At 64.3% G+C, this 57671-nt stretch carries 46 protein-coding genes and 2 pseudogenes (2 of these 48 running past the window's edge); 28 read left to right on the plus strand and 20 right to left on the minus strand.

Annotated features, from left to right (window positions below; all coding sequences use genetic code 11):
- Positions 1–293: the start of a polyamine ABC transporter substrate-binding protein gene (locus LRS11_RS03080; RefSeq protein WP_260495457.1), read on the minus strand. The gene continues 781 nt to the left of window position 1, outside the view; only the first 293 of its 1074 coding nucleotides appear in the window; the start codon lies at positions 291–293; the stop codon falls past the left edge of the window.
- Between the two features lie 193 nt (positions 294–486).
- Here LRS11_RS03080 and LRS11_RS03085 point away from each other — a divergent pair, with 193 nt between their 5' ends.
- The 4 genes and pseudogenes from LRS11_RS03085 to LRS11_RS03100 all read left to right on the plus strand — a co-directional run.
- Positions 487–1386 (plus strand): LysR family transcriptional regulator, encoded by a 900-nt coding sequence (locus tag LRS11_RS03085; protein ID WP_260495458.1) that lies wholly within the window; start codon positions 487–489, stop codon positions 1384–1386.
- Between the two features lie 52 nt (positions 1387–1438).
- On the plus strand, positions 1439–1960 hold the full coding sequence (locus tag LRS11_RS03090) for a dTDP-4-dehydrorhamnose 3,5-epimerase family protein (protein WP_260495459.1): 522 nt from the start codon (positions 1439–1441) through the stop codon (positions 1958–1960).
- A 10-nt stretch (positions 1961–1970) separates the two neighbouring features.
- The gene (locus tag LRS11_RS03095) at positions 1971–3368 is read left to right on the plus strand and encodes a glycosyltransferase family 2 protein (protein ID WP_260495460.1); all 1398 of its coding nucleotides are present in this window, start codon (positions 1971–1973) and stop codon (positions 3366–3368) included.
- A gap of 138 nt (positions 3369–3506) precedes the next feature.
- Positions 3507–3753, plus strand: a pseudogene (locus tag LRS11_RS03100) (alpha/beta hydrolase); the annotation flags it as partial.
- A gap of 76 nt (positions 3754–3829) precedes the next feature.
- On the opposite strand, the gene LRS11_RS03105 reads toward LRS11_RS03100, so the two are convergent.
- Complete coding sequence (locus LRS11_RS03105; RefSeq protein ID WP_260495462.1) at positions 3830–4033, minus strand: hypothetical protein; 204 nt, start codon at positions 4031–4033, stop codon at positions 3830–3832.
- Positions 4034–4328: 295 nt separating this feature from the next.
- Between LRS11_RS03105 and LRS11_RS03110 the strand changes: the two genes are divergently transcribed.
- Positions 4329–4889, plus strand: coding sequence for an NADPH-dependent FMN reductase (locus tag LRS11_RS03110; protein ID WP_260495463.1), 561 nt, complete (start codon positions 4329–4331; stop codon positions 4887–4889).
- 7 nt (positions 4890–4896) lie between these two features.
- On the opposite strand, the gene LRS11_RS03115 is transcribed toward LRS11_RS03110, so the two are convergent.
- The gene (locus LRS11_RS03115) at positions 4897–6381 is read right to left on the minus strand and encodes a flagellin (RefSeq protein WP_260495464.1); all 1485 of its coding nucleotides are present in this window, start codon (positions 6379–6381) and stop codon (positions 4897–4899) included.
- A gap of 163 nt (positions 6382–6544) precedes the next feature.
- Between LRS11_RS03115 and LRS11_RS03120 the strand changes: the two genes are divergently transcribed.
- A complete protein-coding gene (locus tag LRS11_RS03120; protein WP_260495465.1) occupies positions 6545–7474 on the plus strand; it encodes an ion channel in 930 nt (309 codons plus the stop codon).
- Between the two features lie 183 nt (positions 7475–7657).
- Positions 7658–8632 carry an alpha/beta hydrolase gene (locus LRS11_RS03125; RefSeq protein WP_260495466.1) on the plus strand — a complete coding sequence of 325 codons (975 nt, stop codon included), beginning with the start codon at positions 7658–7660 and terminating at the stop codon, positions 8630–8632.
- Between the two features lie 54 nt (positions 8633–8686).
- Here LRS11_RS03125 and LRS11_RS03130 read toward each other — a convergent pair whose 3' ends face one another.
- Positions 8687–9520 carry an AraC family transcriptional regulator gene (locus tag LRS11_RS03130; RefSeq protein WP_260495467.1) on the minus strand — a complete coding sequence of 278 codons (834 nt, stop codon included), beginning with the start codon at positions 9518–9520 and terminating at the stop codon, positions 8687–8689.
- A gap of 83 nt (positions 9521–9603) precedes the next feature.
- A complete protein-coding gene (locus tag LRS11_RS03135) occupies positions 9604–10017 on the minus strand; it encodes a group II truncated hemoglobin (protein WP_260495468.1) in 414 nt (137 codons plus the stop codon).
- Between the two features lie 276 nt (positions 10018–10293).
- On the opposite strand from LRS11_RS03135, the gene LRS11_RS03140 reads away from it, so the two are divergent.
- A complete protein-coding gene (locus tag LRS11_RS03140) occupies positions 10294–10941 on the plus strand; it encodes a hypothetical protein (RefSeq protein WP_260495469.1) in 648 nt (215 codons plus the stop codon).
- A 134-nt stretch (positions 10942–11075) separates the two neighbouring features.
- On the opposite strand, the gene LRS11_RS03145 is transcribed toward LRS11_RS03140, so the two are convergent.
- The 6 genes from LRS11_RS03145 to LRS11_RS03170 all read right to left on the minus strand — a co-directional run bounded on the left by LRS11_RS03145 (position 11076) and on the right by LRS11_RS03170 (position 19999).
- Positions 11076–13031: a PhoX family phosphatase gene (locus LRS11_RS03145; protein ID WP_260495470.1), complete on the minus strand. Its 1956-nt coding sequence runs from the start codon at positions 13029–13031 to the stop codon at positions 11076–11078.
- 135 nt (positions 13032–13166) lie between these two features.
- Positions 13167–13970, minus strand: coding sequence for an energy transducer TonB (locus LRS11_RS03150; RefSeq protein ID WP_260495471.1), 804 nt, complete (start codon positions 13968–13970; stop codon positions 13167–13169).
- Positions 13967–14410 (minus strand): protein TolR, encoded by a 444-nt coding sequence (gene tolR, locus LRS11_RS03155; RefSeq protein WP_260495472.1) that lies wholly within the window; start codon positions 14408–14410, stop codon positions 13967–13969. The genes LRS11_RS03150 and tolR overlap by 4 nt, the downstream gene beginning before the upstream one ends.
- Positions 14411–14420: 10 nt before the next feature.
- Positions 14421–15128: a protein TolQ gene (gene tolQ, locus LRS11_RS03160; protein ID WP_260495473.1), complete on the minus strand. Its 708-nt coding sequence runs from the start codon at positions 15126–15128 to the stop codon at positions 14421–14423.
- 238 nt (positions 15129–15366) lie between these two features.
- A complete protein-coding gene (locus LRS11_RS03165; protein ID WP_260495474.1) occupies positions 15367–17304 on the minus strand; it encodes a phytase in 1938 nt (645 codons plus the stop codon).
- A 169-nt stretch (positions 17305–17473) separates the two neighbouring features.
- Complete coding sequence (locus LRS11_RS03170; RefSeq protein WP_260495475.1) at positions 17474–19999, minus strand: TonB-dependent receptor; 2526 nt, start codon at positions 19997–19999, stop codon at positions 17474–17476.
- A gap of 370 nt (positions 20000–20369) precedes the next feature.
- On the opposite strand from LRS11_RS03170, the gene LRS11_RS03175 reads away from it, so the two are divergent.
- From LRS11_RS03175 to LRS11_RS03185, 3 genes are all read left to right on the plus strand, one after another.
- Positions 20370–21287, plus strand: coding sequence for a GGDEF domain-containing protein (locus LRS11_RS03175; protein ID WP_260495476.1), 918 nt, complete (start codon positions 20370–20372; stop codon positions 21285–21287).
- 9 nt (positions 21288–21296) lie between these two features.
- Positions 21297–22337, plus strand: coding sequence for an AraC family transcriptional regulator (locus LRS11_RS03180; RefSeq protein WP_260495477.1), 1041 nt, complete (start codon positions 21297–21299; stop codon positions 22335–22337).
- Positions 22338–22656: 319 nt separating this feature from the next.
- A complete protein-coding gene (locus LRS11_RS03185; RefSeq protein WP_182833002.1) occupies positions 22657–23058 on the plus strand; it encodes a YkgJ family cysteine cluster protein in 402 nt (133 codons plus the stop codon).
- A 142-nt stretch (positions 23059–23200) separates the two neighbouring features.
- On the opposite strand, the gene LRS11_RS03190 is transcribed toward LRS11_RS03185, so the two are convergent.
- A complete protein-coding gene (locus LRS11_RS03190) occupies positions 23201–25801 on the minus strand; it encodes an EAL domain-containing protein (protein ID WP_260495478.1) in 2601 nt (866 codons plus the stop codon).
- A 1072-nt stretch (positions 25802–26873) separates the two neighbouring features.
- Between LRS11_RS03190 and LRS11_RS03195 the strand changes: the two genes are divergently transcribed.
- Genes LRS11_RS03195 through LRS11_RS03240 form a run of 10 tightly spaced genes read left to right on the plus strand, consistent with a single transcriptional unit; the run spans position 26874 to position 39535 of the window.
- Positions 26874–28406: a glycosyltransferase family 2 protein gene (locus LRS11_RS03195; protein ID WP_260495479.1), complete on the plus strand. Its 1533-nt coding sequence runs from the start codon at positions 26874–26876 to the stop codon at positions 28404–28406.
- Positions 28407–28422: 16 nt separating this feature from the next.
- The gene (locus LRS11_RS03200; protein WP_260495480.1) at positions 28423–29556 is read left to right on the plus strand and encodes a PilZ domain-containing protein; all 1134 of its coding nucleotides are present in this window, start codon (positions 28423–28425) and stop codon (positions 29554–29556) included.
- A 21-nt stretch (positions 29557–29577) separates the two neighbouring features.
- Complete coding sequence (locus tag LRS11_RS03205) at positions 29578–30903, plus strand: sel1 repeat family protein (RefSeq protein WP_260495481.1); 1326 nt, start codon at positions 29578–29580, stop codon at positions 30901–30903.
- Complete coding sequence (locus LRS11_RS03210) at positions 30900–32300, plus strand: alginate export family protein (protein ID WP_260495482.1); 1401 nt, start codon at positions 30900–30902, stop codon at positions 32298–32300. Before LRS11_RS03205 ends, LRS11_RS03210 begins: the two co-directional genes overlap by 4 nt.
- A gap of 17 nt (positions 32301–32317) precedes the next feature.
- Positions 32318–33745: an MBOAT family O-acyltransferase gene (locus LRS11_RS03215; RefSeq protein ID WP_260495483.1), complete on the plus strand. Its 1428-nt coding sequence runs from the start codon at positions 32318–32320 to the stop codon at positions 33743–33745.
- 9 nt (positions 33746–33754) lie between these two features.
- The gene (locus LRS11_RS03220) at positions 33755–34864 is read left to right on the plus strand and encodes an alginate O-acetyltransferase (protein ID WP_260495484.1); all 1110 of its coding nucleotides are present in this window, start codon (positions 33755–33757) and stop codon (positions 34862–34864) included.
- Positions 34865–34875: 11 nt separating this feature from the next.
- Positions 34876–35547, plus strand: a complete 672-nt coding sequence (locus LRS11_RS03225; RefSeq protein ID WP_260495485.1) for an alginate O-acetyltransferase AlgF — start codon at positions 34876–34878, stop codon at positions 35545–35547.
- Between the two features lie 7 nt (positions 35548–35554).
- The gene (locus tag LRS11_RS03230) at positions 35555–36937 is read left to right on the plus strand and encodes an alginate O-acetyltransferase AlgX-related protein (protein WP_260495486.1); all 1383 of its coding nucleotides are present in this window, start codon (positions 35555–35557) and stop codon (positions 36935–36937) included.
- Positions 36928–38031, plus strand: coding sequence for a polysaccharide lyase (locus LRS11_RS03235; RefSeq protein ID WP_260495487.1), 1104 nt, complete (start codon positions 36928–36930; stop codon positions 38029–38031). The genes LRS11_RS03230 and LRS11_RS03235 overlap by 10 nt, the downstream gene beginning before the upstream one ends.
- 16 nt (positions 38032–38047) lie before the next feature.
- On the plus strand, positions 38048–39535 hold the full coding sequence (locus LRS11_RS03240) for a right-handed parallel beta-helix repeat-containing protein (RefSeq protein WP_260495488.1): 1488 nt from the start codon (positions 38048–38050) through the stop codon (positions 39533–39535).
- A 6-nt stretch (positions 39536–39541) separates the two neighbouring features.
- Here LRS11_RS03240 and LRS11_RS03245 read toward each other — a convergent pair whose 3' ends face one another.
- Both LRS11_RS03245 and cptA read right to left on the minus strand, forming a co-directional pair.
- Positions 39542–40585 (minus strand): hypothetical protein, encoded by a 1044-nt coding sequence (locus tag LRS11_RS03245; protein WP_260495489.1) that lies wholly within the window; start codon positions 40583–40585, stop codon positions 39542–39544.
- Between the two features lie 224 nt (positions 40586–40809).
- On the minus strand, positions 40810–42567 hold the full coding sequence (cptA, locus tag LRS11_RS03250; protein WP_260495490.1) for a phosphoethanolamine transferase CptA: 1758 nt from the start codon (positions 42565–42567) through the stop codon (positions 40810–40812).
- Between the two features lie 157 nt (positions 42568–42724).
- Between cptA and LRS11_RS03255 the strand changes: the two genes are divergently transcribed.
- Positions 42725–43816 carry a glycosyltransferase family 2 protein gene (locus tag LRS11_RS03255; protein ID WP_260495491.1) on the plus strand — a complete coding sequence of 364 codons (1092 nt, stop codon included), beginning with the start codon at positions 42725–42727 and terminating at the stop codon, positions 43814–43816.
- On the plus strand, positions 43794–45137 hold the full coding sequence (locus LRS11_RS03260) for an NDP-hexose 2,3-dehydratase family protein (RefSeq protein ID WP_260495492.1): 1344 nt from the start codon (positions 43794–43796) through the stop codon (positions 45135–45137). Before LRS11_RS03255 ends, LRS11_RS03260 begins: the two co-directional genes overlap by 23 nt.
- Positions 45138–45199: 62 nt before the next feature.
- Here the strand turns inward: LRS11_RS03260 and LRS11_RS22405 are convergent, their stop codons facing one another.
- The 5 genes and pseudogenes from LRS11_RS22405 to thiI form a co-directional block, all read right to left on the minus strand.
- Entirely contained in the window at positions 45200–45907 is a 708-nt protein-coding gene (locus tag LRS11_RS22405) for a methyl-accepting chemotaxis protein (protein WP_409519800.1), read from the minus strand.
- Between the two features lie 153 nt (positions 45908–46060).
- Positions 46061–47260: pseudogene (locus tag LRS11_RS22410) on the minus strand (HAMP domain-containing protein); the annotation flags it as partial.
- Complete coding sequence (locus tag LRS11_RS03270; RefSeq protein ID WP_260495494.1) at positions 47223–47423, minus strand: hypothetical protein; 201 nt, start codon at positions 47421–47423, stop codon at positions 47223–47225. The gene LRS11_RS03270 and the pseudogene LRS11_RS22410, both read right to left, overlap by 38 nt.
- 82 nt (positions 47424–47505) lie before the next feature.
- Positions 47506–49317: a translational GTPase TypA gene (typA, locus tag LRS11_RS03275; protein ID WP_260495495.1), complete on the minus strand. Its 1812-nt coding sequence runs from the start codon at positions 49315–49317 to the stop codon at positions 47506–47508.
- 130 nt (positions 49318–49447) lie between these two features.
- The gene (gene thiI / locus LRS11_RS03280; protein WP_260495496.1) at positions 49448–50905 is read right to left on the minus strand and encodes a tRNA uracil 4-sulfurtransferase ThiI; all 1458 of its coding nucleotides are present in this window, start codon (positions 50903–50905) and stop codon (positions 49448–49450) included.
- 328 nt (positions 50906–51233) lie between these two features.
- Between thiI and glnA the strand changes: the two genes are divergently transcribed.
- The 5 genes from glnA (at position 51234) to ntrC (ending at position 57121) form a co-directional block, all read left to right on the plus strand.
- The gene (glnA, locus tag LRS11_RS03285; RefSeq protein ID WP_260495497.1) at positions 51234–52640 is read left to right on the plus strand and encodes a glutamate--ammonia ligase; all 1407 of its coding nucleotides are present in this window, start codon (positions 51234–51236) and stop codon (positions 52638–52640) included.
- A gap of 378 nt (positions 52641–53018) precedes the next feature.
- The gene (locus LRS11_RS03290) at positions 53019–53567 is read left to right on the plus strand and encodes a DUF4124 domain-containing protein (RefSeq protein ID WP_260495498.1); all 549 of its coding nucleotides are present in this window, start codon (positions 53019–53021) and stop codon (positions 53565–53567) included.
- A gap of 45 nt (positions 53568–53612) precedes the next feature.
- The gene (locus LRS11_RS03295) at positions 53613–54236 is read left to right on the plus strand and encodes a DUF4124 domain-containing protein (protein ID WP_260495499.1); all 624 of its coding nucleotides are present in this window, start codon (positions 53613–53615) and stop codon (positions 54234–54236) included.
- Positions 54237–54605: 369 nt separating this feature from the next.
- Positions 54606–55685 (plus strand): nitrogen regulation protein NR(II), encoded by a 1080-nt coding sequence (gene glnL / locus LRS11_RS03300; RefSeq protein ID WP_260495500.1) that lies wholly within the window; start codon positions 54606–54608, stop codon positions 55683–55685.
- Between the two features lie 2 nt (positions 55686–55687).
- Entirely contained in the window at positions 55688–57121 is a 1434-nt protein-coding gene (gene ntrC, locus LRS11_RS03305) for a nitrogen regulation protein NR(I) (protein ID WP_260495501.1), read from the plus strand.
- Between the two features lie 202 nt (positions 57122–57323).
- On the opposite strand, the gene hemE is transcribed toward ntrC, so the two are convergent.
- Positions 57324–57671, minus strand: partial view of a uroporphyrinogen decarboxylase gene (gene hemE / locus LRS11_RS03310; protein WP_260495502.1) — the 3' portion only. It continues 720 nt past the right edge of the window; only the last 348 of its 1068 coding nucleotides appear in the window; its start codon lies beyond the right edge, outside the window; the stop codon is at positions 57324–57326.

Raw genomic sequence — 57671 nt, forward strand, 5'->3', positions numbered from 1 at the left:
ACGTTGCTCAGGCTACCGACCGGTTGCACGGCCTTGGCCTGGATCGCCCGGCCCAGGCCGCTGGAGGCCGGAAACACGACGTCGTAGCCGCTGCCACCGGTGAGCAGCTTGGCGTCCAGCACCTCGGCGCTGTCGAAGGTGTCGTACGTGACCCGGATGCCGGTCTCGCCCTGGAAGCGCTTGAGCGCTTCGGGCGCCACGTAGTCGGCCCAGTTGTACAGGTTGAGGACTTTCTCCTCGGCCTGCAGCGGCAGGGCGAAGGCGAGCATGAACAAGCTTGCAGCAAGACGCATGGTGGACAACCTCGTTGGACTGACTGGGCGCGGCTTCCGTAGGAGCCAGCTTGCTGGCGATCTCCACTGCCTGGTGTGCGCTGGATCGCCAGCAAGCTGGCTCCTACAGGCTGCATCCTGCGCCGGGCATTGCTTCGAATAAATACGAAGTGATCTACTCTGGCATCGCCATCTATCAATGTATGGAGCCAGCATGCTCAGCCAACTGCGCGACCTCGATCTGCAACTGCTACGCCTGTTCGTCACGGTGGTGGAGAGCGGCGGCTTCAGCGCCGCCCAGGGCGAACTGGGGATCGGCCAGTCGACCATCAGCACGCAGATGGCCAAGCTGGAGACGCGCCTGGGCTTTCGCCTGTGCGAGCGCGGCAAGGCCGGCTTTCGCCTGACGCCCAAGGGCGAGCAGGTGCTGGCCGCCACGCGCAAGCTGTTCGGCGCCATCGAGACCTTCAAGGGCGAGGCCCAGGGCATGGCCGACAAGCTGCTCGGCGAGCTGCATATCGGCCTGTCCGAGGCCCTGGCCGACGAGGTGCTGGAGCAGGTCGCGGCCGCCATCGGGCGTTTTCGTCGGCGCAACCAGGCGGTACAGATCGAGCTGCTCAGCGCCGTGCCGGCCGAACTGGAGCGGCGCCTGCTGCAAGGCCAGCTGCAACTGGCCATCGGCTATTTCTCCGGGGCGCAGACGGCACTGGACTACCAGCGACTGTTCGTCGAGCAGCAGCACCTGTACTGCGGCCGCGGCCATCCGCTGTTCGGCCGGGGGCAGGTCGAGGCCAGCGATCTGCAGCACTGCGACGGCGTGCTGCACCCCTACCGTTTCATCGCCGCCGACGAGCCCTGGCAGGCCGGCAGCAGCAGCGCGCGCAGCGAACAGGTGGAAGGCACCCTGGCCTTTGTCCTGTCCGGCGCGCATATCGGCTATCTGCCCGAGCACATTGCTGCGCCCTGGGTCGCGCGCGGCCAGTTGCAGGTCGTGCAACCCGAGCAACAGGGTTTCAGCGTCGAGTTCCGCCTGGCCCAACACCGCGGCCGCCAGCCCAGCGAAGCGCAAAAAGCGCTGATCGAGGACCTGCTGGCGGTCTGTGCCGAGACCTGAGTCCCGCTGCAAATATGTATAATTCGCATATTGATGAACTGAGGAAACCAACATGTCCGACTGGACACTGGAAGGGCGCAAAGACTCACGACTGGTAGATGCCGACTGGGCACCCGCCAGCCTGCAGAAAATCGAAGGCGTGCGAATCAAAGCCATCGCCAACATGCTGGGCGACCGCAGCCGTCTGACCGAAATATGGCGCCGCGACTGGCTACTGGACAATCAGCCCATCGAGCAGGTCTTCCAGAGCCTGCTCGAACCGGGCGCCATTACCGCCTGGCACTGCCACGCGCATACCCTTGACCGCATGTTCTGCGCGCTCGGACGCCTCAAGCTGGTGCTTTTCGATGCTCGGGCAGAATCCCCCACACAGGGCAACGTGATTGAGCTGCGCATCGGCGAGGAGCGCCCAATGCTAGTCACCGTCCCTCCTGGTGTATGGCACGGCGTTGCCTGCCTGGGAAGCCGCCCGGCACTGCTGGTCAACCTGGTCGACTCGGCCTACGACTATGACGACCCGGACCACTGGCGGCTACCGCTCGACACGCCGGATATTCCCTACCGTTTCAGCTAGGTGCACCCCGGTGAGCCCACTGATCTCCATTGTCCTGAGCACCTACAACCGCCCGGAGACACTACGTCTGGCCATCGCCAGCGTGCTTGCACAAAGCCTGCAGGACTGGGAGCTGTTGGTTGTAGGTGACGCCTGCAACGAGGAGACCCAACACCTGCTCGATAAGCTGGCCGACTCGCGTATCCACTACATCAACCTTGTGCAGAACTTCGGCGAGCAGTCCGGCCCCAACAACCTTGGCATTGCCCGGGCGCGGGGGAAGTACATTGCCCTGCTCAACCATGACGACCTGTGGCTACCCGAACATCTGCAATCGGCACTCGATTGGTTACAAGCCACAGGTGCCGACTTGGTGTTTCCCGCAACCGCCGTCGTCCTGCCATGCACCAAGAAGCAGTTGACGCAGAATATCTGGAGAACCTACCTGCACGGCCTAGGCTGTAATGGCCTGTTCGACCCGGTCGACACATTCGCGCCGGCCTCTAGCTGGCTGATGCGCCGGGAGACAGCAGAGCGTATAGGCCCCTGGCGGGCAGCAGCAGACTGCATAACCGCCAGCTCCCGAGAGTTTCTCTTCCGCGCCTGGCGCGCTGGGCTCAGCCTAAGAGCCTTACCCTGGATCGGCGTGGTGGCCTTTCACTCGGGCCTGCGCGAAGAAGCCTACTTAAGGCAGGAAGCTCATGAGCAGGACTGGTTCTGGCAGCAGATCCAGTGCAATTTGCTGATAAGACAGCAACTGCTTGCCCGCGCCGGCAATGCGGAGCAACCGCTCCGCCCTCGTTGGAAAAAGCACCTGCTGCACCTGCTGGCTACCCTGGGAATTTTCCCTGAAGCCTTGCTATCGCGTACCCGCGGAATGCGCCGGGGGCAGCTGATTGACAACCTTCGTCTGAAGCGAGGCTTGCTAGTCCTGCCGCGTCACAGCAATGGACTAGCGCTGATCCGCTCACGCGCATGGCGCAGTGCCCCCCTCTACCGTTTAGGTGACACCATAAGCTTCCACAGCGAAGGCAATGCCACCGCCTTTCAGGGGCCCGGCTGGTCCTATCCGGAGTCATGGGGAACCTGGACCGACGGCAACAAGGCAGAGCTTCACTTGCGCCTGGAAAACACACCGGAACACGACTTGCTGCTGACATTCGAAGGACAATGTTTCCTAACCGATACCCGGTCCAGCCAGAGAGTCGACATTTACATGGCCGATACCTGTATCGGTGCATGGCACTTCGACCCTAGCAACAACGACGGCAAGCACCAGTGTCGCATCCCCGGCAACAGTTTCATCAGCAAACACCTGACATTACGCTTCCAGCTGCCCGATGCACGCTCACCTGCGTCGCTCGGCGTTAGTAGCGATACCCGACGTCTTGGGCTGGCCCTGCTCACCCTGAGCCTAAGCGAGGCCTAGGGCCTGTTCCCGTTTCGTTCACGGCCGCGACGGAACGGGAACAGGCCCTAGAGACGGAATCAGCAACAACGCAGCCTGGCAGTGCGACAAGCGCACCTCAGCTGCCGATCACCCCGCCATCCAGCTTGGTGATCAGCACGCTGGTGCCGCTACCCGCGCTATTTCTTCGACGATCCCGAGCAGGGCCACCTGGCCGCCCAGTTCGCGTGACGCCTTCATGGCCGCCTACAGCGCCGCGCCCTACCAGGCCCGCACCATCGACTCCCAGGCCGAAGGCCTCGGCGCCATTGGCCATATGGGCTACTTCCGCAGCAGCGCCACGCCGCTGTGGGACGAGGCGCTAGGCTGGTTCGAACAGCTGCAAACCACTCGCCGTGCCGCCTGAGAACCTGTGAACGAGGAATCAGGTTCCGCAGATTTCCAGGCGGCACACCCTTGCGCACGGGGGCCCTACCGCCCCCCTAAATAGGCGCTACGGGTCTCGGCGGGCGCCCGAGTGGCGTTCGCTGGCGCAGCTGTCCGGCCAGGCGCTCGATGGCTTGCAGGGTCAACTGGATTTCCTCGTGGATCAGCACCCGACCGGGCACATCCTCCAATACCAACTCATCCAGGGCCTCTTCGGCCTCCAACTGGTAACGCGGGTCAAACGACTGAAACCTATCCATTGCGGTGTCCTCAGGGTTTTCCGGCAGCGACAGGCCGCCGGTGCGCTGGGCAGCAACTGGCAAACAAGGAATCTGTTGTTGTCCGGGTCAGCATGCAACCCGTTGATGACTGTTGTTTGACCGGTCGGCATTGCGCCGACACTTGGTCAATTTCTGCGCAATCAAGGCCCAGGTCAAGCCACCGCGCCACCGCTCGTCACTGCACACAGGCTCGAAATAGAGCGCGCCGGGCAGACTCTGGCAGCCGCACTATAGTTCCCACTCCGTTCTTTATTGACCCGTGCAAGGAGTCAACATGAGCAAAATCCATCACGTCGCGGTACTGGTCGGCAGCCTGCGCAAGGCCTCGATCAATCGCAAGCTGGCCATGGCCCTGGCCGAACTGGCACCACCTTCGCTGCAACTGAGCATCGTCGAGATCGGCGACTTGCCGCTGTACAACGAGGATATCGACGTCAGCCCGGCGCCGTTGCCCTACAGCCGCTTCCGCCAGCAGGTGAACAGCGCCGATGCTCTGTTGTTCGTCACCCCGGAATACAACCGCTCGGTGCCGGCGCCGCTGAAGAACGCCATCGATGTCGGCTCGCGGCCCTATGGCCAGAGCGTGTTCGGCGGCAAGCCGGGGGCCGTGCTCAGCGCCTCGCCGGGCGCGGTCGGCGGCTTCGGTGCCAACCACCACCTGCGCCAGTCCCTGGTCTTCCTCGACGTGCCGGTGCTGCAGCAGCCGGAAGCCTACCTGGGCGGCGCCGGCAGCTTCTTCGACGAGCAAGGCAAGCTGAATGACGGCGTGCGCGGCTTCCTGCAGAAGTTCATCGATGCCTATGCGCTGTGGGTGGAACGCCAGGTGAAAGGCTAGAAGCCCTCTATAGGCCCTGAAGCAGGGCCAAAATGGCCTGCGGCCGCTGGTTGGCCTGGGCCAGCAGGGCCGTCGCGGCCTGCTGCAGGATCTGGTTCTTGACCAGGATCGAGACCTCCGCCGCATAGTCGGTATCGCGGATGCGACTGCGCGCCGCCGACAGGTTTTCCGCGATGTTTTCCAAATTGGCGATGGTGTATTCGAGGCGGTTCTGCACCGCCCCCAGATTGGCGCGGCTACTGTCGATGCCACTCAGCGCACCATCGATCACGCCGATAGCGATCTGCGCACCGATATCCGTCAGCAGATCCAGCTCGTCGACCGTCTCCAGGCTGCTGCTGTTCGCCGTCACGCTGCCATCAAGGGTCGCAGCAGCGGCCTGGCTGGAAAAGGCCACAGCACTGCTGAGGCGCACCACGCCAATGGCCCGCAGTGCCGAATCATCGTCTAGGGTCGCCAGCGCCACCGTCAGCTCCTCGAGCCCCTGGTAGTCGAAGTTCTGCGCTTGCGCGGTGCCCGTGGCATTCGACAGGAAGGATTCCATGGCAATGTCGTCACCGGCCTCGCTGGTCAGCCACAGCTTGTCGCCCTCGACTCGCGCACTGATGCCCGTGCTGGTCGACCGGGCGTTGATCGCCTCGGCCAGCAGGCCGAGATCACCGTCCTTGACCTCGGCCTGGATGCTCAGCGCCTCGCTGTTGCGGCCATACAGGTCGAAGGAGTAGATGTCGTCGGCGCTGAACGTCAGTTGCAGCACCGTGCGCGCATCGGCCGTGACGCCGGTGGTTTCGCTCTGCCGGTTGATCGCCCGGGCCACCTGAATGGCCGAGCCGGCAACAGCGAAGGTCGTCGTGCCGCGGCCGGCAATGGTCAGCTGGCTGCTGACAGCGTTGTCCGCCAGCGTGCCGGCCTGCTCCAGCAATCCACCGAGCTGATCCGTGGTCGCGGCGCCGAGCGTGCCATTGACCAGGTCGTGGACGTTGCTGCCGAGGGTATCGGAGCGGTAATTGCCGAGGCCGATGGAGATGGTCTCAAAGGCGTTGGCGCCCACCTGGAAGAGCTGCGAGCCAAAGCTGCCGTCGAGTAGCTTGCGCCCAGCGAAACTGGTGGTCTCGGCGATGCGCGTCAGCTCCTGTTGCAGCTGCGCGACTTCCTCCTGCAGGGCACTGCGCTCGCTGAGCCCATTCGCGCCGCTGGCCGCCTGCAGGGCCAGGTCGCGCATGCGCTGGAGAATGTTGGTCGACTGCTGCAGCGCGCCCTCGGCGGTCTGCGCCAGGGAAATGCCGTCGTTGGCGTTGCGCACGGCCACGCCCAGTCCGCTGATCTGGCTGGTCAGCCGGTTGGCAATCTGCAGCCCGGCGGCATCGTCCTTGGCGCTGTTGATCCGATAACCGGTGGACAGCCGCTGCATCGAAACATCCAGCGCACGCGACGTCTCACTCAGGCTGCGCTGAATGCTGAGCGAGGACGCATTGCTGAGGGTTAACGCCATAAATTCAGTCCATTGAGCAGCGCCGGCTACCTTGCCGAGGCCGGCCAACCCATTTCGGGCTGGCACCTGCTCATCGGCCATAGCGCAGAATTCTTTAGCCCGAGCAGCCGCCACTCGTCCGCAGGGCAACTAGGCTTGCCTGCAGACAGCGGAGGATTGCCCCATGGCCGCGGTACCCATCGACGACGACGCCTGGCGCGCTGGCGCAAGCAACCCAGACCCGGCCGAAAGCCTGTGTGACGCCCTGCAAGCCCGCGCGCGCAGTGGCCAGCCGATGCAGGGTTTCCAGCTCAAGCATGCCGCGCTGAGCGGGATCGATCTGGTCAACCACGGCAGCCGCAGCGGCTACCAGCTGCACGCTGCCGACCTGTACCGCGCCGATCTGCAGAATGCCCACCTGTTCGCCCTCGACCTGCGTGGCAGCTCGCTGATGAAGGCCGACCTGCGCGGCACCAATCTGCACTGCGCCGATCTACGCGACTGCAACCTGCTGGGCATCCGCCTGGACGGTGCACGCCTGGACAACGTGATCTGGGATCGCCAGTTGCTGCAGGAGCGCCGCGGCCGCGAACGCCAGCGTGCCGGCGATAATGACGCCGCCCGCCAGCTGTTCGAGGAGGCCGAGGAAACCTACCGCAACCTGCGCCTGCACCTGGAAAAAGCCGGACTGTTCGAGCAGGCCGGGATTTTCTTCCACCGTGAGATGGTCATGCGCCGCCTGCAGATGCCGCGCTTCTCCGGCAAGCGCCTGCTGTCCTGGCTGGTCGACCTGTTCAGCGGCTACGGCGAGAAGCCGCTGAATGTGGTGCTGTTTTCCCTGGGCCTGATCTTCGTCTGCGGCCTGCTGTACTTCCTGGTCGGCGTGCGCCACGGCGACCTGCCGCTGCGCCTGGCGCTGGAGCGCGGCTGGCTGGCAAATCTCGGCGATCTGGCCGGCTGCCTGTATTTCAGCGTGGTGACCTTCACCACCCTCGGCTATGGCGACATCACCCCGCATGGGCTGGCCAGGCCGATTGCCGCCTTCGAGGCCTTTGCCGGCAGCTTCACCATGGCCCTGTTCGTGGTGGTGTTCGTGAAGAAGATGACCCGCTGAGTCCGTCCGCCCTGCGGCACTGGCCAAAGCCCGGACGTCATCTAGCGTTAAACACTGCAGAGTTCGGAAGAACAGGGACGTTTTAGCCCACCCGCTGTCATGCCTCTCCCCCGCTGTCCTGCCCAGACCGCCACAACCCACTAGGTTCGGCGGATTGCCGTATTTCAGCCAGGGAGCCACAGCATGAGCATGCTATTCATCACCAACCGCTTTCCGACCGCCTCGATCCAGACCGAGACCGGCCGCCCATTCGAGTTCGACCTGAAGAACAACGCGCCAAGCAACTCGGTGTACTTCTGCGAACGACAGAGCAAAAAGAAACTGTTCGAGCTAGGCAGCGAGGCACTCTTGAACAAGCTGCACGAAGCCAAGCAGCGGCAGATCCTGCTCTATATCCACGGCTACTCCAACCTGCCAGACGACGTATTCGCCGGCGCCGAGGAATTGCAGGGCCTTTGCGACAAGAGCAAGACCAACGAGGTATTGGTGGTGCCGGTGATCTGGCCCTGCGATGACGATATCGGCATCGTCCAGGACTACTGGGACGACCAGAAATCCGCCGACTACAGCGCGATCTCCCTGGCCCGCGCGCTGAACTTCTTCCTCAAGTGGCGGGACACGCGCGAGGAGCAGAAGCTGCCCTCCTGCCTCAAGCGCATCAATGTGCTGGCCCACTCCATGGGCAATCGGGTACTGCGCGAGACCCTCTGCGAGTGGGACCGCTATGACCTGGCCAATGGCGTGCCCATGCTGTTTCGCAACACCTTCCTGGTGGCGGCGGACATCGAGAACGAGTCGATCCACCGTGGCCAGCGCGGTGAGCTGATCTCCCACGCCTCGCGCAACGTGGTGGTGTATTACGCCTCCGACGACCTGGCACTGCGCGGCAGCAAGGTGGCCAACCTGAAGAACCGCATCGCCTCGCGGCGCCTGGGCCACAGCGGCCCGGAGAACATGGAGCTGGCACCGCAGAATGTCTACGCCGTGGACTGCGACGACGTGAACACGCGCTACGACAACCCCAAGGGCCACTCCTATTTCCGCAGTGATGAAAAGGGCAAGGCCGGCGTGGTGTTCAACCACCTGTTCGAATGCCTGCTCAATGGCCGGGTCTTCCCCGAGGACGAAACCAAGCGCTCGACCATCCTGCGTGGTTGAACGCTACCAGTTCCGCGTCACGACCCGCTGGCGTGACGCGGCCGGGCGCTACCTCTAACCCTGCAGCGGCACCCAGATATCGACATGGCCGCTGCCGGCCATCGGGTCGAAGTCGGCGCTATAACGTTCGAATTCCGGCGCGTCGGCGGCCTGCAGACCGGAGGCCGGCAGCCAGCGCTGAAAGATCGCGGTGAAGGTTTCGTGGATGCTGGAGATATGCCCCGCGTGGCGGAACACCGCATAGCGCCGCGCGGGCAGGCGCTGGTGGGTGAAACCGGGCGGCAGCTCGTCGCTGCGGCTCACCTGCACGCCGGCGATGTATTCGAAGCTGCCATCCTCGTCCGGATTGCAGCACAGGCCGAAGGTCTCCCAGCCCTGCTGCCCGGCGATGTTGCCGATATAGGGCACGAAGCGCTGCCACAGCGCGGTGATGCCTTGGGATTTATCGGCACTGAAACGAGCGCAGAGCCCGGCGATCAGCAGTTCCTCGCCGTCGACGAAGCGTGGCTCGGCCAAAGGGAAAGTAGGTGTCGGTTGCATGCGCATAGCCTCCCGCAGTTTGATTCCATTCAGGGCTCCGCTGGCCCGCAAGGCCTCCGGCGTGATGCCGAAGTGCTCGCGGAACGCGCGGGTAAACGCCTCGTGGGAGCCATAGCCAACTTCCAGGGCCACGCCAAGGATATCCGCCGCCCCACCCGCCAGCAGGTGCGCCGCTCGACTCAGCCGGCGAGCCCGCACATAGCGCATCACCGGCCAGCCGGTGGCCATTACGAACAGCCGCGCCAGACCGAAGCGCGACAGGCCACAGGTGCTGGCGATGGCGTCCAGATCGAGCCGGCCTTCAAGATCGGTTTCGATCAGCCAGAGCGCTTTGCCGACAGGGTCCATGAATACTCCTCACGAGATGCCGGCGCAGTATGCCGGGCTGCATCCGCGGGCATTTGATCGTTCTTGCGCAGCCGACAACCGCGTCAGCCATGGCGTGCGGCACTGGCCTGGACGATACGCTGGGCCGGCACGCGCAGCTGGGTCAGCAGGTAGTCGGCGAAATCGGGCGCGTAGCCCTGCACGGCGATGGCTCGCTGCATGCAGATCAGCCAGGCCTCGGCATGTTCACCGTTGATCGGCCACTGGGCATGAAAGCTGGGGATGGCGATCGGCCCGTACTTCTCGCCGAACAGCTTCGGCCCGCCGAGCCAGCCACTGAGGAAGCAGGCCAGCTTGTCGCGGGCCAACGCCAGGCTTTCGGGGTGCATGGCGCGCACCTCGGCGGCCTGCGGCAATTCGTCCATATAGCGATAGAAGTCGTCCACCAGGCGACACAGGCCCTCAATGCCACCTGCTGCCCGGTAGGAGGCGTCACCGACACCGTACTGCTCACTCATGCACCATCCTCTTGGAAAATTTACCGTGCGGCCTGCCGCTATAGAGACGGTCAGAACTTCTCCAGCATCGCGCACTGAACGTGCAGTTGCTCGATCAGCTCATCTGCAAATCCTCTACGAAGCAAGGAGGGGTTCCCACTTTAGGCCCCTGACACGTCGCAGGTTTGATTTGCATCAACCTGCGCGTGGCTCGTGGTAATCAACACCATCCAGAGCGCATAGACTCAGCGGCACATGCAACACTGCCCCACACCCAACGCTCGCCAAGGAAGACCGATGGAACTGCGTTTCAGCATGGATGCTGCCGCCCTGCAACAACTGACCGAAGACATCATAGCCAGCCGCCTGACTCGCCATGAGCACACCTTCGAACGCCTGGCGTACTGGCAGGCACGCCTGCTGGCGCCGCTGACCCTGGGCCTGATCGTGCTGGCACTGGCCCTGCTGCCGCTGCTGGTGCAGGGCCGTTATAGCGGGCCCAGCGCCATCGCCACGCTGCTGGTGATCGGTATCGTGCTCCTGCTGTGGCGCCGCGTTGCCGGGCCCTGGCTGCAGCGCGCCGTGCAGGCCGGCCAGCCGCGCAGCGCGCGCATCCGCCAGCACAGTGCCGCGCGCCTGGAACGCAGCCTGCGCCGACAGCTGAGCAAGAGTCTGACTCGACTGCGCGGCCTGCATGTGTGGACGCTCGACGAACAGGGCGTGCTGCTGTGCACACCAGACGGCCAACAACAGCGCATCGCCTGGCGCCAGCTCGAGTGCGTCGCCGAAAGCGACCATTTCTACCGCCTGGCCAGCCGAGCCCAGCAGCGCCTTGGGCTGGCCTACACCCTCAGCAAGCACAGCTGCGAAATGGACGCCGCCAGCTATCGGGCTGGCCTGGCACAGCTGCTGGCCCGCTGTCACAGCGCCACGCGCCAGCACTGAGCCAGCGTCCTGCATGCTCTTGTAGGGGCGGCCTTGGCCGCGATGGCGAGGCCAGGGACAACTCTGCGCTGCCCGTTTCGCGGCCAAGTCCGCTCCCACAGAAGCAGAGCCCAGAGGCTAGGTCGCGCGCCTGCTCAGCTGCCGATCACTCCACCATCCAGCTTGGTGATCAGCAGCGTGGTCGAGCGAGGGCGGGTCTTGCCGTCGCTGGCCGGGAAGCTGATGCCGGGGTGCTGGATATTCGCCCACATCGCCTTGCCGTCCGGGCTCCAGGCCAGACCGGTGACTTCGCAGCCGCGCGGACCGACCAGGAAGCGGCGCACCTCGCGGGTGGCCGGGTCGGCGCAGAGCAGCTGGTTGCAGCCCATGACCTGCATCGCCGGCTCGCTGTCGTCGTAGTCGGTCTGGATCCACAGGCGCCCGGCGGCATCGAAGGCCAGGCCGTCCGGTGAGGAGAACAGGTCGCCATGGATGGTGCCGGTGAGGTTGACCGGTACCGGTTTGCCCTCTTTGTCCTTGCTACCGCGTGGCTCGCCGGCGAGCAGGAACAGTTCCCAGGTGAAGGCGGTGGCGGTCGGGTCGGCGTCCTGTTCGTTGAAGCGCAGCACCTGGCCATGCAGGTTCTGCGGGCGCGGGTTGGCCTTGTCGGTGGGCTGCTTGGCGCCACGGCCGTCGTTGTTGGTCAGCGCCACGTAGACCTCGCGGGTCTTGGGATGCACGGCGGCCCACTCGGGGCGGTCCATCGGCGTGGCACCGGCGCGGTCGGCGGCGGCACGGGCGTTGAGCAGCACCTCGGCCTGATCGGCGAAGCCGTTGTCCACGGTCAGGCCATTCTGCCCGTGCACCAGGGCCAGCCACTGGCCGCTGCCATCGGCGTCGAAACGCGCGACGTACAAGGTGCCTTCGTCCAGCAGGTCGCGGTTGGCCTTGGGGTTGGCCGCGTCGAAGCGCCCGGCGGGGACAAACTTGTAGACGTACTCGCCCTTGGCATCGTCGCCGGAGTAGAAGGCCATGCGCCCGTCCGCGCCCAGGCTGAGCGCTGCGCACTCGCGACCGATGCGGCCGAAGGCGGTGCGCTTGATCGGCTGCGCCTGGGGGTCGAAGGGGTCGATCTCGACCACCCAGCCGAAGCGGTGTGGCTCGTTGACGTGGCCGCCATGGGCCTGGTCGGCATAGGGCGTGGCGTCGAAACGCGGGTCGGCGGTTTCCCAGGCGTAGTTCTTGCTCGTGCCTTCCTTGGCCAGGCCGTAGCGCTTGTGCGACACGCGGCTCTCGTAATCCTGCTGGTCGCGGTTGATAAAGTAGTTGTGCCAGTTCTCCTCGCAGGTGAGGAAAGTGCCCCAGGGCGTGACGCCGGTGGCGCAGTTGTTCAGGGTGCCGAACACCTCCAGGCCGCTCGGATCGCTGGCGGTCTTCATGGCGTCGAGCCCGGCCAGCGGGCCGGCGATACGCATGGGAGTGAGCATGCTGATGCGACGGTTGTAGGGCGAATCCATTACCCGTTGCCACTGGCCGTCGGCGCCTTTTTTCACCTCGATCACCGAGACGCCGTGGGCGGCCTGTTCCTTGCGCACCTCGGCCAGCGGCCGCGGCTTGGACTGGTCGATCTGCCCGGACGGGTGCAGCGGCGGGTTGACGTATTCGTGGTTCATCACCAGCAGGCCGCGCTCGGTCTCGCCGGGGAAGGCGAAGAAGTCCATGCCGTCGTGGTTGTCGCCGGCCTGCTTGAGCTGGGCCTGCCAGTCGTCGCTGGCGTCCGGGTTCCAGACCGGGGCGCCGGGTTCCACCGGATCGCCCCAGGAGAAGAACGGCACGGCGCGGTAACCCTCGGCCACCAGCACGCGGTCGAACTGCGGGTCGATCTGCACCGGCACGCCCTGGAAGCCGAGCAGCGGGCTGGCGCCGGCCTTGCTGCAGGCGCTGATGCCGCCGGCGAAGAAGCCGAGGGCGGCGAGGCTCAGGCCGCCCTTGAGCACGTTGCGCCGCGCCGGGTTGACCAACTCGGCCAGCGGCGGGTTGGCGCTGGGGTTGATGGCGATGTCGTCGTGGGCTTCCAGGCTGGCGTGGAAGTGGCTGTGCTCGTGGCTCATCACGGGGTCTCGATCTTGACGGGTGTGGGGGTTGTCCCGGATTGCATCCGGGCTACGGATTGGTGTTGCCTGCTGCCCTCTCCCCGGCCCTCTCCCATAAATGGGAGAGGGGGTGGTCCGAGAGCAGGTCGGGGTTTATTCGATGCGGTAGTGGAAGGTGTTCTTCACCCCTTCAACGGCCACCGCCTGGCCATCGACGATGCGCGGCTGATAGCGGAAGGTCTTGGCCGCCGTCAGCGAGGGGCGGACGAACAGCGGGTGGCAGTCACCGACCACCTGCGGGCTCTCTACCCGTCCTTGCGGGTTGACCCGGTAGCTGACGGTGCAGTCGCCCTGGATGCCCTTGTCCAGGGCGCGCTCCGGGTAGTCCGGAGCGTCCTTGGCAATCGGCAGGTACTGGCGGCTGGCCGCCGCGGCTTCGGCCTGGCGGGCGCGCTCGGCGGCCTGGGCCTGCTGCTCGGCCAGGCGTTGCTGTTGCTGCTGGACTTGCGCCTCGACTTCGCGACGCTGCTGCTCCAGCCGTTGCTGCTCGATGCGCTGCTGTTCCTGGCGCTGCTCTGTGCGTTTCTGTTCCTCGACCCGTTTGCGCGCCAAGGCGGCCTGCTCCAGCTCCAGCTTCTGCTGCTGCAGACGCGGATCGGGCTTGGGCGCTTCCACCGGCTTGACCAGCTGCTCCGGCAGGGGCGGAGCGGGTGGCACAACCACCTCGGGCTGCGGCGGCGCGGGTGGGGCCGGCGGCGCCAGGCTGATCAGGCGAGTAGTCAGGGTGCGCACCTGGGGTGGCTCGGGCGTAGTGTCCGGCCAGTGAAACAGCAGCAGGCCCAGCACCAGCCCATGCAGCCCCACGGCCACCACGGCCGCACCGGCATTGCGCAACCAGGCGGCGCTGGGCAGTGGCGGCAGAGCCAGGCTGGGCGCGGGCATCAGCGCGCTGTTCATTGCGGCGCCTCGGTGATCAGGCCGAGGTTGCTCACCCCGCCCTGCTGCAGCGCGGCCATGCCGGCCACCACCGTGGCGTAGTCGGCGCCGCCGTCGGCACGGATATACACCTGGGTGTCGCCATGGGCGGCGATCACGGCGCCGACCTTGGCGCGCATCTCCTCCAGGTTCACCGCGCTGTCGGTCTGGCTCTGGGTGTCCAGCTCGCTGCCGAGGTTCCAGTAGTAGCTGCCATCGACTTTCACCGAGAGGGTCAGCACCCGCTGCTGGCTATCGGTCGGCAGCGCCTCGGCGGCGACCTTGGGCAGCTCGATCTTCACCCCCTGGGTCAACATGGGTGCCGTGACCATAAAGATCACCAGCAGCACCAGCATCACGTCGATATAGGGCACCACGTTCATCTCGGCCTTCGGGCCGTGCTTGTTCTGCGGCTTGCGCATGGGGCTCTCCTCAGGCGGCCTGGGCGATGCCCGGCGCGGCCTGCAGCTTGCGATGCAGGCGCGCCTGCAGCTCGTTGCCGAAGGCGTAGAAGCGCGTGCTGAGGGTGGCCACACGGGCGGCGAAGCGGTTGTAGGCGATCACCGCGGGAATCGCCGCGAACAGGCCGATGGCGGTGGCGATCAGCGCCTCGGCGATACCTGGGGCGACGGTGCTGAGGGTCGCCTGCTGCACCTGGGACAGGCCGATAAAGGAATTCATGATCCCCCACACGGTGCCGAACAGGCCGATATAGGGGCTGACCGAGCCGACCGTGGCGAGGAACGGCAGTCCCTTTTCCAGGCGTTCTTCCTGCTCGGCGATGGCCACCAGCAGGCTGCGTTCGACACCGTCGCTCACCGCCTCGCCGCTGATGCCGGGCTCGCGCTTGAGGTGGGCGAACTCGGTGTAGCCGGCGCGGAAGATCTGCTCCAGCGCGGCATCGCTGTCGGCGCTTTCGCCGCCTTCGCGGTACAGTGCGGCGAGGTCGCCCTGCTGGCGGAAGCGCTTCTGGAAATCCTTCAGCAGCCGTTCGCTGCGGCCCAGCAGCAGGCTGCGCTGGACGATCAGGTACCAGCTGGCCAGCGAGGCGCCGAGCAGGATAAGCATGACCAGTTTGACCAGCAGGCTGGCGTCGCCGATCAGGCTCCAGACGGTCATCTGTTCGAGGGTGGGGTGCATGGTGGGGCTCCTTTTTTCTTCACTGGCCGGATGGCCGGCCGGTGGTTTCTCCCCTCTCCCCGACCCTCTCCCGCTAGCGGGAGAGGGGGAACGGCGGCGTGGAGTTGGGGCTATTCGATTACGTTGTGGTTACCGGCTGATGACAGCGCTTTTTTTGTAGGAGCCAGCTTGCTGGCGATCAGTGCCCGGCCGGAGTCACGGAGGATCGCCAGCAAGCTGGCTCCTACGGAGAGCGGTATCAGTCCAGGCTCAGCGTCCGGGCGACCTCGCTCCAGGGCACCAGCTTGAAGTTCTGTGTCTGCTCGGGCATGCGCTTGCGGCCGTCCTGCACCACCAGCATGCCGTCGCTCCAGGGGCCGCCGAGGTTGGCCGCGCTGACTTCCAGGCCGTCGGTCTCGGAGGCGCCGTCAATGCCCAGGGCGCCGTTGAGGCCGACGCGGAAGGCGCCCTTGAGCGCATAGGGCGGCTCGGCATCCAGCACCACGTAGCTGTCGTTGCCCTGGCTGGAGATCACCAGGTAGTCCTGCGCGCCAGCCTGGTACAGGCCGAGGCCTTCGACGTCGGCCTTGAGCACGTCGCCCACCGCCAACACGCTGACCAGCTCGGCCGGCGCCTCGGCGCGGGCATCCACGGCCCACACGCCGGCGTCTTCCTCGCCGAGGAACAGGCGCTGACGCTGGTCGTCGGCGACGCAGCCCTCGGGCTGGCTGTCCACGGCGAAACGCCGCACCAGCTCGCCCTTCACTTCGCCACTGGCGCCGTCCAGGCGGTACTGCAGGAAGCTGCCGTCCTTGCCGTTGGCGAAGGCGTACAGTTCGCCGGACGCCGGTTGGAACAGGCAGATGCCGTAGATTTCCTTGATCGGCGTGCGGATCTCGCCGGCCTCGCGCAGCGCGCCGCTGAGCCGGTCGATGGCGAACAGGTGGATGCTGTCGTGGTCGCGGTTGCTGGCCACGGCCAGGTCGACCTGGGTGCCGCCGAGGTCGAAACCGGCGCGCACATCGACGTTGTTCAGGCGGCCGACCGGCAGTTCCTGCAGCAGCCTGCCGTCCAGGTCATAGGCCAGCAGGCCCTGCTTCTTGTTGGTGCCGAGTACGCGTGACAGTGCCGGCTGCTGCGGATGCACCCAGATCGCCGGGTCATCGGCGGCATCGCCGTGGCGGCCGACCGGCTCGCTCTGGCGCAGGGCCGGGATATGCGCCAGCACCGGCGGCAGCTCGATGGCGGCCGGCTGCCAGTTCAGCTCGCCCTGGTAGAAGCGCCCGGCGCCGTCGTCCTGCACCAGCAACTCCAGGCCTTTTCCGCTGCTGCGCACGGCCAGGCGTTCCGGCTCTTCCAGGCCCTTCAGCGGCAGGCTGGCAACCTGCTGCCAGGCCTCGCCCTGCTGCTGGTAGAGGTGCAGTTCGGCGGCGCCGGGGTCCAGCGCCAGCAGGCCGCCGGGCACGCTGACCATGGCCCCGGCGCTGTCCTTGAGCGTGCCGAACGGCGTGCGGATATCCACCGGCACGCGGCTGGCGTCGGCTTCCGGGTGGGCCGGGTAGGCCCACAGGCCGACGTTCTCTTCGTTGACGAACAGCAAGTTGCCGGCATCGTCGGCCTGGCAGTACTCAGCCTGCGGCGGCAGTGGCAGGCCGCGCACACGCTGCGGTTCGGCATTCAACTGGTTGCCGGCACCGACCAGCCACTGCTCGCCCTGGCCGTCTTCGCCGATCAGGAACAGGTAGAGATTGGCCGCGTCGTCGCGGTACAGGCACAGGCCGCTGATGGCGTAGTCGCGCACCGGCAGCAGCTGCGGACGGCTCCACTGCTTGCCGGCGGTATCCAGGCTGACCAGGGCGGCCTGCTGGGTGGCGTTGTCCAGGCTGGCGACGATCAGTTGCTGGCCGGCGCTGCGGCTGTCCAGACCGGAGTAGGAGCCGGACAGGCGCGCCAGTTCGGCGCCCTCGCCATCGAGCAGGAGCAGGCCGTTGCGCTCGCTGGCGGCGATACGCAGGTCGGCGCCGCCACTCAGCTCGGCGGGGACGAAGCGCAGGTCTTCGGCCTTGACCTTGGCCGAGGCGCCCCAGGGGCTGAGGGCCAGGCTCGGGCTGGCGGCGGAAGCCAGCGGCGGCAGCTGGTCGCAACCGGCCAGGGCCAGGCTGGCGAGCAGCAGGGTACGGGTGAACAGCGGGTTCATGCGGGTTGATGTCCTTGTAGCAAAGCGTGTGGGCGCTGTAACGGCTCGGGAAAGGGGCAGCGTCTGCCCTCTCCCCCCGCCCTCTCCCGCAAGCGGGAGAGGGGGCTGACCGTGCACCTCTCGAGCTGACGCAGGGCCTGTGGGCCAACGTGCAGCAGGTCGTTTTTAATCAGAGGTTGGTGTAGGTCAGACCGAGCTTGTAAGTCGGGCCGTATTCCTCGTACTGGGCGTTGTAGCCGCGGCTGCCGGTGTAGACGTAGTAGCTCTCGTCGGTGAGGTTCTGCGCCTCGAACTTGAGCTGCAGGCCCTTGGTCAGGAAGTAGCCGGCGCTGAAGTCGACGAAGGTCTGGTCGTCCACATAGAGGTCGTGGGCCTTATCGGTGATGCTCGCCACCTCGTAGAGGTATTCCGACTTGTAGTTGGCCGACAGGCGCAGGCTGAGCTTGTCGTCTTCCCAGCCGAGCATCAGGTTGCCGACCGTCTCGGACTGGTTGGGCAGGTCGATGTCGCGCTCGCGGAACGTGCCGCTGTCGGCATCGAAGCCGCTGATGCTGGCGTCGGAGCGGCTGAAGGTGGCGTTGGCGCCCAGCAGCAGGCCGTTCCAGGGTGCCGGCAGCCAGTCGAACTTCTGCGAGTAGGCCAGTTCCAGGCCGTACAGGTCGGCGCTGTCGCCGTTGGCGAAGGTGTTGGCCTCGGCGAAGTCGAGCCATTCGCCGGTGCCGGCCAGATCGCTGTTGTAGACGAAGTTGTCGATGTCCTTGTAGAACACGAAGGCCGAGACCACGCCGGCATGGCCGAGGTAATGCTCGATGCCGAGGTCGAAGTTGCTCGATTCCAGCGGGTCGAGGGTCGGGTTGCCGAAGCTGGCCTCGTCGCCGTCGATGACGAAGCCCGGCGCCAGCTGGCCAAAGGTCGGCCGCACCACGCTGTTGGTCCAGGCGGCGCGCAGCTGGGTGTCCTTATTCAGCTGGTAGCGTGCGTGCAGGCCGGGCAGCCAGTGGTGGTAGTCGCTGTCGGCCTCGATCGACTCGAACTCGCCGTCGCGGATGCCGGTGCCCTTGGCCGTGAACTCGGTGCCCTCGTAGCGCAGGCCGGCGATGATGCGCAGGTCGTCGATGTCGACGGTGTTCATCAGGTAGGCGGCATTGATGTCTTCGCTCATGTCGAAGTCGTTGACCCGCGACTCTTCCTCGTTGAAGAACTCGCTGCGATCCAGGCCGCCGAGCAGGCTCTCGATGTTGTCGGCGGACAGGCCGGGGCCGAAGTGGCCGAGGCCGTAGTCGACCTCGCCCTTGGTGAAGTTCTGCATGCTCAGCTGCTCGTCGCTGAAACCGAAATCACCGAAGTCTTCGTAGGTCCAGATCTGGGTGTCGTTGTCCTTGTCGCGACGGCTGAGCTTGCCGCCGAACTTGGCCTGGGCGGCATGACCGGCCAGCTCGTAGTCACGGGCCAGGTCGAGCTTGATGTTCTTCTCGGTGTCGGTGGTGTCTTCCTCGGCCCACTCCACCTCGTCGAGACTGAAGTTGGCCGGATCGGAGAATGCGCTGCCGATATTCAGGTGCGGCTTCTTGCTGTCGTTGAAGCCGACATCGGTGAAATCGTCGTTGCCTTCGAACACCGCGCCGGCGATATGCCCCGGCGTGTCCTGGCTGGACTGGCTGTAGCCGGCCTGGGCATTGAGGGTCCACTGGCCCATCAGGCGCTCGCCGCCGAGCACATAGGACTGCACCTCCTGGGTCTCCTCGCGGTCCTTCAGCTCGCGCCAGCCTTCGGCATCGCCGCTCTCGCCCGGCAACTGGGCATCGGCGAACTCGACGCCGGCGGCGTTGCGCGTCTCGGTGTCCTTGAAGCGGCTGTAGAGGGTGCGCAGGTAGTAGCTGCTGTAGTCGTCGGCCTGGTAGTCGAAGTTCAGGCCCAGGCCGCTGCGCTCGCGGGTGATCTCGTAGTCACGCTGCTCCAGGCTTTCCAGCCGGGCGCCGTCTTCGAAGTCCCAGGCGCCGCCGGTTTCCACGTTATCCGAGCCGAAGTCGCGCTCCTGCCAGCTCATGGCTGCGGCCACGCCGAAGTTGTCGGTGCCGTCGCCGAGGCTGAAGCGGTCGCTGACCGCGCCGGAGAATTTCGGGCTGGTCTCGCTGGTGTTGTCGTCGTAGCTGGCTTCCGTGTTGCCGGTATAGAACAGACCTTTGTGGTCGAAGGCCGAGAGGCTTTCCACCTCGATGCTGCCGCCCAGGGAGTTGGCGTCCATGTCCGGGGTCAGGGTCTTGACCACGGTCAGCGACTGCACCAGCTCGGCCGGTAGCACGTCGAGGGCCACGGCACGGCGGTCGCTCTCCGGCGAAGGCACCAGGGTGCCGTTGATGCTCACACTGTTGAGGTCCGGGCCGAGGCCACGCACGCTGACGAAGCGGCCTTCGCCCTGATCGCGCTCGACCGACACGCCCGGCAGGCGCTGCAGCGCCTCGGCGGCGTTCTCGTCCGGCAGCTGGGCCACGCCGTCGGCGTGCACCACGCTTTCCACGCTGTCGGAGCGACGCTGCTCCTTCAGCGACAGGTCCATGCTGGCGGCCTGGCCGACCACATTGACGTGTTCCACGGCAGCCTCATCGGCAGCCCATACGGGCGTGGTGGCGATGGCCAGCGCCAGGGCGCTGATGCGAAACCCTGCCCGGCGGGCAGTAAGACGACGTTTGTGCATGCTGATCTCCCCAAGAAAACCCTTGCAGCCGGAACCGATGCCCGGCGACTTGGGGCGCAAGCTAGGAGTGCGGCATGACGGTTGCGTGACAGCGCAGCGCTGCAAGGCCCGAATCACGTGGGTTTAGCGGGGTTTCCCCAGCCAATTGAACTGAAATGACCTGGCTGCTACCCGTTTTTGTGGGAGCGACTTCAGTCGCGATGCCAGCAACCACAAAGCATCGCGACTGAAGTCGCTCCCACAATTGCCACCCAGCCACCGAGCGGCGACAAAAAGCCCTGATCCAAATCGACCTCCCCCGCTGCAACCATTCCGTCACATGGCTCTGTTCTGCTGGCCGCGACCACCGTCTCGCGGAGCCTGCGCGGCCATGCCTTCCCTGTTCAAACTGCACCGTCTGAAATTCGCCGGCCTGCTGCTGGCAGCCAACCTCGGCCTGCTCCTGCATCTGGCTGCCGGCGACCTCAAGCCGGCCAGCCAGTGGGTGTGGCTGGATATCCTCGGCGAAGGCGGCTCGGCGCTGCTGTGCCTGGTCTGGCTCGGCCTGGTGCTGAAGAGCCGACCGGCCGGGCGGGTGACCAACTTCCTCGCCCTCGGCCTGGGCCTGGTGTTCTTCTCCTGGTGGGTGGACGCGCTCGACGAGTTCATCCAGATCGCCGATGCGGTCGGCTGGGACAACTGGCTGGAATCGGCGCCGATGCCGCTCGGCCTGTTGCTGCTGACCTTCGGCCTGTACCACTGGCACCACGAGCAACTGGCGATCAGCGCGCAGATGGAGAAGCGCGAGCGGCTGTTCCGCGAGCACCGCCTGTTCGACAAGCTCACCCCGCTGGGTGCCGCCGACTACCTGCGTCTGCAACTGGAACAGAGCCTGACCCTGGCCCGTGATGAACAGCAGGCGCTGTCGCTGGTGATCGTCGACCTGGACGACTTCAGCGCGATCAACCGCCTGTACGGCCACGCAGAAGGCGACCGCGTGCTGCAGGCGCTGACCCAACTGCTGCTGCTCAATCTGCGCCGACAGGACCTGCTCTGCCGCCTGGCCGGCGACCGTTTCGTCGTGCTGCTGCCCAATACCGGCGAGCGCCAGGCGCGCCAGCTGGCCGAAGAACTGCAGGCGGCGGTGGCGCACCTGGCACACAAGACCGGCCAGCATGGCGAACGCCTGCAGCTGCGCGCCACGACCGCCTCGGTGATGGCCCTGCAGGACGATGCGCAGAGCCTGCTGCAACGGCTCAACCTGGCGCTGGCCAAGGCCAAGCAGCCGCCCTACGCCTGCAGCGCCTGAGGCCGCGCCATGACCCTGAAGACCGATTGGTACGAGCGCGACAGCCGCTTCATTCCCGGCCACTGGCAACCGGCGGTGCTGCTCGACCTGGCCCTGTCGCGCGGCATCGACAGCCATCGCCTGCTGCGCGGCAGCGGGCTGTTCCACGAGGACATCCTCAGCGGCCAGGCACGTCTCAGCCCGCAGCAGTTCCTCTGCCTGATCGACAACAGCCGGCGCCTGCTGGATGCCGACGACAGCAGCTTCCTCTTTGGCCAGCGCCTGCTGCCCGGTCACTACGGCGCCGCCAGCCATGCCCTGCAGCAGGCGGCGAACCTGCAACAGGCACTGGAAATCCTCGGCCGCCAGCGCGCCCTGCTCAGTCCGCTGCTCAGCCCGCGCCTGCTGCTGGATGAACGCCACGCGCATATCTATTGGCTGGACAGCTGCGGCGCCGGCGCCCAGCAGCGCTTCCTGCTGGAAGCGAGCATGACCGCGCTGGTCGGCATGAGCCGCTGGCTAGCCGGCGAGCGCCTGCCCTGGCGCGCCAGCTTCAGCCATGCGCAGCCGCGCTACGTCGAGCAGTACTGGGTGCACCTGGGCGAGAACGTGCAATTCGCCGCACCGGTGGATGTGCTGAGCATTCCCCGCGAATACCTGCACCGGCCCTGGCCGGGCGCCTCGGCCATTGCCGGCCAGGTGGCGCAGCAGGACAGCGAACGCCTGCTGGGCGCCCTCGGATATCGCGCCAGCCTGCTCGACCGCCTGTATGGCCACCTGCTCGCGCATATCCGCGAGCCGCTGCAGCTGGAGGGCGTGGCCCAGGCCTTCGGCATGAGCCCCTCGACCCTCAAGCGCAAGCTGCAGAAGCACGACAGCCACTTCCAGGAACAGCTCGACCTGGCGCGCAAGCACATGGCGCTGTACCTGTATCGGGTCAAGGGCTACAGCAACGAGGAGGTGGCCAGCTACCTGCAGTTCCACGACGCCACCAACTTCCGCCGCTCGTTCAAGCGCTGGACCGGCCTGGCGCCGAGCGCCCTGCGCCAGTTGCTGGATGGGTTGGGTTAGCCGCCGGCAGAAAACCGGGACGCAGAAAAAGAAAAACCCCGCTGGTGCGGGGTTCTGCAGACTGGTTCCTGACTTCCTTGGTCGACTCGCCATCCTGGCAAGCAATCCTACGAATCCGTGTTGTTTTGCTGCGCTTCCTGCGCGTCGTCCTTGGCGGGCAGATTAAACAGCTGTTCGAACCGCCACCAGCCGCGATTGCCAGCACAGCCTGTAAGCCATGACTTACACGGCCGCCTGGCAGGAAAGGGTTCACAAATTCGCCGCGCCCGTTATCATCGCGCGCCCAACCTTGTGCGCTGCCGCGCCTGTGACCCTGCCGATGAAACCTCAACTGATCGCCGCCGCGGAAATCGACCGCCTGGAAACCTGGAGCAAGTACAACAGGGATATGTGCACCAGCTGCATGTCGACCTGCTGCACCATGCCGGTGGAAGTACGCATCGTCGACCTGATCCGCATCGGCCTGGTCGACGAGTTCGAACGCGGCGAGCCGCCGAAGAACATCGCCAAGCGCCTGCAGAAGGACGGCATGATCGAACGCTTCAACGCCAAGTCGGGGATCTTCACCCTGACCCGCATGAGCAACAACGACTGCATGTACCTGGATCGCAAGTCGCGCCTGTGCACCATCTACGAGAAGCGCCCGGACACCTGCCGCAACCACCCGCGCGTGGGCCCGCGCCCTGGCTACTGCGCCTGGCGGCCAAAGACCCAGGCCTGAAGATCGCCGTGGGCGCAATGCCCGCGCCGCCATACCCTTATCCGGCCGCTGCCCATCACAGCGACCTGTTCTTAGGATGGGTTGCGCCAGACGACGCCCAGCAGACTGCTGTGATGGCGACCCTCTATCAAACAATCCTGAGTTACAGAGGTTGAGCACCAGCAACGCGCTCTTCTGCCTCGTAGTTTCTCAACCATTGCTTGAGCTCAGCGATCGGCTTGGGCTTGCAGAGCCAGTACCCCTGCAGCAAGTGGCAGCCCTCTGCCTTCAAGCGGCTGGCTATCTCGGCGCTCTCAATGCCCTCGCCGACGACCCGGTAACCGAGGCTGCGAGCCATCTGAATGGCAGTCGAGACAATCACGTCGGCGCTTTCGCTGCTGCAGATATCGTGAATCAGCGAGCGATCCAGCTTCAACTCCGAGGCCGGCAGCTGTTTGAGGTAGGACAACGAGGAATAGCCGCTACCAAAATCATCAATGGATATCTGATGCCCCAGTGCGGCCAGGACATTCAACGCCTGCAGGCTGCGCGCAGGGTCGAGCATGGCGGCGGTTTCGGTTATTTCCAGGGTTACCGCGCACGCCTGCAGGCCATTCTGCTGCAGAGCCAATTGCAGCTCGCCCTGCAGCTCTTTGGATTCGAGGTCGCGCGCCGAAATATTAATGGCGACGGTCAACTCCCGGTTGTCCTGGTGCAAGTCGGCCAAATCTTTCGCGGCCTGGGCGATGACCCAGCGGGTTAGCTGGGTGATGACACCCGTTTCCTCTGCCAAGGGGATGAACTCGGCCGGGTTTACCCAACCGCGCTCAGCATGGTGCCAACGAATCAACGCCTCCACGCCAACAATATGGCCGGTCTGAAGATCCTGTTTGGGCTGGTAATAGAGCATGGTCTGGTTCTGCTGCAAGGCCTTGCGCAGGTCCGCCATCAAGGTCAGTCGACTCTCGTTGTAAATATCCTGCTGCGGGGAATAGATGCCGGTTTCGTTGCCGTCCCGCGGCGCGATTTCCATGCCGACATGCGCGTTGCGGATCAGCTCGGCGGCAGATCGACCGTGCTCGGGATAACTGGCTGCGCCAAAGCGAGGGTGCAGCTCGATCGCCAGGTGGTCCAACCAGATTGGCTCGGCCAAACGTCTTAGCGCGGTGTTGAGGGCCGAGAAATCCTTCCCCGCTTTGTCCACGTCCACCAGCAAGCAGAAACAGTCGCCCGATAGATGGTAAACCCGCTCCTCACGACCTTGAGCGTCGCAAATGGCTTGAATAAAGGGTAGGCCGGCCGCCAGCTCTACCATCTGCTCGGCCACGCGTTTCATTATCCATTCACTCCTGGCCAGGCCAAGCGTGCGATTGATTTCATCCAGACGGGTAATCCGCGCCAAACCCACCATGTAACGGCCGTGAGGGGCCTGCTGCAGTTGCTGATCGACCATCCAGACAAAACGGTTGTGGTTGGCCAGGCCGGTCACGGGGTCGTGCGTCAGGGCTTCGGTGAGCAGGTTCTGCGCGATATTGCGCGACTGAGCCTCCTGCAGGCTGGCGGCCTGGGCGGTGATCTTGTCTTCGCGCTCACGGTACAGCCGATCCGCCAGGGCCAGGGTCAGGATAAAGGCCTCGAGTCCAGAACCGATCTGCATCGCGTACTCGATGAAGAAGCTCTCGGGAAAGATGCCTAGCATCCTCCCGGCTGTTGCCAGCACGCCGATAGTCAGAGGGGTCCAGGCCAGGGTGAAAAATGCTCCGGCGCGAACCCCGGCCACCCAGGCAACGGGACCGGCGACGAGCAGTAGCGAAAAAAAGAACAGTGCTGAAAACGATGCCAGCTGGATGCCCGTGTGATAGTCGAGAAAAGGCGCCGAAAGAAGAAACAGCAACTCGAACAGCATCATCCCGATCAGCACCTTATCCAGGCGCGGGGTGTTGACTCTGCTGTTCAGGAACTCCCGGCAGAACAGCAGTGAAAACAGCGCCAGGCCGGGTATCGACACCAGCAGCGCCTTGGCATGCAGCAGCGGTGCATACGGATAGAGGTGCTGGAAGCTGAAGCCTTTGATCGAGGCGAAAAACAGCAGGTAGCCCAATAGCGCCAGCGCGTAGTAGAGATACAGCTTTTCACGCAGACTCAGGTACACCGCCAGGTTTATCAGGATGATGACGCTGATGCAGCCGTAGTAGAAAAACTGCAGCTTCAGCTCATGGGCGGCGGTTTCATAAAACACCTGCTCACGCCAGATACGCAGCGGCACGATCATGGAACCGCCCGTTGCGACCCGTACAAAAACGCTTTTCATTTCATCTGGAGCCAGGGAAACACGCGACAACATGCTCGGGTGATCCACGTCACGTGGATAAAAAGGCCGGCTGTCGCCCGTCTTCAGCTCTTTTACCAAGGCGCCGTCTTCGAACAGGTAAAAGATCACGTCGTCCAACTGGGAATAGGCCAGTTCGGCAATCAGGTTCTGGTTGAGCGGCGTCTGATTGCTAAGGGTAAAACGGATCCAGTAGGCAGACTGGGTGAGACCGAAGTTGGCATTGCCATTGGGTACAGCCTCCCAGCGCTCATCGGGCAGGGTAAGCACCTGATCGATCAAGGCTTCGCCGCTAGCGTCCTGCCAGAACTGGAAGTGAACCTGGATGTCTGGTGCTGCAGTGATCTCAATCGGCTCAGGTTGCGCCAAAGCCCTGAGACTCAGACAGGCAACTAAAACAGCGACCAGGATCTTAAATGCCCGGTTCAGATGCACGGAATGCTGTCTCCACTAACGGCCAGTGGGGTGGCACATTATTTTTTGTTATGCCTTGCAGTGTAGTCACTGAGTGACTTAAGGGAAGCCACACGGCCTGGCTTCTATCTAGGGTCTGTTCCCGTTTCGTTCACGGCCGCGACGGAGCCTGTTTTTGCGCGGGGCTAGGCGCGAGACGCGAAGTTTGGTCGTCCAAATGAGCCGTCGAGGAACGACGTCCCGCGCAAAAACAGGCCCGTCCCTACGGGTTGCGCGCAAAATCGCGCCATGCGTCGTTGCGGGACTTGCCAAGGGAATGACCATTGCCTGCGTCCCGCGCCTAGCCTGGCGCGATTTTGCGCAGCAACGCGGTTCGCGAACGAAACGGGAACAGACCCTAGCGATTTGCCTGGTCTGCACAGGCATTGAGTGGCCGGGCGAGCAATGGGCAGAAGATGGCAAAGCGGGATTAAGCAGAAGCCCCCTGGCTTTGCGCCAAGCCAGTGCCCAACCCTGCTCGTACCTCCGTTATCGCCCCAAAATGGTCGTCCTCAGCGGCCAGCCGATGGCCCCTTAATTCCTCTCTGCTATTACATAAATTCCAGAAAGAAATAACGTCAAAAAACAGGCGATGCATAACCAATTGTTAACAATGGCTTTTCCAAAAAATAGCCACCGCTCAGCAAAAAACTTAGGCCTTCCTCGCCGAGGGTTCACGTAACTGCAAAAAAATTGGCGCAGCCTTTGCACTTGTAACAGCGAACGTGACGGTGACTGTGAAGTAGCTCGCTTGGCATCGGCCCGCATAACAACGCCGAGCCCTGTAGCCGGTATCGCTAGATACCCTCTGGCCGCAGAACAAAAAGCCCAATCGAGCCCAGGACGCCACTGAACTGCCTTGATCTGCAGCAACGATCTACCTTCCAGGATGAGGGGTTAGGCAATGGCTATGGGTATCCACGCAGCGGGCCACATCGGCTCCACCACAACGCCAGCACAGCGCTGCGCAGCCAAGGCAGGCTCGCGTGCAGCACGGCATCGGCGCAACGTTGGCCTCTCTTCGCAAGCCCTGCGCCAGGCCGAGGGCTGAGCCATGTCCACTCAGGTTTCGAGCAGCGCCCAGGCGCTGCTCCAGGGACGACTGTGCGCCCGGTTCTTTGCCTGGGCCTGCCTGTTCGGCGTGCTGGCGGCCTTCGCCGAGCTGATTGATCCGCGCCTGCTCGACCCATCGCACCGGCACTTCATCTTCCTGATCGGCGCTATCGGCATGTGGCGCTATGGCAATGCGAGCATGCATTACCTGCGTGGCATGTACTTCCTGCACTGGCGCTTCCCGCGCATGCGCCGGGCGGTCGAGGCCATGGGCGACGCCGCGCTGCCGTCGCAGATGTTCATGGTGGTAACCAGTTTCCGCATCCCCACCCACACCACCTTCAAGGTCTACCGCTCGGTGTTCCAGGAAGTGCAGCGCCTGCCGGTGCCGTGCACGGTGATCGCCTCGATCGTCGAGAAGGCCGACGAGAACTTCATCAAACAGATCATGCGTGACGAGGTGCGCGGGCGTGACGACATCAAGCTGGTAATCATCCGCGCCCGTGGCACCGGCAAGCGCGATGGCCTGGCTCACGCCTTTCGTGCGCTGTCGCGGCAGATGCCACTGGAAGATGCGGTGGTCGGCGTGGTCGATGGCGACACCATGATGCTGCCCGGCTGCGTGGAGAACGCGGTGAAGTTCTTCGCCTACCTGCCCAGCGTTGGTGGCATCACCACCAACGAGTTCTGCGAGGTGGAAGGCGCCAAGCTGATGCGCGAGTGGCACGCCCTGCGCTTCGTCCAACGCCACATCAACATGTGCTCGATGGCCCTGTCGCGGCGGGTACTGACCATGACCGGGCGGCTGTCGTTCTTCCGCGCCAGCGTGATGACCGAACCAGGCTTTATCAAGGATGTCGAGGCCGACTTCCTCCAGCACTGGCGCCTGGGCCGCTTCCAGTTTCTCACCGGCGACGACAAGTCGTCCTGGTTCAGCCTGATGCGCGCCGGCTGGGACACCTTCTACGTGCCCGACAGCAACACCCTGACCGTGGAGCATCCGCCAGACAGCAACTTCTTCCGCGCCACCCGCCAGCTGATGTTCCGCTGGTACGGCAACTCCCTGCGGCAGAACTTCCGCACCACCCGCCTGCTCGGGCTGCGGCAACTGGGGCTGTTCACCCTGTACGTGCTCTACGACCAACGCGTGTCCATGTGGACCAGCCTGCTCGGCCTGGTGACCTCGGTCGCGGCCGGCCTGATGTTCGGCATCGAGTTCCTGCTGGTCTACCTGTTCTGGGTGCTGCTGTCGCGCAGCCTGGTGACGCTGCTGCTGCTGTTTGCCCAGCACCCGGTCGACCCGCTGTATCCGCTGGTTCTCTATTACAACCAGATCGTCGGCTCGGCGATGAAGGTCTACGCCCTGTTCCACATGGACCAGCAGAGCTGGACCCGGCAGAAGACCACCCTCGACCGCAGCACCGAGGGCTTCGACATGGCCCTCAACCGCTGGTCCTCGAAAACCATGCTGGCCTCCTCCATCACCCTGTTTCTGGGTGCCGTGGCCATGCTGCTGACCCTTTCCCAACCTTGATCCGAGGCGATTGCCCATGACCAGCGCCATCTCCAGCCCTGCGGCAAATGTGGTCCACGAAGCGGTCGACGAGCGCCAGTACGTGCGCACCAAGATCCCCGCACGCGTGCTGCTGCACAGCGGCAGCGAAGACATCGAGTGCGAGATCGAGGACATCTCCCTCGGTGGCCTCGGTCTGCGCTGCCCGCGCGAACTCAAACCCGGCAGCCTGCACAGCGCCTCGATCCAGCTCGACCTGCACAAGGTGGTGCTGAAGATCGACGCGCGAATCAAGGTGACCGCGCAGCAGGGCGAGGTGATCGGCGCCCAGTTCATCGACCTCGACGGGCAGAAGCGCGACATCCTGCGCTACATCATCAGCGCCTACATGTCCGGCGAGATCGCCGACGTCAACGGCCTGTTCAACGTGATGCAGCGGGAAAACTACATCAAGCAGCGCAAGCACAAGTTCGCCGCCGAGCGCACCCCACTGGAGCGCGTGCAGGCCCTGCTCGGCAGCGCCCTGTACCTGCTCGCCGGCCTGCTCATCGCCACGGTGCTGGCGTACAAGGCCTACCTGTTCTTCTTCCGTGTGCCGGCCACCCAGGCCATCGTCAGCGCCGACGCGCATGTCATCAGCATGCCGGAAAACGGCTACGTGAAATTCCTCGTGCCTGCCGGCACCGAACGGGTCAAGGCCGGCCAGCCGATCGCCACGGTGTCTACCCAGCTGGCCACCAGCTTCACCACTCCGGCCGACCTCAAGGCCCTGGCCGACATCAGCCAGACCGACCTGCAGGCCCTGCTCGGCCGCTCGCTGATCGAGACCACCATCGCCAGCCCCTGCGACTGCTACCTGTACCTGCCGAAGAAGATGACCGACGGCTACGGCTACAAATTCGCCGAGCTGGTGCACCTGATCCCGGTCGAGGAAAACAGCCTGTTCGTCAGGGCCAGCTTCCCCTTCGACAAGCTCAAGGACCTCAACGACATCGGCTCCATCGACCTGCAGGTGTTCGGCCTCGGCGCCAGCCTCAGCGGCACGGTGATCGGCTCGGCTCTCGACCCGCTGACCCAGGAACTGCTGCTGCAGATCAGCCCGGCCCAGCCCTTGCCCGTGACGGCCTACCAGAAGCCGGTCGCGGTCGATCTGTTCAAACGCCTGCTGTAGGACGACCAGGAGAACCGCAGCATGACCAGGACCCTGCCACTCAGCCTGTTGCTCGCCGCGCTGGCCGCCAGTTCCGCCCAGGCCGCCAGCCTGCAGCAGATCGAATACCGCCTGCATCAGGACCCGCAGGCCGATGTCGAGGCCGACCTGCGCCTGCTCGCCGGCCGTGGCGACCGCGCCTCCATGCAGCTGCTGGCCGATGTGCTGGCCGGCTCGGCGGACCAGGCGCGCCAGCAGGAAGCCGTCGCCCTGTACCAGGCAGCCTTTGCCGATGGCCAGGGCCAGCTCGGCGCCCTGGTCGCCCTGGCCAACTTCAGCGAACGCCAGGCCAACGGCCTGGAGGCCCAGCGCGCGTTTTTCCAGGCCGCCGTGCAGCGTTTCCCGGCGAGTCGCGATCCGAACAGCGTGCAGGTCAGCCTCGACCTGTTCCTGATCTACCCCGAGCTGTATCAGCCGGCCCAGGTGCGCGAGCTGATCGCCCTGCACCAGCGCGCCTGCACCAGCACCTGCGCCGCCCCGCTGTACCGCGCGCGCCTGGCCGAACAGCAGGGCCAGCGCGAATTGGCCGACAACCTCTACCTCAGCGCCCTGCGCAGCGATGCGCGGGCGGTGGATCGCTACTACCAGTTCCTCGGCGAGCAGCAAGACGAACTGTTCCCGGCCCGGGTCAGCAGCCTGCTGGGGCAGATCGACCAGTTGCCGGTGGCGGTGGTGCAGGCCATCGGCAGCCTGCTCAGCGGCATTCCCCGCGAGCATGATCCGCAGGTCATGCAGTGGCTGGACAACGCCATCGCCCGCCACGCCGACCAGGCGCTGGTGTCCAAGGCCAGCTACATGATGTCGGCGCCGCAGACCTACAGCGCCGAGGAAGTCTTCGCCCTGATCGACCAGGTCGAGCAGACCCGCCCGCAGGAGGGCCGCGCCCTGCGCGCCTCGGCCTACATGGTGCGCGGCTGGAGCAGCCTCGATCCGTTCAAGGCGCAGGCAATCATCCAGGGCCTGCTGGCCGAGGGTTACCAGAACGCCTACCTCAACCTCGGCGAGCTTTACAGCATGGGCGGCCTGGATGAAGTGGACCAGGCCAAGGCCATCGAGACCTACCGCATCCTCGCCGCCCGCGGCGTGCCCTCGGCTTATTACCGCATCGCCACCCTCTACGGCGGCGGCAAGGGCATCTGCCACGACAAGGTCAAGGCCTACGCCTACGCCAAGATCGCCGTGGACGGCGGCGAGCTGGGCGCGCGCAAGTTCCTCAAGGAGCTGGAAGCGCAGATCAGCCAGGAGCAGCTGAGCCAGGCCCTGCAAGCGCGCAGCGGAATCATCCGCGAAATCGAGGCGGCGCTATGAAGCGATCCCTGCCCCTGCGCCACTGCACACCCTGGCTGTTGGCCCTGAGCATCGCCCCGGCGCTGGCCGAGGAAAGCGAAAGCCTGGTCGGCGAACCGAGCAGCCTGCCCAGCCCCGAGGCGGCCGCCGCTGCGCCCAGCCCCTTCGAGCTGGGCCACAAGCTCACCGTGCAGGGCGGCTATGGCCCGGAGAATTCGCAGCCCGGCAATGACGACAAAGGCTTCTACGGCCTGCGTTACGAACCGTCGCTGAGCTGGCGTTCGAGTGAGCCGCAGTGGCCGAAATGGCAGGCCTTCGGCCGCGCTTGGCTCAACTACAACAGCTCCAGCCAGGCCAGCACCGGCCTGCAGGACGAGAACAGCCAGCAGATCGAATACTTCAGCGCCGAGCTGCGCGAGTTCTATGTGCGGCGCAACCTGCTCGGCGACGACCCGCGCTTCTCCCTCAGCCTGGGGCGCCAGCGCTACGCCGACCACTTCGGCATCTGGTGGGACGACAGCCTGGAGTCGCTGCGCCTGAACTTCGACGACACCTTCGCCCGAGGTTTCGTCGCCGTTGGCCAGCAATTGCACAGCTACAACAGCGACATCAAGGCGCTGGACGACAGCGAGCGCGACATCGCCTACGCCATGGGCGAATACGCCCTGCGCTGGAACGGCGATAACTGGGCCGGCGTGCGCCTGCTGCTGGAACAGGACCATTCCGGGCAGGACCTCGACGACCCCAGCGACTTCGACGGCGTCCGCGCCGGGTTGTTTTTCCACGGCGAGGCGCTGAACGTCAGCCCGCTGTTCAGCGACTATCACCTGGAACTGGTGGCACTCGACGGCGACCTTGAGCTGGCCAGCGGCGAGCAGCAGGACCGCAGCGGCTGGACCGTACTCGGCGAGATCGGCAAGCGCTTCCACGCCCTGCCCTGGACTCCGCGCCTGGCCCTACATGGCGGCATCACCGACAAGCCGGACGACGCCAACGACGGCTTCTACCTCAACGCCATCCAATCCGACCGGGTGGCCAACCCGGACACCTACAGCAGCGGCCTGGTCAGCTCGTTCATCGGCGTCGACCTGCGCAACCTGGCCTATTACGGCATCGCCCTGGAAACCCAGCCACAGCCGCTCCAGCACCTCGACCTGCGCCTCAGCGACCTGCACCTGCGCGATGCCGACGGCGCCGTACCGATCAGCCTGGGCGAGCCGGCCGAGCAGAGCGGCAGCCGCTCCCTGGGGCAGACCCTGGACCTCAATTACTACTGGGAAATGTTCCCGGTCGCCCTGCAAGACAAGCACGTGCAAGTCAACGCGTTGTTCACCGCCAGCTATTTCCGGGCGGGGGATGCCATCGGCAACCTCGACAACGATTCCCAACTGTCGTTCGGCGTCGTACTGCGCTACTAACCCACATAGGTGTCGCCATGGTCTTTACCTCGAACATCTTCCTGTTCCTCTTCCTTCCGGTATTCCTGCTGGTCTACTACCTGGTGAAGGACTCCTGGCGCTCCTATGTCATCGTGCTGGGCAGCTACATCTTCTACGCCTGGTGGCGCCCGGACTTCCTCCTGTTGTTCGTCGCCATTTCCTACTGGAACTACTGGTTCGGCCTGCTGATCAAGCACCGCCTCGACGCCGGCGAGAAGAAGGCGGCGTTCCGCCTGCTGACCATCGGCGTGGTCGGTGACCTGGCCGCGCTGGGCTACTTCAAGTACGCCAACTTCGGTTTCGACGTGCTCAACGAGGTGCTGCAACCGCTGGGGGTCAACACCTTCACCCTGGAACACATCATCCTGCCGCTGGGCATCTCGTTCTACGTGTTCCAGGCCCTCAGCTACATCGTCGACATCTACCGCAAGGATGCCGAGCCGACCCGCCGTTTCGTCGACTTCGCCGCCTTCATCGCCCTGTTCCCGCAACTGGTGGCCGGACCGATCCTGCGCTACAGCCTGATCGACAAGCAGCTCAAGCAACGCACCCACTCGCTGGAACTGTTCAGCCTCGGCGCGGCGCGCTTCATGCTCGGCTTCGTCAAGAAGGTGCTCATCGCCGACTCGCTGGCACCCATGGGCACGGTGATTCTCGGTGAGTCGCAACCGCAGATGGTGGATGCCTGGTTCGGCATGTTCATCTCCCTGCTGCAGCTGTATTTCGACTTCTCCGGCTACAGCGACATGGCCATCGGCCTGGGCATGATGATGGGCTTCCGCTTCGCCGAGAACTTCAACCAGCCGTTGCTGTGCCAGAGCATGACCGAGTTCTGGCGACGCTGGCACCTGACCCTGGCGGACTTCCTGCGCGACTACATCTACCTGCCGCTGATCCGCTCACGAACCATGAAGGCCGAGGGCGCCTTGTTCTGCACCATGCTGCTGTCGGGCTTCTGGCACGGTGCGAGTTTCGCCTACATCCTCTTCGGCCTGTACTTCGCCGTGCTCATGCTGATCGAGCGGCGCATGGGCTGGGTGACCAAGGTCAACGGGCCCTATCGTTTCCACCGCAACCTGATTGCCCTGGTCCTGGTGGTCGGCGTGATGCCGTTCTTCATCACCGGCGATATCAACCACGCCGTGAATATCCTCACCGGCATGTCTGGTGTGCGCGGCCTCGGCTCGCTGGATGCCTATTTCATCGAGACCTCCAGCATGACCGTGGCCTTCACCGGCCTGGCCATCGCCTGGATCGTCCTCGCCGGGCGCATCAACCTGCGCTACTACGCCGGGCACAAGCAGGGCTACTGGATGCAGCACGTCGGAGGCCTGAGCATGCTGCTGCTGTGGGCCGGCTTCGGCCTGTCGCTGAGCCGCCTGGCCGCCAATTCCTTCTCGCCCTTTCTCTACTTCCAGTTCTAGGAGGCTGCCATGTTTCCGGTGATGAATTCCGCCCACAAGTTCAACGGCATCGCGTTCATCCTGATGCTCGCCGCACTGTTGCTGTACTCGCTGCCCAGGGTCGTCGGCTTCGCCAAGACCCAGTCGCCGGCCGAGGCGGCCGAGCTGTTCATGAGCGGCCAGCTGCTGCGCCAGTTCGAGGACTACTACGACAAGGGCTTCTTCCTTCGCGATCCGTCCATCGAACTCTGGGCCAGCGCCCAGTACCTGCTGTTCCGCGAGGGCTCCAGCGGCGTGGTGCTGGGCCGTGAGGGCTGGCTGTTCACCAACGAGGAGTACCGCCTGCCCAACGCCTACCAGCAGGCGCTGGACAGCAACGTGGCGAAGATCGCCGCGGTGGAGAAAACCCTCAAGGCGCACAACAAGCGCCTGATCGTGCTGCCGCTGCCGATGAAGCTGGACGTCTATGCCGAATACGCTGCGCGCACGCCGAACAGCCGCTCACAGCAGCTGTACGGTGACTTCATCGCCCAGTTGCGCTCCAGCAGCATCGAGGCCACACCACTGCGCGAAGCCTTCCTGGCGCAGAAAGACCAGCAGCCGCTGTTCCTCAAGACCGACACCCACTGGACGCCCTTCGGCGCGCGCCTGGCCGCCCAGGAACTGGCCCGCCAGCATCCGGAACTGATTGGCAGCGCCACCTACAGTTCGCGCCAGGTGGCCGAAAAAAACCTCGCCGGCGACCTGGTCAACTACCTGCAGTTCAACCGCGAGCTGGCGCCAGAGCGCTTCACCCCATCGCCACTGGCGGTCTTCGAAACCCTCAAGGACAACCAGGAAGTCAGCGACGCCGCGCTGTTCGGCGACAGCGAGCAGCCGATCATGCTGGTCGGCTCCAGCTACACCAAGATCGACGACTGGAACTTCCCCGGTTTCCTCAAGGAGTCGCTGCAGACCGATCTGCAGACCACCGCCGTCGAGGCCCGTGGGCCTTATTACGCGATGGAGCAGTTTCTCCAGGGTAAGCAATTGCAGGACCCGAGCATCACCACGGTGATCTGGGAATTCCCCCTGCGCACCCTGCTCAGCGAAGAGCCGACCACCACTGGCTGGCAAGTCGCCGCCAATCAATTCTTCTAAGGAGCCAGACCATGAAACCTTTTCTGTTCGCTGCCGCACGACCTGTGTTGCTCACGCTGGCCCTATTACCCGCCCTGGCCCTGCTCGGCGCGCTGCCCGCCAGCGCCCAGGACGGCAACGCCGCGCTCTACGATGCCGTGGCCCCGGCCGGCTCGGCCTATATCCGGGTGCTCAACCTGGCGCCCGGCGGCGCCGAGATGATGGTCAGCGGCAAGAGCGCCGCGCAGAAGGTCGGCGCCGGACAGCTCGGCAACTATCTGTTCATCACCCCCGGCGCGCACAAGGTGACGGTCAACCAGAGCAGCGTGGAGATCAACCTGCAGCCGAAGACCGCCATGACCCTGGTCTACAACGGCAGCGGCCTGGTGCAGATCGCCGACGAGTACGTCGAGGACACCAAGAAGGCGCAGATCGCCTTCTACAACCTTACCGACAAACCCATGGCGCTGAAGACCCTCGACGGCAAGCATGCCGTGGTCGACGGCGTGGCGCAGAACGGCACCGGCACGCGCATGGTCAACGAGGTCAAGATCGGCTTCGCCGCCTATGCCGGCGAGCAGAACGTGGCCAAGTTCGGCGAGCTGTTCCTCAAGAAGGGCCGCTCCTACTCCTACGTGGTCATCCCGGAGGGCAGTGGCTACCGCGCCATCGGCCTGATGAACGGCCTGGACAGCATCAAGTAGAGCGCCCATGAAGACAGCCCAGCGCCTGATCGCCAGCTTACTGCTGCTTGCCGCACCGACCCTGCAGGCCGCTGAGCAGTGCGGCCTGGAATGCCTGCTGTGCCCCGGCCTGGCCGACCCCGCGCACTATGCCGAAGGCATCATGAAGGCGATGAAGCACATCGCTCCCGGCGAAGGCACCTGGCTGTTTCGTTCCGAGGTCGACCTGAGCAACCAGTTCGGTATCCCGGCCGAGATGCAGCCGCAGTTCAAGCGCCTGATCGATGCCTTCGCCGCCAAGCAGGTGCAGGTGGTGATCGCCGTGCAACCGACCCGCGGCATGATGCACCGCGACAAGGTCCGCGCCGACAGCGCCTATGGCTTCGACTACGCTCTGGCCCGGCGCAACCTGGAAACCTTCCTCGGCCAGTTGCGCGCCGGCGGTGCCCTGGTGCCGGACATCCTGCCGCTGGTGGATAAGCCGCCGCAGCCGGATTACTTCTTCCGCCGTGACCACCACTGGACACCGACCGGCGCCCAGGTCACCGCGCGCATCGTCGCCGACGCGGTGCTGCAGCAGCCGTTCTACGCCGAGCTGAGCAAGAAGACTTACCGCACCGAACCCAGCGTCATGGTGCCCAAGGACGGCACCATGAGCCGCGGGCTGAAGCGCATCTGCGGCAACAACTACGGTTTCCAGTACGTGCGCGGCTTCCAGACGGTGCCGGCGGGCGACGACATGAGTGCGCTGTTCGAGGAAGCGTCGACTCCGGAAGTGATCCTGGTCGGCACCAGCAACTCGGCCAACCGCGACGACGAGACCAAGAACTACAACTTCGACGGCTACCTCAAGGAATACCTCAGCGTCGACATCCTCAACCTGGCGCTGCCCGGCGCCGGCCAGGAGGGCGCGCTGCTCAACTACCTGCAATCGGCCGACTATTCGCCGGACGCACCGCCGAAGATGATTATCTGGGAGCTGCCGGCCAGCTTCCGCCTGGAAGACCCGCTGATGTATCGCCAGCTGCTGCCGGCGATCCAGGGCGGCTGTGGCAAGGCGGAAGTGCTGGCCAGCGAGCAGCGCGAACTGCCGCCGCTGCAGGTCGATCAGCGTCTGGAAATCCTCAGCAACAGCGGAGCCCAGCGGCAGAACTTCGCCGACCTGCCGGGCTTTCTCGATATCAAGCTGAGCGACAAGAACCTCAAGGACTTCTACATCATCACCTATTACGACAATGGCCAGCGCGACAAGGTCTGGTACCGCCGCGAGGCCATCGTCGAGGGCGGCCAGTTCTACCTGGAGCTGAGCAAGGCCAAGGAATTTCGCGGCGCCAACCTGCTCTCGGTGTTCTTCGAACCCACCGAGGCGCTGACCGAGCCGGGCAGCGTGGAGATCAAGCTGTGTCGCTGAAACTGAGCGCGCTGAGCGCGCTGACGGCACTGGCCGTCGGCAGTGCCCAGGCACAGTCGATCTGGCCGCCACAGCCCAGCGCGCTGAGCGCCGAGGTTGGCGACTACCATGCGGCGAGCTGCCCCAAGCCAGTGCTCAAGCCCTATACCGGGCCGCTGCTGATCGACAGCAAGTACGACCAGAGCGACGCCAGCAAATCGACCCTGAGTGGCAAGCAGTCGAAACAGTCGAAGGAACTGCACGCCCACCTCACCGCGTTCAACCAGCGCCTGGCGCAGTTCGCCGACTACTACCTGGCCGCCAGCAAGCCGCAACAGGCGACAGTCGCCCTGGCCTGCCTCGACCAGTGGCTGCAGGCCTGGGCCGTGGCCGGCGCCCTGCAAAGCCGCGAGACCAACAAGACCGGCATCGCCGCACGCAAGTGGTCGCTGGCGGCCATCGCCTCCACCCTGCTCAAGACCCAGGCCCTGAGTGGCGGCCAGCCACAGCTGTCGCAGGAGCAAGAGCAATGGCTGGCACGCCTGGCCGAGCTGGTGATCGAGGATTACAGCCCGCGCCAGCAACCCGGCTTCGCCTATTTCAACAACCATGACTACTGGGCCGCCTGGGCCGTCGCCGCCACCGGCATGCTGCTGGAGCGGCCTGCTTATATCGCCTGGGGCGAGCGCAACTTTCGCCTGGCGCTGGCGCAGATCACTCCGTCCACCCAGGGCGACTATGCCTACCTGCCCAATGAACTGGCCCGCGGCCGCCTGGCCGCCAACTACACCCACTACGCCCTGGTGCCACTGGTGTTGCTGGCCGAATCCAGCCAGCGCAACGGCCCCGGCCTGAGCGCGGCGGATGCCGTCAAGCTGCAACAACTGGCCAACTTCGCCGTGCGCAGCGTGCTCGACGCCGAGGCCCTGAGCGAGCTGCAGGGCAAGGAGCAGGAAGCGGTGCCGGCGCACAAGATGACCTGGCTGCTGCCCTTCCTCAGTCGCTACCCGCAACACGCCCTGGCGCGCCAGCTGTACCAGGACGAAGACGGCGCCGTGGATGCCTACGGCCAGCTCGGCGGCCGCCTCAAACCGCTCTACCCCAACCTTCCCTGACCTGCGAGGTGCCACCGTGGCCCGGCTCACTGCATCCCTCGGCACACTGCTCGTCGCCCTGCTGCTGTCGCCACCGCTGCTGGCGCAGACCCTCTATCGCCATCAGATCGAGGCGCTGCCCAGCCAACCGCAGCAACAGGCCCTGGCCGAGTTGCTGGCCAGCAACAGCCCCAGCGTGACGACCGCGCAACTGGCATTGCGCCTGCCGGCGGGCCGTGCACGGGTCAGCCAGCCGCAACTGTTTTCCGCCCAGCGTGGCAGCTGGCCATTCGAGCCGCTGGTCGGCAGCGGCCTGTTCAAGGTCATCGCCGCCTACCAGAGCCAGCACCCACGGGCGCTGCAGATCGACGCCGGGAGCATCGACCTGGCCCAGCTGGAGCGCGCGGTGGCCAATCCGCAGATCCTGCGCCGGCACAAGGACGGCTACCTGCTCAGCTACCCGCTGCTGATCGGGCCCACCGCCGCCCTGCTGATCAAGGACACCCAGCTGTACCTGAACAGCCGCAGTGGCGCTGCGCTGATCAATCAGGGCCAGCTGCAACTGCAGCGCAGCCAGCTGCAGAGCTGGAGCGGCAGCACCGACAGCGACGACCCGGCACTGTTTCGTCCCTTTATCCTGGCCTGGGCCGGCAGCAGCACCTGGATCGAGGACTCCAACCTTACCCGCCTGGGCTACAACGCCCACCTGACCCGCGGCCTGAGCACCCGCCGCAGCGCCAGCCAGGGGCCGGGCGTGGCACCAGCCCGGCTGCTGATCCGCCATAGCCGCTTGCGCGAGATGGCCAGCGGCGCCGAGCTGCACGATGCCCTGGCGCTGATCGACGACTCGCGTTTCGACGACCTGCAGCAGTACGCCATCGACCTGCACGACAGCCGCCTGAGCCTGCGCCTGAATCACATCAAACAGGTGCGCAACCAGAGTGCGATCCGCATTGCCGGAACCAGCAGCGGCGATGTCACGCAGAACCTGATCCTCGCCAGCGGCAAGGCCGCCATCGAGGTCAGCGCGCAGTCGGGCGAGCTGAGCCTGCGCGACAACCTGATCGGCAACAGCGGCAGCCACGGCATCCAGTTGCAAGGCCACAGCGGCGGGCGCCTGCTGCTGGCCGGCAACCTGATCGCCAACAGCACCAGCAGTGGTATCGACGGCGAGAACCTCGACGCCGCGCTGATCGTCGCCAACCGCATCAGCGCCTCGCCGGAATACGCCATCAGCCTGCGCAGCAGCCAGGCGCAGCAGGGCGAGATCGGCCTGTTCGACAATCAGTTGGCCAGCAGTGGCAAGTCGATGATCCGCAGCGAAGGCGTGCGCCAGCTGCACTTGGGCGGCAACCGTTTCCAGGGCGTGGCGGTCAATCAGGAACTGCTGGCCGGCGACCTGCAGACGGTGCAGAGCCTGTTGCTGGAGACCACGCTCAAGCAGGGCTGCTTCGCCCGCCTGCAACTCACCAGCAGCGCCCTGCCGATCGAGCCGCAGCCCGTGGCACCGGGCTGCGGTAGCTGAGCCTGGTTACTCGCTGGCGGCGCTCTTTTCCTCGAGCAGCGGCGCCAGCAGCAGGGCGTGGGTACGGCCCTGGGCATTGCGCCCGAGGGCGACGATCACCCCTTGATCGTTGATCCCCAGCCCGGCCTCGATAACCCAGCCGGCAGGGTCGGGCAACAGCTCGTTGAGGTTCTGCATGCCGCTTTCCTGGCTCCAGACAAACCCTAGGGCGCTGCTGCTGGTATCACTCTGGCCGACCACCTTGCCATTGTCATTAACCCCCTTGGCGTAGCTGTTGCTGCCCCCCAGGGTGCCGAGGTCCTGCATGCCGCCAGCAGCTGTCCACAGAAAGGCATGCTCGACCGTCCCCACCGAGGCATAGCCAACCACGCTGCCATTGCTGCTGATCGCCTTGCCATAGCTCCTGCCGCCATCGAGGGTGCCGAGGTCGAGCATGCCCTGGCTGCTATCCCAGCGAAACGCATGCGGGCTGCTGCCGAGATGACTGAAACCGGCGACCTGGCCACTGTCGTTGATCCCGGTGGCGTAGCTGTTGCTGCTGGCCGTGCCGAGGGTGCCGAGGTTCTGCATGCCGCCATCAGCCGTCCAGCGAAAGGCGCGGTTCTTGCCCGTGGCCAGCTGGCTGTAACCGGCCACCTGGCCGGCATTGTTGATCTCGCGGGCGTAGCTGGTAGGGCCGCCCAGGGTGCCGAGCAACTGCATGCCCGTCGCAGCCGACCAGATGAAAGCCTGTTCGTTGCTGCCGTGCAGGCCGTAGCCAACCACCTGCTGCTGGTCGTTAAGGCCGTAGGCGTAACTGGTGCTGCCGTTCAGGGTGCCGAGATCCTGCATGCCGCCGGCGGCCGTCCAGAGAAAGGCATGGGCACCCAGGCCGGCATAGCTGTAGCCGACTACATCGGCCTTCTCGTTGAGGCTGTGCGGCACGCTGTAGGAGGTCCGGATCAGGCTGCCGAGATCACTCAGCGCGTAGAACTGGGCTGAGGCATGTTGCGCGAGCACCGCGAGCGCGATGCCGATGGTGACTGCAGTCGGTTTGAAGACGCTGGACATGACACATGTACCCCAATGCAAAGCACGTGAGGGCAGATGAGCAAGGGCATGCAGCCGGAAGAGGGAGAGCGAGGTATTGCCTGCCACTTTCAAGCGAGTGGTCTGGTCTGATTAAGTGCCGCAAAAGCACTCCAGTCAAGGTCGCTGCCAACCTGCGAAGCACTTTGCCGACATTGCGCCCTGCGGGCCGCCGAACGGTAGGCCGCAGGGGCGCAGAAACGCCGTTACAGCTCCGCCGCAGCGCCCTTGGCCGCCGGTACATGATCAGCCTGCACCAGGCCAGCAGCCGGCACCGCTGCCTTCGGCCGGATCAGACTGAAATCGATCAAGCTCTTCGGTTTCAGCGGATCACCGATCAGCAGCGGGCGCTCCTGGAACTGCGCATTGACCAGGCTTTTGCTCGGCTCGTACTCGTCGAAGCGCAAGCGGGCCAGATCCGCCAGGGTGTGGATGAAGTGTTCGCTGCTGTAGGGCCGCCCTAGCGCATCGGCAAAACCACGCGGGTCACTCTCGCGCCATTGCGGGGAACGCCAGAGGATGAACGGCACGGTGTACATCGGCGCGGTGGGCCGCCCTTCATTGCGCCCAAGGATATCCGCAGCCGGGGCATCGAACACCGCTTCGCCATGGTCCGACAGGTAGAGCAGGAAGCTGCGCTGCTGCTGGCTGTCGAGGTTCTTGATCAGGCTGGCAACCACATGATCGTTGTACAGCACGGCATTGTCGTAGCTGTTGTAGGTCGGCAACTGATCCTCGGTGACCGTGGCCGGCACGCCTTGCGCGTCGTTGAAACGCTCGAAGCTCTCGGGATAGCGGAAGCGGTAGCGCATGTGCGTGCCGAGCAGATGCACCACGATGAATTTACGCGGCGCCGGGTCGGACAGCATCTTGCCGAAAGGCGCCAGCACGTCGCCGTCGTACTGGCGGGCGTTCTGGTTGCGACTGTTGTTCAGATAGACCTGCTCATCGGCCTGCTTGGAGAAGGTGGTGAGCATGGTGTTGCGCTCGGTCAGGGTCTGCTGGTTGGTGATCCAGAAGGTCTTGTAGCCGGCCTGTTTCATCAGGTTGAGCACCGATGGCGTGCTCAGGTAGGCGTCGGGGTTCTGCTGGTCGGCAAAGGTCAGCACCTGCTGCAGGGCCTCGATAGTATAGGGCCGCGGCGTGACCACGTTGTCGAACACATCCAGCTGGCCGCGCAGGGCATCCAGCTCCGGCGTGGTCTGTCGCGGGTAGCCGTACAGGCTCATGCGCTGGCGGTTGGTCGACTCGCCGATGACCAGCACCAGGGTCGCTGGCGGGCTGCCGGCCAGATCCTGGAGATTGCGCAGTGGCGGTACCGCCGCGTTGCTGGCCAGCCAAGACTGCATCTGCTCAAGCTGCTCGCGATACTTGCCATAGCCCATCACCAGCTGCCAGGGCACTGCCGGCTGCATGCGGGTTTGCAAGTGCTCGACCGCCTCGCTCCAGCTGTCCTTCTCCGCGTATTCCTTGCTCAATGGATAGCCCAGCACCAGCAGCACCAGCAGCAGCGGTGCTGCTACCCGCCAACGTTGCGGAAAATACACGGGACGCAGGCGGCGCCATAACAGCACGGCACCAAGACCGTAGGCGAGGAAGGCAGGAACCATCCACCAGACGAAGTAATGCGCCATGTACTCGCTGCCTTCACTCACGTTCGATTCGAACATGATGAAGATCACGCTCTGCGAGAACTCCTGGCCGTAGATCAGGAAATAGCCGAAGGCAACCAGCGAAGTCAGCCACAGCACTGCACCGAGAACGGCAGCGATAAGCCGCGCCCACTGCGGAAACAGCAGCAAGGGCGCCAGCCAGATGGTGCTCATCAGCAAGGCCTGGCGAAAACCGCTGAAACCGGCGCCATCGCCGAGCAGGATCAGCAGATGGGTCACCCCGGAGAAATACCAGAAGAACAGGTACATCCAGCCCAGGCCAGCCCAGTCAGGACGACTACCTTTGCGCATAATCTCGCCAACTTGCGCCATGCTTGCTCTGCCAGAAGATAAAGAGGTCGCCGCATAGTGCGACGATGCATGTGAAAACCCTGTCAAAAGGCCATTACCGAGGTCTGACCACTGGGTCAGTCAGGTAAAATCGGCACGCCAACCCCATGGAACTGACATGCCTCCCGCCCCCCTGATCACCGTGGTCATCGCCACCTACAATCGCCCAGACGTTCTCAGCCATACCCTGCACTCGGTTCTGCAACAGACCGAACAACGCTGGCGACTGTTGCTGATCGGCGATCATTGCGATGAACGCACCCAGGCCGTAGTCGATACATTCGACGATCCGCGCATCCACTACATCAACTTGCCTGCGCGCTGTGGTGAACAGGCCGGTCCCAACTCGGTGGGCCTGTTGCTGGCGGATAGCGAATACGTGGCACTGCTCAACCATGACGATCTCTGGCTGCCCGACCACCTGCAGATAAGCCTGGCGTGCCTACAGGACTCCGGCGCCGAACTCTGCGTCGCACGGGCCGCCTTTGCTCACGCGCACGAAGATCCAGCTGAAACGGATAACCGACCGCGCTTTACCGAAGCCAACCCGGTGCAGCGCGCCATGCGCCATGCCTACACCGGCAACCCTTGCATGTTCGAACCTTGCAGCGCCTGGCTGATGCGGCGCGAACTGATTAGCCGGGTCGGTGCGTGGCGCTCAGGCCGCCAGCTCTACAGAACTACGTTGCAAGACTGGCTGATGCGCGCCTGGCGTGCTGACGCCCGACTGTGCTGCAGCGAGCCGATCAGCGTGATCAAGTTCAACACCCACCACCGGGTCAATGCCCTACCCACCAGGCAGCTCGCCTATACCTGGGGCAATCGGGAACATGACGCCGTGAGTGAACTGATGTCGACTGTCTCGCTCGATGCCCTGCGCACGCTGATCAATACGGATATTCAGCTCAGCCAGGCAGACAACCCGGATATGCGCGACCCGTTCGAGATGCTGCGCAAGCCACCCAGCCGATTGGCCGCAATCGCCGGCAGAATTCTGCTCTCGCGGCCTGCCGCCTGGTTCTACCGGCTTACCGGCCGCGATGGCTTCAGCCTGTATGCCCGCTATTGGGGCAACCCGCGTGGCAGCCTGCTGGAAAGCCTCAGCCGAGCACGCACCGGCGAAGCCATGCCACCCACCTACGACCTGACTGCCCTGCTGGCCCATGCTCAAAAGGAACTGCACCACCATGCCCGTCGCCAACCACAATAACGCGCTCAATTGCGCAGAGGATTGGCTGCTGGCCTGCCAACAGAACTCCGCCCTGCGGGTCAGTCCGATTACCTGGGCAGAGTGCGACTCCTGGCACCTATCTGCCAGCGCCATCGAGCATCAGAGCGGCGGCTTCTTCTCGATTCGCGCCCTGGCCAGCACGGCCTGCCCAGGGCTGGCAGCCGCGCACGCCCAGCCCATGATCAACCAGCCGGAAATCGGCATTCTTGGCTTTCTACTCAGACGTAATGGAGAGACGGTCGAGTGGTTGCTACAAGCCAAGACCGAACCCGGCAACCAGGGCGGCACGCAACTCGCACCCTCGGTGCAAGCGACCGAAAGCAACTACAAGCAGCGCCATGGTGGGGCCGCCACGCCCTATCTGGATATCTTCCTGAATCCTGGCCCGCATCGGGTGCTGGCCAATGTGCTCGGTTCGGAACAGGGCAGCCGCTTCATCGGCAAGTACAACCGCAATATGTCCATCCTCTTGCAGGAAGACATTGACGCCCTACCCTGCAGCAACCTGCGCTGGTATCCGAGCCAGGTACTGAGAGCCTTTCTGCTGAAGGATTTCATCCTCAATACCGATGCCCGCTCGTCATTGTTCTGCGGCGACTGGAGCATGCTGGCAGAGAGCAAGGAGCCGTTCGCCGATACGCAATCGGAGTTCACACGCAGCCTGGCGAACTCCTATCACCATCCGCACAGCCGCCTCGCGACCACCCTGGACTGGCTCAGCGACTTGCGCCAAGGACCACGCCCCGAAGTCCGCGAGATACCGCTTGCACAACTCTCCAGCTGGCATGCAAGCGAAGAGCGCCTGGCCCACATGACGGCCGACGACTTCGAAGTCCGCCCTTACCGGGTGTTCACCCGCGACCGGGAAGTCGAGCGCTGGAGCCAGCCGCTGGTCATGGGCAAACGCACCAACCAGGCCATTCTCTATTGCCAGGAACAGGATGGTGTCCTGCACTTCCTGCTACGCGCATCCTGGGAGCTTGGCTTCAAGGAAGCGTTCCAGTTGGGGCCAAGCTGGCAAAGCGACGCCATGGCCGAGCAGGCCGGCAGTGTCGAGGCACTCCTGGAGGATGAGCGCATCACCACGCTCTGTCAGATTCAGCAGTCCGATGAAGGTGGACGCTTTATCAACAGCATCTGCACCTACCGACTGAGCCTGCTGCCACCTGCCGTTGAGCTGCCCGCAGAGCCGCACTACCGCTGGCTCACACTGGCGGACCTGCATGCCATGCGCAGCCTGCAAGGTTTGCTGACCAATGAGGCACGCAGCCTGCTGTCGATGCTGCTGGCCTGGGCCTAAAGCCACTCAGGTGAGCAAGACACCCAGGCCTGACGAATTAATCCAGGCCTGACAACCTCAGCTCACTCCAGATGAAAGTGCGCGGTGTTCTGCGCCAGGCTGCGGCTGCCTTCGCTCAGGCGGTCGGCCACGCCGTGTACGGCCTGGGCGCCATCGAGCAGGCGCGCGGCGGCCTGGTCGACCTGCTGGATATTGCCGCTGACCTCCTCGGCCGTCGCCGCCTGCTGCTCCACCGCCGTAGCGATCTGGGTGAGCATGTCGCTAACCCGCTGCACCGCGCTGGCGATCTCGCCCAGGTGCTCGCCCAGCTCGGTGACCGCGCCGGCATCCACCTCGGCCTGGCCGCACGCCGCCTGCATCAACTCGACCGACTGCACGGCCACGCGCTGCAGGCTTTCCACCGTGGCGCTGATCTCACGGGTCGACTCCTGGGTGCGTTGCGACAGACTGCGCACCTCATCGGCAACCACGGCAAAGCCGCGACCCTGCTCGCCAGCCCGTGCCGCCTCGATGGCGGCGTTGAGAGCGAGCAGGTTGGTCTGCTCAGCGATGCCCTTGATCACGTCGACCACCCGGTTGATCTGCTGGGCCTGTTCGCGCAGCTCGCCGAGCGCCGTGGCGGCATCACCGAGCTGGCGGGTCAGCTGATGCATGCTGGCCGTGGTCTGCACGCTGCGCTGGTTGCTGGCCTCGGCCACATGGCGGGTCTGGGTGGCGTCTTGGGCGGCCATTTCGCAGTTCTCCGCCACGCTCTGCGCGGTAGCGGCCATCTGCGTGGCGGCCGCGGCGATCTGACTGACCTGCTGTTGTTGCTGTTCCACCGCGCACAGCGCCACCTGGGCCTGGTCGCTGAGGACAACGACCGTATCGCCCAGCTCGGCTGTCTCCTGGTTGACCCCCTGCAACGAACCACGCAACTGCGCCACCGCGTCATTGAGCGCCACGCCGATCAACGCCAGCTCATCCTGGCCATGCACGGTGACATGGCTACGCAGGTCGCCATCGCGCAACTGCTGCGCCAGCGAGGTGATGCGCGCGGCACTGGCGCGAATCGAAGCCTGCAGGCAGAGCAAGGCATACAACGCCAGCACCACCATGATCGTGAAGGCGCCGAGGGTCAGAATCAGCGCACGCAGGGCCTGCGCCCGATACTGTTGCAGGCGCTGGTCGAGCGCCACCAGGGTGGCCTCCTGCAAGCGGGCGATATGCGCCTGGGTGGCATCCATGCCCTGCTCGAAACTGGCTACGTCGAGGCTGATGCCGCCATCGCCATACATCTTCTGATCGAGCTGCTGGAGCCAGTCGTCGAGCCCGGCCAGGCTCTGTGTATAGCTCTCCTTCCAGGCTGCCAGGGACTTGGGCAACTTGCCCTCGAGGTTTTCGCCGAACTTGCCCAGCTGCTGGCGCGACTCACCAGTGGCGCTGCGGATCTCACGTAGCTGCAAACGGCTCTGCAGGCTGAACTGGCCAGCGGCTACCGCCCCCTGGCCCACGCTGGCCAGCACGCCCAGTTGTTGCTGCAGGCGCGGTGCGCCCTGGGTGGACATCTGCATCAGCAGGTAGGTTTCCAGCCAGGGGTCGAGAATCAGCCCGCTCTCGGTGGCGACCTGCTCGCGCAGGCTGACCAGTTGCTGCAAGGCCAGGGTGAAACGGTCATAGGCATCCGGCCACCAACCGACACTGCTCAACGCCTGGCCGCCGAGACCTTCGCGCAAGCCCTGCAGGGCCTGCAGGCGTTCAGTGACATGGCTGCTGGCAGCCTCGTCAGCGAGCACCTGCTGCAGCTGCTGCAGCGCCTCGTCCAGCCCCGCTTCACCCTGCTGCAAGCGGGTCAGCGCGGCCTGGGTTTCGGCACTGGCTTGGCGATTGCGCTCGGTGGCCTTCCAGCGCGCGGTCAGGTTGCGCTGGGCCACCAGCGCCAGCTCGACCCGATCCAGCGCCTGCAGCTGACGCACCCCGGCGCGCTCGCCATCGACCACCCAGAGCTTCTCCAGGTAGGTCTGGCCAATCACCCAGGCGGCATAGGTCAGCGGCAGAATGAACATCAGCGCCAGCAACTGGAACTTGCGGGCGAAACGGAAGCACTCAAGCGTGCGCATCCCCGGCTTCAATAACGCGTTCATCGCCGAACTCCTCAATCAGACGAACCTGCGGAGCGCTGGAGCCAGCAATTGCCGAGCCAGGCGCCACACACCCCGAGACTATTCGATAGCTATCGCCAGCCTCGCCGACTTCATGAGTGAAACGATAGAAGCAATGCGTCATAAACCTGAAGAAATGCGCCATGCGGTGCTTTTTCCGCACAGAAACGACAACGCCCCCGCAGGCAGGGCCGGCGGGGGCGTTGAGTGCAGCGTTTAGCTAGAAGTTACTTCTTGCTGTGGCGCTTGCGGTCGGTTTCGCTGAGGAACTTCTTGCGCAGACGGATCGACTTCGGCGTGACTTCGACCAGCTCGTCGTCATCGATGAACTCCAGGGCCTGCTCAAGGGTGAACTTGATCGGCGGCACCAGGGCGATGGTTTCGTCTTTGCCGGAAGCACGCATGTTGTCGAGCTTCTTGCCTTTGGTGGGGTTGATCACCAGGTCGTTGTCACGGCTGTTGATACCGCACAGCTGGCCTTCGTAGATTTCCTGGCCCGGCTCAAGGAACAGCTTGCCGCGATCCTGCAGGGTTTCCAGCGAGTAGGTCAGGGCTTTACCGGTGGCCATGGAGACCAGTACGCCGTTCTGGCGGTGGCCGACTTCACCGGACTTGATCGGGCCGTAGTGGCTGAAGGTCGAAGTCAGGATGCCGCTGCCCGAGGTCATGGTCAGGAAGGAGTTACGGAAACCGATCAGGCCGCGAGCCGGAATGGTGTACTCCAGGCGGATACGACCCTTGCCATCCGGCACCATGTTGGTCAGATCACCCTTGCGCAGGCCCATCTGCTCCATCAGAGCACCCTGGTGGGTTTCTTCGATGTCGACGATGACGTTTTCGTAGGGTTCCTGCTTAACGCCGTCGACTTCCTTGATCACCACTTCCGGACGGCCTACAGCCATCTCGAAGCCTTCGCGGCGCATGGTTTCGATCAGTACCGAGAGGTGCAATTCGCCACGGCCGGAGACCTTGAACTTGTCGGCGCTGTCGCCTTCCTGCACGCGCAGGGCAACGTTGTGCAGCAGCTCTTTTTCCAGGCGCTCCTTGATGTTGCGGCTGGTGACGAACTTGCCTTCTTTACCGCAGAACGGCGAGTCGTTGACCTGGAAGGTCATGGAAACGGTCGGCTCGTCGACGGACAGCGGCGGCAGGGCTTCGACGTTGTTCATGTCGCACAGGGTGTCGGAGATGTACAGCTCGTCCATGCCGCTGACGCAGACGATGTCGCCAGCCTGGGCTTCGCCGACTTCGACGCGGTGCAGGCCGGAGTGACCCATGATCTTCAGGATACGGCCCTGACGCTTCTTGCCGTCGGCGCCGATGGCCACCACCGGGGTGTTGGTCTTGACGCTGCCGCGAGCGATGCGGCCGATACCGATTACACCGAGGAAGCTGTTGTAGTCCAGCTGGGAAATCTGCATCTGGAACGGGCCGTCGATGTCGACTTTCGGCGACGGTACGTGATCGACGACAGCCTGGAACAGGGCGTCCATGTGGTCGTCCATCTTCTCGTGGTCCAGACCAGCGATGCCGTTCAGGGCGCTGGCATAGACGATCGGGAAGTCCAGCTGCTCTTCGGTGGCACCGAGGTTGTCGAACAGGTCGAAAATCTGGTCAACGACCCAATCCGGACGCGCGCCCGGACGGTCAATCTTGTTGATCACCACGATCGGACGCAGGCCGGCCTTGAACGCCTTCTGGGTCACGAAACGGGTTTGCGGCATCGGGCCGTCTTGGGCGTCGACCACCAGCAGTACGGAGTCAACCATCGACATCACGCGCTCTACTTCACCGCCGAAGTCGGCGTGGCCGGGGGTGTCAACGATGTTGATGTCGTAGCCGTTCCACTTCAGGGCGGTGTTCTTCGCCAGAATGGTGATGCCACGCTCTTTTTCCTGGTCGTTGGAGTCCATCACGCGCTCGGATTCCAGCTCTTTGCGGTCGAGGGTGCCGGACAGGCGCAGCAGTTTGTCTACCAGGGTGGTTTTGCCATGGTCGACGTGGGCGATGATGGCGATGTTACGGAGATTTTCGATCACGGATGTCGTCTCGATTGATGATTCTGAAGTCGTTGGCGGCGCAGTTTACGCAGCCTGGATGAATGGCGGGTGAATGCGCGGCCGGTCGGGAGGGCGATGACGGATGCTGCCGCCCAGCAGGCCCGCGCGCTTAATGCGGGCGATAGACGCGAACATTGGCATGCCCCTCGCTCAGTAGATGGTGGGCATGCAGGCGACTCATCACGCCCTTGTCGCAATACAGCAGGTACTGGCGTGTTTCATCCAGACCCTTGAAGCGATTGTTCAGCGCGTAGAACGGCAGGGTTTGCACCTCGATGCCGGGCAGCGTAAGCGGTTCGTCCTCGGCGGCATCCGGATGGCGGATATCGAGAACGATCTGCCCGGCCAGCGCCTCGGCCACTTCTTCGACCTGCAGATCCTGACCCAGCGCGTCGATCACCTTGTCCACCGTCACGCGCGTCGCGCGCTCCAGGGCGCGCTCGAGGATGGCCATATCGAAATGGCTTTCTTCGTGCTCGATACGCCCCGGCTTGGCTCGGGTGGTCGGGTTGACCGAGATCACCCCGCAGTACTCGGGCATGTTCTTGGCGTACTCGGCCGTGCCGATGGCGGTGGCGGTGTCGATGATGTCCTGCTTGTGCGCGGCGATCAGCGGGCGCAGCACCAGGGTGTCGGTGACCGAGTCGATCACCGAGAGATTCGGCAGAGTCTGGCTGGAGACCTGGCTGATCGCCTCGCCAGTCACCAGCGCGTCGATGTTCAGCTCCGCAGCGATGCGGCTGGCAGCACGCAGCATCATGCGCTTGAGGATCACGCCCATCTGGCTGTTGTCGACCTTGCCAAGGATCTCGCCGAGCACTTCCTCGAACGGCACGCTAATAAACAGCACGCGGTGCGAGCTGCCGAACTTCTGCCACAGGTGGTGGGCCACTTCCATCACGCCCAGCTCGTGAGCGCGGCCGCCGAGGTTGAAGAAGCAGAAGTGGGTGAGCAGGCCGCGACGCATCATCTGGTAGGCGGCGACGGTGGAGTCGAAGCCGCCGGACATCAGCACCAGGGTCTGCTCGATGGAGCCCAGCGGATAGCCGCCCAGGCCTTCGTGCTGGGCATGGATGATCAGCAGGCGCTCGTAGCGCACCTCGAAACGCACTTCGGCCTCGGGCTGCTTGAGGTCGATGCCGGCGGCACCGCACTCGACACGCAGGCGACTGCCGACGTGGCTGGCCAGTTCCATCGAGGAAAAGTCATGGGTATTGCCGGCGCGCTTGCAGCGCACCGCGAAAATCTTGCCGGGCAGTTGGGCCCCGAAATGCGCGCGGCATTTCTCGAAGGTGTCATCGAAGTCGACGTAGGGGTATTCGTGCACTTCGAGGAAGTGGGCGATACCCGGCGTGCTGCGCAGACGCTCGAACATCTCTGCCTGAATCTTCGGTTCGCGCACCTGGCTGATCAGGTCAAGGTTGTCCCACTCGCCCTGCACCTCCAGCTCGGGGTCCAGGTCACGCAGCACCGTGCGGATGTTCTTCGCCAGCTGGCGGATGAACTGCTTGCGCACCGGCCGGCTCTTGATAGTGATTTCCGCGAAGGGTTTGACGATGAGTTTCATGGGACAGCGCGTACGCCAGGCAACCAAAAAAGAGGGGCGCGGATTATAGCGGAAATTGCTCAAGGTTTAACCAAAAACAATAAGGCACTTTATTAAAATCCCAAAATGGTGCACCGCAATAATTCAAAGACCCAAAATGGTGCATGCAACTGTATAAATAATCGCCACAACCCGCGAAAACCCTGAGTTATGGGCCGCACACCCATTCCGGGGCACTGGCACGCAATTTGCTCCCTTGTGAGGCAGGTTGCTATGGCGGACTATCCCGCCGGGCTTCACCGAACTTTTGAGGGCTCACCTTTCGAGCCTTATCCACCTGGAGGACAGCATGTCGAAGTCGATTCAACTGATCAAAGAACACGACGTGAAGTGGGTAGACCTGCGCTTCACTGACACCAAGGGTAAGCAACACCACGTGACCATGCCGGCCCGTGACGCCCTGGACGACGAATTTTTCGAAGTCGGCAAAATGTTCGATGGCTCGTCCATCCATGGCTGGAAAGGCATCGAAGCCTCCGACATGATCCTGCTGCCGGTTGACGACACCGCTGTACTGGACCCGTTCACCGAAGAACCGACCCTGATCCTGGTCTGCGACATCATCGAGCCGAGCACCATGCAAGGCTACGACCGCGACCCGCGCTCGATCGCCAAGCGCGCCGAGGAATACCTGAAGACCACCGGTATCGGTGACACCGTATTCGTAGGCCCGGAGCCTGAGTTCTTCATCTTCGACGAAGTGAAGTTCAAGTCCGACATCTCCGGCTCCATGTTCAAGATCTTCTCCGAGCAGGGTTCCTGGAACACCGACGCCGACATCGAAGGCGGCAACAAGGGCCACCGTCCGGCCGTCAAAGGTGGTTACTTCCCGGTTCCGCCGTGCGACCACGACCACGAAATCCGTACTGCCATGTGTAATGCCATGGAAGAAATGGGCCTGGTCATCGAAGTTCACCACCACGAAGTGGCGACTGCCGGTCAGAACGAAATCGGCGTGAAGTTCAACACCCTGGTCAACAAGGCTGACGAAGTTCAGACCCTGAAGTACTGCGTGCACAACGTGGCTGACGCCTACGGCAAAACCGCTACCTTCATGCCGAAGCCGCTGTACGGCGACAACGGTTCGGGTATGCACGTGCACCTGTCGATCGCCAAAGACGGCAAGAACACCTTCGCTGGTGAAGGCTATGCCGGCCTGTCCGACACCGCCCTGTACTTCATCGGCGGCATCATCAAGCACGGTAAGGCCCTGAACGGCTTCACCAACCCGTCGACCAACTCCTACAAGCGTCTGGTCCCGGGCTTCGAAGCTCCGGTCATGCTGGCCTACTCGGCGCGCAACCGTTCCGCCTCGATCCGTATCCCGTACGTTTCCAGCCCGAAAGCCCGCCGCATCGAAGCGCGCTTCCCGGATCCGGCTGCCAACCCGTACCTGGCCTTCGCAGCTCTGCTGATGGCCGGTCTGGACGGTATCCAGAACAAGATCCACCCCGGCGACGCTGCCGACAAGAACCTGTACGACCTGCCGCCGGAAGAAGCTGCCAACATCCCGCAAGTATGCGGCAGCCTGAAAGAAGCGCTGGAAGAACTGGATAAAGGTCGCGCGTTCCTGACCAAGGGCGGCGTTTTCACCGACGACTTCATCGATGCCTACATCGAGCTGAAATCCGAAGAAGAAATCAAAGTTCGCACCTTCGTACACCCGCTGGAATACGACCTGTACTACAGCGTCTAAGCTAGCCGCGTGATGAAAAGGCCTCCTTCGGGAGGCCTTTTTTTGCGCCACGGCAGGCGTCGCCTCGTAGTAGCGGCTTTAGCCGCGAACCAGACTTCAGCCCCGCCCCACTCTTGATTCCGCGCGCATTAGGAATGAAGCGCGGACTTACTGTAGGAGCCAGCTTGCTGGCGATCAGAGGGCGAAAGACATCGCCAGCAAGCTGACTCCTACCGAGTACCTGCAACGCTCAATCTCTTGCGGGGCCAATCTATAACGCCTGGTCACCATACAGGACATCACCTTTTTCTTGCGCCGCAACACGCTGGCAAAGCCGCGTGCTTGCCAGCTAGCCCTACAGATGCAAGGCTTAGGCACAGCTCACCCGGGAGTACACCGATGCGCCTGCTCACCGCCTGCCTGCTTTGCGCCATCGCGCTGCCTGCTGCCGCGCAGATCTACAAGTACACCGACGCCAACGGCAACACGGTGTTCACCAACCAGCCACCGGAAGGCCAGGCCGCGGAAGCCGTCGAACTGCCACCGACCAATACCGTCGAGTCGCAACCGCCAGGTGTCGTCGAACCGCAAGAAACCGCCGCCGCCACTGGCGCGGCCTACCAGGTGCTGCAACTCACCGACATTCCCAGCGATGAGGCGCTGCGTGCCAATAACGGCACCTTCACCGTTGGCGTGGACATCGCCCCGCGGCTGCAGGCCGGCCATCAGCTGCGTCTGCTGCTGGACGGCCAGCCTTATGGCCAGGCCAGCAACGTCACCCGCCTGCAACTGGTCAACATCGACCGTGGCGAGCACAGCCTGGCCGTCGAGGTGCTGAGTGGCGACAAGCAGATCCAGCAAAGCCCGGCCGTGACCTTCACCGTGCAACGGGTCAACACCAGCAGCCCGGCGCTGCGCCCACCACCACCGAAGCCCCCCGAAGCCTAAGCCAGCCCCGTGACCCAACCCTGCCACGCGAGCAAACCTGACACCATGTATCGCCTGTTTTTCTGCCTGCTGCTCTGCTGTACCGGCCTGCCCACGCAGGCCGGCGTGTACACCTACATCGACGCCGACGGCAATCGCGTGTTCACCGACCAGCCACCATCCGGACAGGCCCAACGCATCGAGATGGCCCCGTCGAACAGCATGGGCGGCAGCGCCACTCCGCCGCCCGTGCCGCTGACCATGGAAGAGCCCAAGGCTCCGGTTTACCAACTGCTGCGCATCATCATTCCCGAACCCGATGCCACCATCATCGAGCCGAGCGGCGACCTGATCGTCACCGCCAGCAGCGAACCCACGCTCCTGCCGGGACACAACTATCGCCTGCAACTGGATGGCCAGCCTGTTGGCGCGCCGGGGCGCAGCCCGGTATTCCCGCTCAAGAATATCGACCGCGGCACCCACCAGATTTCCGTGGAAATCCTCGATGCCGATGGCCGTATCCTCGAGCGTACCCCCAGCCAACCCTTCCACCTCAAGCGCATCTCCCTGGCGCAGAAGCGCCAGGCCAACCCATGCAAGAAAGCCGACTACGGCGTGCGCCCGGAATGCCCGCTCAAGGACAAGCCGAAAGATCCGCCCAAGGACATTCCGCTGGTCCCCTTCATCTAAATCTCCCGCCGCTGCGCGCACTCCGGCGCGCACAGCACCCTAAGCAAGGGCGACTTAAAACTCGCGCCTCATCTGCGCCGGATCACTCCGCGCACTCACCCACTCGATGCAATGGCTACCCTAACCTGCGCCTTTCAATAACCTGCCAGCCCAAGAAAGCGCAGACAGACTCGGCACCGCACAGATCAATGCACCATTATGATGCGATGATCTGCACCGATTTCTATACTCTCCCTGTTTTGGTTCACCTCTTACCCCGCGCGCTGCGCTGAAACGTAGCTGAAACGGCGGCGCCAGCAGATAACACGCGTCTTTTCGGGGCTTTGGTTTGCTTCTTGCATTTTCCTGCCCATTGCCGGATGCCTGCCCATGACCCTGAACGACACACTGCACCGCCTGTTGCTGGATAACCTGACCACTGCGACCATTCTGCTCGATGGCGACCTGCGCCTCGAATACATGAATCCCGCAGCGGAGATGCTCCTGGCCGTCAGTGGCCAGCGCAGCCATGGCCAGTTCATCAGCGAGCTGTTCACCGAGTCGCCGGAAGCACTCAGCTCCCTGCGCCAAGCCGTCGACCACGCGCACCCCTTCACCAAGCGCGAAGCCATGCTCACCGCGCTGAACGGGCAGACCCTCACCGTCGACTACGCGGTAACGCCAATTCTCAGCCTTGGTCAGACCCTGCTGCTGCTGGAAGTGCACCCGCGCGACCGCCTGCTGCGCATCACCAAGGAAGAGGCGCAGCTGTCCAAGCAGGAAACCACCAAGCTGCTGGTACGCGGCCTGGCCCACGAGATCAAGAATCCGCTCGGCGGCATCCGTGGCGCGGCGCAGCTGCTGGCCCGCGAGCTGCCGGAAGAAAGCCTCAAGGATTACACCAACGTGATCATCGAGGAGGCCGACCGCCTGCGTAACCTGGTCGACCGCATGCTCGGCTCGAACAAGCTGCCGAGCCTCGCCATGACCAACGTGCATGAAGTGCTGGAACGGGTCAGCAGCCTGATCGAAGCAGAATGCCAGGGCAGCATCACCCTGGTGCGCGACTACGACCCGAGCATCCCCGATGTACTGATCGACCGCGAGCAGATGATCCAGGCCGTGCTCAATATCGTGCGTAACGCCATGCAGGCCCTCGCCGCCCAGAGCGACCTGCGCCTGGGTCGCATCAGCCTGCGCACCCGCACCCTGCGCCAGTTCACCATCGGCCACACCCGCCACCGCCTGGTGGTGAAAGTGGAAATCATCGACAACGGTCCGGGCATCCCGCCCGAGCTGCAGGAAACCATCTTCTACCCCATGGTCAGCGGCCGTCCGGACGGTACCGGGCTGGGCCTGGCCATCACCCAGAACATCATCAGTCAGCACCAGGGGCTGATCGAGTGCGAGAGCCACCCCGGCCATACCGTGTTCTCGATCTTCCTGCCCCTGGAACAAGGAGCCTCTTAGTCATGAGCCGCAGTGAAACCGTCTGGATTGTCGATGACGACCGTTCCATCCGCTGGGTGCTGGAAAAGGCCCTGCAACAGGAAGGCATGACCACCCAGAGTTTCGACAGCGCCGACGGCGTGCTGAGCCGCCTCGCCCGCCAGCAGCCGGACGTGATCATCTCCGACATCCGCATGCCGGGCGCCAGCGGCCTGGAATTGCTGGCACGCATTCGCGACCTGCACCCGCGCCTGCCGGTGATCATCATGACCGCGCACTCCGACCTGGACAGCGCCGTGGCCTCCTACCAGGGCGGTGCCTTCGAGTACCTGCCCAAGCCGTTCGACGTCGATGAAGCAGTGTCCCTAGTCAAGCGCGCCAACCAGCACGCCCAGGAGCAGCAAGGCCTGGCCGCGCCAGTCGAAGAGGCGCGCACCCCGGAAATCATCGGCGAAGCGCCGGCCATGCAGGAGGTGTTCCGCGCCATCGGCCGCCTCTCGCACTCCAACATCACCGTGCTGATCAACGGCGAGTCGGGTACCGGTAAAGAGCTGGTCGCCCACGCCCTGCACCGCCACAGCCCACGGGCTGCCTCGCCGTTCATCGCGCTGAACATGGCGGCGATCCCGAAAGACCTGATGGAGTCCGAACTGTTCGGCCACGAAAAAGGTGCCTTCACCGGCGCGGCCAACCAGCGTCGCGGGCGCTTCGAGCAGGCCGACGGCGGCACCCTGTTCCTCGACGAGATCGGCGATATGCCGGCCGACACCCAGACCCGCCTGCTGCGCGTGCTGGCCGACGGCGAGTTCTACCGGGTCGGCGGCCACACCCCGGTCAAGGTCGACGTGCGCATCATCGCCGCCACCCACCAGAATCTGGAAACCCTGGTGCAGGCCGGCAAATTCCGCGAAGACCTGTTCCACCGCCTCAACGTGATCCGCATCCACATCCCGCGCCTGTCGGATCGCCGCGAAGACATCCCCACCCTGGCCCGCCACTTCCTCGCCCGCGCTGCGCAAGAACTGGCCGTCGAGCCCAAACTGCTGAAGAGCGAGACCGAGGACTACCTCAAGCACCTGCCATGGCCAGGCAACGTGCGCCAGCTGGAGAACACCTGCCGCTGGATCACGGTGATGGCCTCCGGCCGCGAAGTGCATGTCGACGACCTGCCGCCGGAGCTGCTCACCCAGCCCCAGGAAAGCGCGCCGGCGAGCAACTGGGAACAGGCCCTGCGCCAGTGGGCCGACCAGTCCCTCGGTCGTGGCCAGTCGAGCCTGCTGGACAGCGCCGTACCAACCTTCGAGCGGATCATGATCGAGACCGCCCTCAAGCACACCGCCGGCCGCCGCCGCGATGCCGCCGTGCTGCTGGGTTGGGGGCGCAACACCCTGACCCGCAAGATCAAGGAGCTGGGCATGAAGGTCGACGGCGCGGATGACGACGACGGCGACGAATAAGCCGCAGGTTCATTGCCAGCCATAAGAGACGGGGCCAATCCAGGCTGTGTGAAAACACGCTGAATGACGGTCCAACCAACGCCCCGACTGGTTCGGGGCGTTGGCATTTCAGGGCGAAGAAAAGTGAACGGAGGCCTCAGCCCATCCACTCGATCAACCGAGCGACACCGAGCACCTGAATGGCCCGTTTCAAGTTAGGTGGTCAGCCGTGGTACTGCGCCGACAGCTCGTGCACCGCCTCGAAGAAGGCCTTGGCGTGGGCCGGGTCGACTTCCGGGGTGATGCCGTGGCCGAGGTTGAAGACCTGGCCGCTGCCCTGGCCGTAGCTGGCGAGGATGCGCCCGACCTCGGCACGGATCGCCGCCGGGTTGGCATACAGCACACTCGGATCCATGTTGCCCTGCAGGGCCACCTTGGCGCCGACGCGGGCGCGGGCGCTGCCGATGTCGCAGGTCCAGTCCAGGCCCAGAGCCTCGGCGCCGGTGTCGGCCATGGACTCCAGCCACAGGCCGCCACCCTTGGTGAACAGGATCACCGGCACGCGGCGACC

The sequence above is a fragment of the Pseudomonas sp. J452 genome (assembly GCF_024666525.1).
GTDB lineage: Bacteria > Pseudomonadota > Gammaproteobacteria > Pseudomonadales > Pseudomonadaceae > Aquipseudomonas.

Coding starts and splice junctions, on each gene's coding strand:
- LRS11_RS03085 (WP_260495458.1), top strand. CDS start 487: ATGCTCAGCCAACTGCGCGACCTCGATCTGCAACTGCTACGCCTGTTC.
- LRS11_RS03090 (WP_260495459.1), top strand. CDS start 1,439: ATGTCCGACTGGACACTGGAAGGGCGCAAAGACTCACGACTGGTAGAT.
- LRS11_RS03105 (WP_260495462.1), bottom strand. CDS start 4,033: ATGGATAGGTTTCAGTCGTTTGACCCGCGTTACCAGTTGGAGGCCGAA.
- LRS11_RS03110 (WP_260495463.1), top strand. CDS start 4,329: ATGAGCAAAATCCATCACGTCGCGGTACTGGTCGGCAGCCTGCGCAAG.
- LRS11_RS03115 (WP_260495464.1), bottom strand. CDS start 6,381: ATGGCGTTAACCCTCAGCAATGCGTCCTCGCTCAGCATTCAGCGCAGC.
- LRS11_RS03120 (WP_260495465.1), top strand. CDS start 6,545: ATGGCCGCGGTACCCATCGACGACGACGCCTGGCGCGCTGGCGCAAGC.
- LRS11_RS03125 (WP_260495466.1), top strand. CDS start 7,658: ATGAGCATGCTATTCATCACCAACCGCTTTCCGACCGCCTCGATCCAG.
- LRS11_RS03130 (WP_260495467.1), bottom strand. CDS start 9,520: ATGGACCCTGTCGGCAAAGCGCTCTGGCTGATCGAAACCGATCTTGAA.
- LRS11_RS03135 (WP_260495468.1), bottom strand. CDS start 10,017: ATGAGTGAGCAGTACGGTGTCGGTGACGCCTCCTACCGGGCAGCAGGT.
- LRS11_RS03140 (WP_260495469.1), top strand. CDS start 10,294: ATGGAACTGCGTTTCAGCATGGATGCTGCCGCCCTGCAACAACTGACC.
- LRS11_RS03145 (WP_260495470.1), bottom strand. CDS start 13,031: ATGAGCCACGAGCACAGCCACTTCCACGCCAGCCTGGAAGCCCACGAC.
- LRS11_RS03150 (WP_260495471.1), bottom strand. CDS start 13,970: ATGAACAGCGCGCTGATGCCCGCGCCCAGCCTGGCTCTGCCGCCACTG.
- tolR (WP_260495472.1), bottom strand. CDS start 14,410: ATGCGCAAGCCGCAGAACAAGCACGGCCCGAAGGCCGAGATGAACGTG.
- tolQ (WP_260495473.1), bottom strand. CDS start 15,128: ATGCACCCCACCCTCGAACAGATGACCGTCTGGAGCCTGATCGGCGAC.
- LRS11_RS03165 (WP_260495474.1), bottom strand. CDS start 17,304: ATGAACCCGCTGTTCACCCGTACCCTGCTGCTCGCCAGCCTGGCCCTG.
- LRS11_RS03170 (WP_260495475.1), bottom strand. CDS start 19,999: ATGCACAAACGTCGTCTTACTGCCCGCCGGGCAGGGTTTCGCATCAGC.
- LRS11_RS03175 (WP_260495476.1), top strand. CDS start 20,370: ATGCCTTCCCTGTTCAAACTGCACCGTCTGAAATTCGCCGGCCTGCTG.
- LRS11_RS03180 (WP_260495477.1), top strand. CDS start 21,297: ATGACCCTGAAGACCGATTGGTACGAGCGCGACAGCCGCTTCATTCCC.
- LRS11_RS03185 (WP_182833002.1), top strand. CDS start 22,657: ATGAAACCTCAACTGATCGCCGCCGCGGAAATCGACCGCCTGGAAACC.
- LRS11_RS03195 (WP_260495479.1), top strand. CDS start 26,874: ATGTCCACTCAGGTTTCGAGCAGCGCCCAGGCGCTGCTCCAGGGACGA.
- LRS11_RS03200 (WP_260495480.1), top strand. CDS start 28,423: ATGACCAGCGCCATCTCCAGCCCTGCGGCAAATGTGGTCCACGAAGCG.
- LRS11_RS03205 (WP_260495481.1), top strand. CDS start 29,578: ATGACCAGGACCCTGCCACTCAGCCTGTTGCTCGCCGCGCTGGCCGCC.
- LRS11_RS03210 (WP_260495482.1), top strand. CDS start 30,900: ATGAAGCGATCCCTGCCCCTGCGCCACTGCACACCCTGGCTGTTGGCC.
- LRS11_RS03215 (WP_260495483.1), top strand. CDS start 32,318: ATGGTCTTTACCTCGAACATCTTCCTGTTCCTCTTCCTTCCGGTATTC.
- LRS11_RS03220 (WP_260495484.1), top strand. CDS start 33,755: ATGTTTCCGGTGATGAATTCCGCCCACAAGTTCAACGGCATCGCGTTC.
- LRS11_RS03225 (WP_260495485.1), top strand. CDS start 34,876: ATGAAACCTTTTCTGTTCGCTGCCGCACGACCTGTGTTGCTCACGCTG.
- LRS11_RS03230 (WP_260495486.1), top strand. CDS start 35,555: ATGAAGACAGCCCAGCGCCTGATCGCCAGCTTACTGCTGCTTGCCGCA.
- LRS11_RS03245 (WP_260495489.1), bottom strand. CDS start 40,585: ATGTCCAGCGTCTTCAAACCGACTGCAGTCACCATCGGCATCGCGCTC.
- cptA (WP_260495490.1), bottom strand. CDS start 42,567: ATGCGCAAAGGTAGTCGTCCTGACTGGGCTGGCCTGGGCTGGATGTAC.
- LRS11_RS03255 (WP_260495491.1), top strand. CDS start 42,725: ATGCCTCCCGCCCCCCTGATCACCGTGGTCATCGCCACCTACAATCGC.
- LRS11_RS03260 (WP_260495492.1), top strand. CDS start 43,794: ATGCCCGTCGCCAACCACAATAACGCGCTCAATTGCGCAGAGGATTGG.
- LRS11_RS22405 (WP_409519800.1), bottom strand. CDS start 45,907: ATGGCCGCTACCGCGCAGAGCGTGGCGGAGAACTGCGAAATGGCCGCC.
- LRS11_RS03270 (WP_260495494.1), bottom strand. CDS start 47,423: ATGGCGCATTTCTTCAGGTTTATGACGCATTGCTTCTATCGTTTCACT.
- thiI (WP_260495496.1), bottom strand. CDS start 50,905: ATGAAACTCATCGTCAAACCCTTCGCGGAAATCACTATCAAGAGCCGG.
- glnA (WP_260495497.1), top strand. CDS start 51,234: ATGTCGAAGTCGATTCAACTGATCAAAGAACACGACGTGAAGTGGGTA.
- LRS11_RS03290 (WP_260495498.1), top strand. CDS start 53,019: ATGCGCCTGCTCACCGCCTGCCTGCTTTGCGCCATCGCGCTGCCTGCT.
- LRS11_RS03295 (WP_260495499.1), top strand. CDS start 53,613: ATGTATCGCCTGTTTTTCTGCCTGCTGCTCTGCTGTACCGGCCTGCCC.
- glnL (WP_260495500.1), top strand. CDS start 54,606: ATGACCCTGAACGACACACTGCACCGCCTGTTGCTGGATAACCTGACC.
- ntrC (WP_260495501.1), top strand. CDS start 55,688: ATGAGCCGCAGTGAAACCGTCTGGATTGTCGATGACGACCGTTCCATC.